The sequence below is a fragment of the Amphritea sp. genome (assembly GCF_048266285.1).
GTDB lineage: Bacteria > Pseudomonadota > Gammaproteobacteria > Pseudomonadales > Balneatricaceae > Amphritea.
In genome coordinates this window covers 91,639-149,309 of the sequence record NZ_JBLWZV010000002.1, presented here as the reverse complement: position 1 = coordinate 149,309, position 57,671 = coordinate 91,639, and the positions used below count along the sequence as shown (strand labels likewise).

The following is a 57,671-nucleotide window of genomic DNA, read 5'->3' as shown; positions in this document are numbered from 1 at the left end:
TCAACTCTAGTGTTTGATATTCTGCTGTGACAGTATTCAGGGCATTTCCTGATTGCTGAGCCATTCTGCTTTTTTCTTCATTGATTTGATGACTAACCGCATTTATCTCATTTTCAACTTTAACCATTGCAGGAGAATTACTACTTTGATAGCTAGTGAGCATTGTTTTCTCTGCTTGTAAGTTTGATAGTTTGCCTTCTAGGTTTGCAACAACGGCACTAATACTTTCAACCGTTCCTGAAGGTGAAATTAATCCATTTTTGTTCTGGTACTCTATCAGTTCTCCTCTTACCGCATTAAAGTTATCATTCAACATGCCAACTTGTTGTTCTAAAAATTTTACTTGTTCTTCAGCTAAACGCTTACCCAATAAGTTCATATGTTTTTCTCCCTCTTCTAGCAGAAGACTGGCAATCTTATGTGCCATCTCAGGAGTAAAGGCTTCGACCTTAATACGCAAAACATTTGCATACTCATCAAGCTCAACTGATATTCTTTTTAAATAATATTCGTGTAAATCTTCTATAGGAAGATTCACATCACCAAGATTAGAAATAAAATCGATATCTGATGCAGCATAATGTTCACGAAAACCGACTAAAGAATCGATTTTTTTAAGCATATCAACAGATAACAAATAATCTCTAAGCAGCAGCATATCACCGCTCGCTCCACTGCTGCCGCCTAACAACGAACTAACATCCATCGAAGGAATTGTTATCTGAGGACTTTCAAGTACGACATTTGTTTCTGAAACATATCGATCACTTGCTAATATTCCCCAATACAACGCAGATAGTGCAATGAAAAGCCCACACATTGTCCACACAGGGTTTTTCATTATTTTATGTTTCATCAACGTTTTTCCTGTAGCAACTTTGTTGAGTTAGAATTTATTTAAAATCAATCATCAATAATTTAGCGTTTCGGCGGATCATTTTTAGCATGATATTCATCTAATGCATCATTGATATCATCAAACCAAACAACTTGCCCTTTATCAATCAGAATACCTGCCTGGCATAACTCTTTTAGTATGCCTTCCCCATGGGAAACCATAATTAAGCTAGCTTGTCCTACTTTATCTTTAAAAGCCTTGGTTGCCTTACGACGAAATACTTGGTCGCCTACTGAAGTCGCTTCATCTGACAAAAAAACATCAAAATCAAAGGCTAATGAAAGACCAAATGCTAGCCGAGCTCGCATGCCCGATGAATAAGTTTTAACTGGATCATCAAATGCTTTACCAATCTCTGCAAAGCTTTCGACACTCTCAATAATTTCATTCAGATGCTTATTACCACCATGAATACGAGCAACAAACTTGACATTTTGTCGGCCTGTCATTGACCCTTGAAAACCGCCCGTCAAACCGATTGGCCAAGATACACTACTGTCACGAATAATTTCCCCACGATCAGGACTATCCATACCACCAATTAATCTTAACAATGTAGACTTACCCGCACCATTACGACCGATCAATCCAACACTAATTCCGTTTGGTATATCGATATTCACATTTTTAAGAACCCAATCACCACCATGATGGTTATGATAGCGTTTATAAAGGTTACGAATACTAATCATTGCGCTTTAAGTCTCGCTTCAAAACGAATATGCAACATTAAACCTAAAGAAATCAAACTTAAGTTCCAAAACCATAGATACCCCCAACTAACACCTTTCAAATGATGATAGTTTTCAAAAAAGCTCATACGGAGAAACTCTAACCCATGAACAACCGGATTCAAAAGCAATAACTCTTGAAGCCAGAAAGGTAAAAAATTCAAAGGTAAAATGACGCCTGAAATAATTAACAGGGGTAATGTTGTAATCCTTATAACTTTACCGACCTCGGGTATTAATTCTGACATAGCAGAAAATGTTAAAGCAGCGCCTAAACCAAGTCCCCATAAAGAGAGCCAACTAAATAAAGCATATAGTGGTTCAACAGCTATAAAATCCATACCCACTAAGGCAGCGATCAAAACAAAGGCAATAAAGATAAATGATTGAATCACCCCATCAAGAAAGCACCTTACTAATACAGGGTCGATGGACTTAACTTGCCGGTAAGCAAACAACCCTTTATAAGCCTGAATCGCTCCCAATGAACGTTGTAGACCGTCTCTAAAGAGATAAAAACCGAGTAATCCAAGCAACATCCAAGCTATAAGGCTAGCTCCAGAAATATGTTCCCCCCCCATTAGCACAGTTCGAATTCCAATCATTACTGCAATCATCGCAATAGGCTCGACTAGCATCCAGAACCAAGCAAACCTGTCTTGAGTTGTTTTAGCCAAAGCTTCACGCATAAATAACGCATACCAGACTGCTCGTGTTACTTGCCAAGAGTTACGGGGCGATAACACAGACATACTCCATCAAATCTTTCATTCTAATAATAATCATTGGTTGCAGTAACAATACTAAAGTTACTAATCCACTTACTATAAATCTGTGGCCACTCTAGCCGCTATTGCGATTTGGTAAATAATTTGAGAAATACTCGTGGCTAGCTGTAGATTTTTAGTTGGAACCTCAGGCAGCACTAAGATTTCATCACCGGCTTTAAGTGCAACATCAGCAGCCGCCCTAACCTCACCATTCTTTCTTACAATTAGAACTTTTGATTCATCTGCGTGCTGAGTATAACCACCGGCCCCTTTAATATAATCACCCACATTTTTTCCCTGCTCATACACAACTGATTGTGGCACAAGCACTTCGCCACTAATCAATAGAGAGTCTGATTTTTCGGGGATAGTAATTATATCGCCATCCTGCAAACGGATATTAGCGATATGATCATTGGATGCGACTACCAGCCGGCCGCTCGGCTCAGCTTTTGATGCTCTAGCAATAAATTTAGTTATCAACTCCGCTTCCTGAACCCGGATACTTGCTTCCTCATTCGTTGAGGATGAAGCGCCTAAATAAGTAGCTTCTAATCTTTTCAAACTCTCTTGCAGAGACTCTTTTTGACGCAATGCAACACTTTCACGACGCATGGAAATGCTTGTTGTATCAGTAATGCCTTTTGGTACTGCAATCGAATCTAGAAAATCCTGTAGCATTATATCGCGCGGCAATGAGTAACGTGAGGGTCCATAAAAGCTACCTTCAATCTCAACGACAATGGTGTCATAACGTTTATCGATACTCAGAATAATTTCATCGCCATTTTTAAGCGGCTGACCTAAAAAGTCATCGAGAGACAAGTAGCCTGTCAATGGGCCGCTATCTCGATCTCCTCGTAACAGTGCATGGGAAACGCCTGCTTTCATATGCGCCAGGTTGATCAATGAACTCCCAAACATTTCATCCGGTTCCAGTTCATACCGGTATGAACGCTCAACATCACCACTAACAATGATGGAGGCCTGTCGCTCACCAACAACTAAAGTATCACCATCCTTGAACTGTGGTCGAGCCATCTGCCCATTCAATAAAAAATCATAGAGGTCTATTGTTTCAATAACTTTTCCGCGCCTAAGGACTCTAACAGCACGATATGTTCCCATATTATCATCAATACCTCCTGCTTGATTAAGGAAGTAGATAGCAGAATCATTCGGAGTGCCGGCATAACGACCAGGGCGAGTGACAAAACCAGTAACAAATACTCCGACGGGTTGAACGCCTTGAACTTGAGTATAAACGTTCACATTTTCTGGATAGATTGAACGAACAGCCCCCCGGATACGGGTATCTAAATCCTTATGACTTAAGCCTTGTACTTTTACTGGCCCTATTGTCGGAATAAAAACATTACCTCGGGCATCAACGGGCAAAACCCGTTCCATTTCTATAGCGCCCCATATACGCAGAACAACTTGATCACCCGGTGTAATTTTATAATCTGAATTCAAACCATCTGATCTTAGACCACTAAAACCACCATCGAATAACTGACTTCCGAAAGGGCGAATTTTTTCGTTATTACCTACCGCATCACCAAGTTGACCATACGTTCCCGACTTCCAATCAATACTCTGCTGTATATCAGCACCATTACCCAGAGACTGCTGGACAGCGGCATCGAGATCTCCAGCACTTTCGATTGCTGCATTTGCAACGCTGCAGAACAGCAATGAGATCCCGATGACTATGCTTTTCTTAACGGAGGAGTAACTACTGAAAAAATTCATGCAAAGGTTCCATTTAACATTCTAACTGATGGCGGCATTTTAATATGGATAAAGTCTTAACCTATTCAGATGCTTGCCTGAATAAGCACCCACTTACCTGACTCGCTCAGACAAGCGACATAGCGTTCTTCTGTATTACGATCTATAAGATCAGCTTTACGACACTGCCGTCCACTAGCCGCAAAATAGGTCGAGCCAACTGATAAGCTCTTTCCCATCAACGGACCACTAGGAATAACCAATAAGAAGTCTTGTGGGCTTTCTGTCAGGATACCACTAACTTCAACAGGCAAAGCACTACCTGTATTAGTGCTCATAAAAAGAGATGAGTCAGCCTGTGTTACTTTCACAGATTGAGATGAGCATGCTGCTAACAATGAGACCAGGAAAAATACTGATGCAGTCTTAACTATAGAGGTTGTATTCAGCTTCATTAAACGGCTATCCATAACAATATTCATATACTATCTATCATACAACATAATCATACCAACATTATACATGCCCTATCTACTCTACTATATTTTCATTCGCGCTCTGACGAGTGTCAGTCAAAAATAGTTGGTGTTAGCAAACGCTGTAGAACGAACCAGTTGCCAACAAATAAACACTCAATCTATCTCAGCATAGCCTTGTTTCTTTGATAGAATATGCAGAATATCTAGTTGCGTTCACTAATAGACAAGAACGATAGTTCAGAACCTCCCTGCCTCAGATAGAAAACATAAACCCATATGTCAAAAAAAGCCGAAGTATCTAAATCAAGCAAACCTGAACACACCCCCATGATGCAGCAATACCTTAAGATTAAGGCTGAACATCCTGATCAACTGGTGTTCTATCGCATGGGGGATTTTTATGAGCTGTTCTTTGATGACGCTAAAAAAGCCTCACAATTACTTGATATTTCTCTGACAGCACGGGGTAAATCAGCAGGCGACCCTATTCCAATGGCCGGCATTCCTTATCACTCTGCCGATGGTTATATCGCTAAGATCGTCCGGGCCGGTGAATCAGTCGCTATTTGTGAACAGGTGGGTGATCCAGCGACTAGTAAAGGGCCGGTCGAACGCAAAGTCATGCGTATTGTTACGCCAGGCACACTCAGTGACGAAGCCTTGCTAGATGAACGCCGCGACAGCCTGCTGATCGCCGTCAATACCGATCTACAAGGTTACGGTATTGCCATCGTTGATATCAGCACCGGTCGGTTTAGTTTGCTAGAAATAAACGATGAAGAAGCGCTTCACGGTGAGCTCGAACGGATCAAACCCGCTGAAATTTTATTTAATGATGGCCATAATCTTGCTGAACAACTGCAAAGCTATCGCGGATTACGGCCTCAAGCACCGTGGAATTTCGAACGTGAAACCGCTGAACGGTTGCTTTGTCAGCAATTTCAGACCAAAGACCTCAGTGGCTTTGGCTGCGACCACCTACCGGTAGCACTCGGCGCGGCGGGCTGTCTTCTACAATACGCCAAAGACACCCAGCGAACTGCACTGCCTCATATTCGCCGGCTAATTTTGGAACAGCGCGATGAAAGCGTAATCCTCGATGCCGCCACTCGTAAAAATCTTGAAATTGATCAAAATCTAGCAGGCGGTCGAGATAACACCCTCGCCTCAGTCATTGATAAAACCGCGACCGCCATGGGGAGCCGGATGTTGCATCGCTGGCTTAATCGCCCACTGCGCTGTCGCAACACCCTGCAATCGCGACAGGCAGCATTACAATGGCTGATCAGCGATTATCATTTTGAACAGATATCGCCAGCCCTTAAGCAGATCGGTGATATTGAACGGGTATTGGCACGTGTTGCACTGCGCTCCGCACGTCCTCGCGACCTTGAAAGATTAAAGAGCGCTTTCCAAGTACTACCCGAGATACAGGATCACTTGGCGACAACCAAACCCGTACTGCTCAAGAATCTAGCGGAAACCATTAGCACCTTCCCTGAACTTTGCGAGTTACTGAACAAAGCCGTTATTGAAAACCCTCCGGTGGTGATCCGCGATGGTGGCGTGATCGCGACCGGCTATGATGCCGAACTAGATGAACTACGAGGGCTCAGTGAAAACGCCGGGGACTATCTAGTACAACTGGAGACCCGCGAACGAGAACGCACCGGCATCAGTACTCTAAAAGTGGGTTACAACCGAGTACACGGCTACTTCATTGAGATCGGCAAGGCGCAAAAAGCCGAAGTACCGGCGGATTATATTCGTCGTCAAACACTCAAAAATGCCGAACGCTATATTACCCCCGAACTGAAAACCTTCGAAGATAAGGCCCTGAGTGCAAAAAGCCGAGCCCTGAGCCGGGAAAAATCACTCTACGAAGCGCTTATCGAAACCCTTGCAGAGCCTTTAGCGGAACTACAAGACAGTGCTGCAGCGCTGGCCGAGTTAGATGTGCTCTGTAACCTAGCGGAACGTGCCGATACCCTCGACTATGTTGCCCCCACACTGACAGATGAGCCCCAAATTGAAGTATCCGGAGGTCGCCACCCCGTGGTTGAAGATGTGCTCGACGACCCGTTTGTCGCCAACAACCTAAGCCTGTCACCGGAGCGGCAAATGTTGATTATCACCGGTCCGAACATGGGCGGTAAATCGACCTACATGCGCCAAGCTGCACTAATCACATTACTGGCCCATATCGGCAGCTATGTGCCAGCGCAATCCGCCACCATTGGCCTCGTTGATCGAATCTTTACCCGCATGGGTTCGTCAGACGACCTTGCTGGCGGACGGTCGACCTTTATGGTCGAGATGACCGAAACCGCCAATATTCTGCATAATGCCACTGAACGTAGCTTAGTTTTAATGGATGAAGTTGGTCGTGGCACTAGCACCTTCGATGGGCTTTCACTGGCTTGGTCTGCTGCGGAATACCTCGCCAATGAAGTCAAAGCAATGACCCTGTTCGCTACCCATTACTTTGAGCTAACAGTACTACCAGAAATCTGCCAAGGGGTTTTCAATGTCCACCTGACAGCCATGGAGCATCAGGATCATATTGTTTTTATGCATGAGGTTCAGGAAGGCCCTGCCAGCCAGAGCTATGGTCTACAGGTCGCACAATTAGCCGGTGTTCCGGCGAATGTCATTAGCCGTGCTCGCCAAAAACTGATTCAACTCGAAGAGGACACCGGACAGACAGAACAACGCCGCCAACCACCACCGGTGCAAGACGACCTGTTTGTTGCGCCACGGCCTCATCCAGCGCTAACGCAACTCAAGTCATTAGAGCCAGATAACCTAACCCCCCGTCAGGCGCTAGAACTACTCTATACGCTGAAAAAAGAAGCCGAACGCAGCTAAAATAAAGCCGACAGTCAGCCGAAGCTAAACGTTAAATTAAACCCTAAAGCTAAGCCTTAAAACAAAAAAACCGAACATATCTGTGTTCGGTTTTTTTATTATGTTAACAACAGCACTGGACTAACTTTTCAGCAAGTCTTCTCCGCACAGGCCATTACGCTCGACTATCTCACGTAACTTACGCAATGCTTCAACCTGTATCTGTCGCACCCGCTCACGGGTCAAACCGATCTCTTTACCAACTTCTTCTAAGGTACTCATCTCGTAGCCCCGAAGGCCAAATCGACGAGATAACACTTCCGAATGCTTTTCCGGCAACATACCAAGCCAGCCTTCCAAGTTACCGCTGATATTAGATTTCTGCAGCAATGTTTCAGGGTCGGAAGATTCCTCATCGGCAATGGTATCCAACAGCATCTTGTCGGAATCTTTACCTACAGGTACATCAATTGAAGTCACTCGCTCGTTCAGACCAAACATCTTCTCGACGTTCGCAACAGGCTTATCTACGGCAGCGGCTATCTCTTCAACGGTGGGTTCGTGATCGAGCTTCTGAGCCAACTCACGGGCTGCTCGTAGATACACATTTAGCTCTTTCACCACATGAATCGGCAAACGGATAGTTCGGGTCTGGTTCATAATAGCCCGTTCAATCGTTTGTCTTATCCACCAAGTTGCATAGGTAGAAAAACGGAAGCCTCGCTCTGGGTCGAATTTTTCCACCGCACGGATCAAGCCGAGATTTCCCTCTTCGATTAAATCAAGCAGTGTAAGCCCACGATTGATATAACGTCGGGCAATTTTCACAACCAGACGTAAATTACTTTCAATCATCCGCTTGCGAGAGGGCTCATCCCCTTTCAAGGATAGCCGAGAAAAATACACCTCTTCTTCGGCGGTAAGCAACGGAGAAAAGCCAATCTCGTTGAGATACAACTGGGTTGCATCGAGGGTTTTAGCACTTAGCAGATCGTTGTGGGCCATACTCCCTTTGCCCCGTCCGCTATTGAGGAATTTAGGTTCGTCCTTAGTTTTAGCCAGATCTGTTTCTTCTACATCAACTGAAACTGCATCTAGCCCCTGCTCATTATTCTCTACATTTACCATTGTGTTAATCCCGAGTAACTTAGTTATTATTGCTTTTTATTAGTTACTGCTTAGTGATAATCGATTAAGTGCTCATCTTTTACGCGGCAGATACAACATTGGATCAACAGGTTGGCCATCTCTGCGGATCTCAAAATGCAGCATTGTTCGGGCAGCTCCACTATTACCAATTTCGGCAATTTTGTCACCTATTTTCACCTTATCATTTTCTTTCACAAGAATGCGACTGTTATGCGCATACGCACTCAGAAATTTCTGATTGTGATGGATAATGACAAGATTTCCATAGCCTAACAAACCACTACCGGCATACACCACCTTGCCCGATTCTGCCGCAAAAACAGGCTCACCTTTACGACCAGCAAAATTGATACCTTTGTTTACTTTACCTTTATTGCTGAAACGCTGAATAATCTGGCCCGATGCGGGCCAACGCCACTTTAGCGCACGCGCCGTCACTGGTTGAGGTGAGAGTTTGACCGCTGGCGTCACTTTTGGTTTTGCAGAGGGCGCAGGGGCTGCTGTCTTTTTAACCACCGCTGGCTTAACCGGCTTAGCGGCAACAACCGATGCCGTTTTAACACTCGACTTCGTTTTTTTCTTAGGAGATGAAGCAGTAACGGGCTTGGCTTGGGGTTGGTCCGGGCTAGCCTTAAGTGAGAGCACTTGGCCGGGATAAATCTTATAGCGATTACTAATATTGTTATGGCGCGCTAATTCTCTGAAATCGAGACCGTAACGAAAGGCGATGGAGTAAAGCGTATCACCTCGGCGGACACGGTACTGATCCGGTGACTGACTACTGACTACCTTAACCGCTTGGCGACCACCGATAGAACGTTCATCAACCGGAGTATAGACGCTGGTAGAGCTACAGGCAGACACCATCAAAACAACGAACAACAGTGCCGTCGTTATTAAGGTCTCTGCAGGAGCTCTCACCATAATCTATTCCTTAGCGGCCTGAAAGCGCTCCATGACTACCACAATTGCAACGCCCACTAGCGTCAACCCAAACGCCCAAAGCAAAAACGACGGCTGACCGGTGATACTCTCAAAGTGCCACGGCAACAAATTATCTTGCAACAGCGGCACCTGCTCACCATGCCGATTAATGGTATAGGAGAGGGTATATTTCCACGGCCACACTTTATTCAATGAGCCAAGCATAAAACCAGCCAAAAGCGCCAATGTAACTTGGTGGTGATGACTGAACATCCAGCTTAGCACGCGGGAAAAACTCATAATACCCACGATACAGCCGAGCATAAACAAGCCGATGAGTTCGAGATCAACGCCTTTAACCGCCGCTAAAATATGTGCATACATACCCAGCAGAAGTAAAATAAAACTACCCGAGATGCCCGGTAAAATCATCGCACAAATAGCAATAGCGCCGGAGATAAAGACCATCATCGCGGTTGGCTCAACACTCACAGGCGCAATACTAGTGACCCAATAGGCAATGATAGAACCGATAATAAAACTCGAAACTAAATTCATATCCCATTTTTCAATATGACTCATCACCAGCCACACCGATGCTAGGATTAAACCAAAAAAGAACGACCACAACAAAATCGGATAATTGCTCAGCAAAAACAGTACACCACCCGCAATGGTCGCAATGCTAGTCACAATACCCGCTAGTAGTACTAACAAAAAGCTGCCGTTCACCTGTCGCCAAAACGCCGCGGGGCCCTGCTTAAAGAGCACTTTAAGCGCCGCAGGATTAAACCCTTTAATGGTATTGATTAGCTCTTCGTAGATGCCAGTGATAAAAGCAATAGTGCCACCCGATACCCCTGGCACAACATCGGCTGCCCCCATCATGGCACCTTTAAAAAACAGCCCTAAATATTCTCGCGTTGTACGCGTTGTGTTCATGTAATATTCCGTAACAATCGTCGGCTAGCGTACAGTGCCACTCAAGAGAGGCACAAATTTAACCCCTTCGAGTACCGAGGTTTCATAGTCTGTTTCTGAGACCCTAATAACTAATTTAAGTTGCTGATTCTGTGTGCCACCCACCGGAATAACCAAACGTCCACCCACCGCTAACTGTATTAACAATTCGGGCGGTACTTCTTCCGGTGCGGCCGTGACCATAATGCCATCGAACGGCCCACGCTCAGCCCACCCCATACCACCATCACTGTGTTTTAAAGACACATTGCGTATTTTCAGTAACGAAAAACGCTGTCGCGCTTTCTCCTGCAAAGGCTTAATACGCTCAACACTAAATACTTTATCAACCAATTGTGCCAGAACCGTGGTCTGATAACCCGACCCAGTACCCACTTCGAGTACTCGTTCACGGGGACCATCGGCCAATAAGATCTCAGTCATTCGCGCAACAATATAAGGTTGCGATATCGTTTGATTAAAACCGATCGGTAACGCAGTGTCTTCATAAGCGCGATGAGACAGCGCTTCATCAATAAAAATATGCCGTGGGGTATTACCCATTACATCCAATACTTGCTGATCAGAGATCCCCTGATCTTTCAGCCGCTGTACCAGCCTGCTGCGGGTGCGCTGGGACGTCATCCCAATCCCCTGCAACTGCAACTTATTCACTCTGCATCCTCTAACCAATTACCCAGATTATCCATGCTGGAATACTGTGTCATATCAATATTTAGGGGGGTTATCGAAACATAACCGGACTTAACGGCAAAAAAATCGGTACCTGGACCACAATCTGCCGCAGCACCGGCACCCGCAATCCAGAAGCGCTGTTTGCCTCGCGGATCAAGGGACTCAACCGGCGCATCCGCCATCACCCGATGACCTAAACGGGTTACATGAATGCCTTTTAGCTGATCTAGCGGTAGATCAGGAACATTAACATTCAGTACCGTTCGTGGCGCCAACACCAACCCCGGGATATCGTTAATAATCTTACGCACCACCTCTGCGGCAGTATCGTAATGTACTGGGTTACTCCCCTCCAACGACACTGCGATAGGAGGTAGATGCAGATGCCGCCCCTCCATCGCGGCTGCAACCGTGCCAGAATAGATCACATCATCACCTAGATTACAGCCGCAATTAATCCCGGAAATCACCATATCGGGACGCTCACTGTAAATCCCACCCATTCCTAGGTGGACGCAATCCGTCGGCGTGCCGTTAATACCAACAAAGCCATTTTGATGACGATGTGACTCAAGCGGGCGATCCAGCGTCAAGGAGTTACTCGCACCGCTTCGGTTGCGATCCGGAGCAACCACAACGATCTCGGCATCTTGCGCTAGTATTCTCGCCAGCGCTTCCAGTCCCGGCGCGTAAACACCGTCATCATTCGATAATAATAATCTCATTATTCTGCCTCTGGCTCGGGTTGACCCGATGCCGACACAACCTGCGCCAACTCACGCAACACGCTGGTTGCAAAACTTCCTGCTGGCAGATCAAAAGCCAACAAGAATTGATCTTCAGCCTCTTGCTCAACCTCTAGATGACCCGGCATCAAACGAGTTGAGCGCCGCTCTTGATTCAAACCTAAACGCTCCAGCCCTTCAAGCTGTTCCTGCCAAGGTTTAAGCTGTTCAACTTCCCAAGCGGCCGCATCGGCGCTACAAATTGACCGACCTCGACCCCACATCGCCGCAGTAAGATGCAGATCACCCGACTCTAAACGGCTCAAGATCGTTGCATCTTCAGCGTCAAAGGGAAAACAGCTTTGACTACCATTGATCATCAGCACATCGCCAGGCATTGGCTGCGCAAAAACAGACTGCCCAATACGCTGCGACACCAATTGATTAAACATAAATGAACGAACAGCTGAGATATAGAGACCTTTTTTATGCCGCTGCCGCTCTTTCAACTTACCCGCGATCAGCAGCGCGCCTTTAGTCAGGTTGCCGCCGTGGTGACCAAAGCGCTGCTCACCAAAATAGTTTGGCACGCCCGCACGAATCTCTTCAGCACGACGCAGCAAAGCGGCAGGCTCAATCACTTGACGTAAACGTATCTGAAAACGATTACCCCTCAGGCTACCCAATCGCAGCTTTCGGGTATGCTTTACCGCTTTAAGCACTTTAATGGTATCGGTCTCGAACAGAGACCAGGTTAACGGTGAGCGACCCGGCAAGTGCACACTAAACCACTGTTCGGTGATCGCATGACGATCTTTCTTGCCCGCATAGCCCACTTCTTTCGGACTTACCTGACAAAAATGCGCCAATTGACGGGCCACCCAATCGGTATTCTCACCAGTCTTACGGATATAAAGAAACACGTGATCGCCACTGCCTTCCGGCTCAAACGAGAGATCCTCTATGACCCTGAAATCATCAGGTTCAGTTCGAATAACCGCACGACTGGCAGGCTCACCGTATAAATAGTTTAATTCAGTTGGAAAGTTCATTGACGCTAGGGGTTCCGTGGCTGACCGCTATCGGCCGGTGGTTTACCTGGCAACGCGGGAACCAATTGAAAGAAGGACTCACCCTCTTTCACCATTCCCAGCTGATTTCGGGCTCGCTCTTCTAGCGCCTCCAGTCCTTGCTTAAGGTCTTTAACCTCGGCATCTAACTGATGGTTACGATTCACCAGAAGGTCATTTTCAGCCCGTTGCCGTTCGATCTCCTGCTGTAATGCTTGCACATCGCCGAGATTAGCTTCGCCAAACCATAGTCGATATTGCAGGCCGATCAAACAGATCAACAGCAGTAACGATATCGAACGAAATAAACTCAAACGAAACACAGCCTAGCAGCACTCATATTCTATATAGTCAAAAAAGGGGGCGTTAAGCCCCCTAGTATTTCACAGATCAGTTAAAAGTTAACCCTGACCTTTAATTTCAGATAAACCGTTGTAAACAGCGCCGGCACCCAACTCTTCTTCAATGCGCAGTAAACGGTTGTACTTAGCGACACGATCAGAACGACACAGTGAACCCGTCTTAATCTGACCGGCTGCCGTACCCACCGCCAAATCGGCGATAGTAGTATCTTCTGTTTCACCGGAACGGTGGGAGATAACCACGGTAAAGCCAGCATCCTTCGCCATCTTAATCGCATCCAGTGTCTCAGACAGAGAACCGATCTGGTTGAATTTGATTAAGATTGAGTTACCGATGCTCTGCTCGATACCCCGGCTCAGAATTTTGGTGTTAGTAACAAACAGATCATCCCCGACTAGTTGAATCTTGTCGCCGATCTTCTTCGTCAGATACGCCCAACCATACCAGTCAGACTCATCCAAACCATCTTCGATAGAAACGATAGGATAGTTTTCGGTCAGTGCAGCCAAATAATCACTAAAACCTTCAGCATCAAAGATTTTACCTTCCCCTGAAAGATCATATTTGCCATCTTGGTAGAATTCAGACGCTGCACAATCGAGTGCCAAGGTAACATCTTTACCTAATTCATAACCGGCATTAGAGATCGCTTCTTTAATAACCACCAGTGCTTCTTCATTAGATGCAAGGTTAGGTGCGAAACCACCTTCATCACCGACGGCTGTACTCAGGCCTCGAGCTTTTAGGACCGCCTTCAAAGAGTGGAAGATCTCAGCACCACAACGCAAGCCATCGGAGAACTTAGTAAAGTTAACCGGCTGAACCATAAACTCTTGAATATCGACGTTGTTGTCCGCGTGCTCGCCACCGTTAAGGATATTCATCATTGGCACAGGCAATGAGAACTGACCCGCAGTACCGTTAATCTCAGCAATATGGGCATAAAGGGGCATCCCTTTAACCAGTGCAGCCGCTTTAGCCGCCGCCAGCGAAACCGCTAGAATCGCATTCGCCCCGAGGTTTTCTTTGTTCTCAGTGCCATCCAGCGCCAGCATCGTATTATCTAACGCACGTTGATCCGTCACATCCATACCAATCAACGCATCACGGATAACACCATTAACAGCCGCTACGGCCTTCAAAACACCTTTACCCAAATAACGGCCTTTATCACCATCACGCAGCTCCAATGCTTCGCGGGAACCGGTAGACGCTCCGGAAGGTGCGCAGGCAGAGCCCATTATACCGGAAGCCAAAATTACATCGGCCTCAACGGTCGGGTTACCACGGGAATCAAGAACTTCACGGGCTTTAATGTCAGCAATCTGTGCCATTGACTAAACTCCAAAAATGATAAGTATTCTTTATTTTTCAAGATCTGCGTAAGTTAACGCTGCCTCGATGAAGCCGCTGAATAAACCGTGGCCATCCCTTGGGGTAGAGGTAAATTCAGGGTGGAACTGACAGGCAACAAACCACGGATGATCCGGCGCTTCCACAACTTCAACCAGTTCACCATCGACAGAGCGTCCAGAAACAACCAGACCCGCCTCTTCAAGCTGAGCAACATAATTGTTGTTAACTTCATAACGATGACGATGACGTTCTTTAATTTCAATAGAACCATAAGCCTGATAAGCAGTTGTACCCTCTTTCAGGGTACAAATCTGAGCCCCCAAACGCATGGTGCCGCCCAAGTCATCGGTATAGCCGCGAACTTCCTTCGCGCCCTCTTCTGTCATCCACTCGGTGATCAGACCGATCAAGGGTGAAGTGGTATTTGCATCAAACTCGGTACTGCTCGCATCAGTGATGCCAGCAACATGACGTGCATATTCAATAACCGCCACCTGCATACCCAAGCAAATACCAAGATAAGGAACCTTGTTTTCCCGAGCATACTTAACCGCTGCGATTTTACCTTCGACCCCCCGTTCGCCAAAACCACCCGGCACCAGAATCGCCGATACATCTTCTAACAAATCAACACCGTCGCGTTCGATCTGCTCAGAATCAATATATTTGATATTTACTTTAGTACGCAGCGCAATACCGGCATGAGAGATCGCTTCAATCAGCGACTTATAGGCATCCAGCAGCTCCATATACTTGCCGACCATCGCGATAGTCACTTCACGATGCGGATTAAGCTTCGCATCGGAGACCCGATCCCATTCGGTCAGATCCGCAGGCGGGCATTCCAGATTAAACTGCTCAATAACAATCTGATCCAGTTTCTGTTCACTCAACATGCGAGGGATTTTATAAATACAATCAGCATCAGGCAGAGAGATAACCGCACGCTCTTCCACATTGGTAAACAGAGACAGTTTACGACGCGAAGAGATCGGCAGAGCAAAATCAGAACGACACACCAGAATATCAGGCTGAATACCGATCGAACGCAGCTCTTTTACCGAGTGCTGAGACGGTTTTGTTTTGATCTCACCTGCTGTGGCGATATAAGGCACCAGCGTCAAGTGCATAAACATGGCTCGACGGGCACCCAGTTCAACGCGTAGTTGACGCACCGCTTCCATAAAGGGCAACGATTCGATATCACCGACCGTGCCGCCGATTTCAACCAGGGCGATATCCGCATCACCAGAGCCTTCGAGTACACGGCGCTTGATCTCATCGGTAATATGCGGAATAACCTGCACCGTACCGCCAAGATAGTCACCACGCCGCTCTTTACGCAGCACGTGCTGATAGACACGCCCCGCAGTAAAGTTATTGCGCTTCGACATAGTCGTGCGGATGAAACGCTCGTAGTGACCTAAATCCAAGTCAGTCTCGGCGCCATCTTCGGTAACAAATACCTCACCATGTTGAATGGGGCTCATCGTCCCGGGATCTACGTTGATATACGGATCCAATTTCAGCATGGTAACTTTCAGCCCCCGGGCCTCAAGAATTGCTGCAAGTGAAGCGGATGCAATGCCTTTCCCCAAAGAGGAAACAACACCGCCTGTGACGAAAATATATCGCGTCATGAGGAACCTGTATCTGGTCGTGAAAAGTGAGTCGTGCTGTTCAAAAAACAGCTACTAAAGATGGGGCTACAGGGTATCAGAATCACCCTGAACAGACAATGCAGTTGGCTGCCATTTCAACGCAAAACCATGGCCTTTTTTTTCACTCTGCCAATCTTCGCAGAGACAGATTCCTGGCAGCGCCACAATCTCATCACCGACCACACACACCGGCCAGCTATTTCGTTGCCACGCAGGGATCTTATGTTCCTGAAATAGCTTCTTCAATGAGCACGACCCGCCACGCCCTAATGGTCTGCAGCGATCGCCATCGCGCCGGTTGCGTACCGTCACTCCCGCTAGCGACTGCAACCCCGTCACACCCGATTCACAGCTGACCTCTAAGCAGCCTTGGGTAATCTGCACTCCATTAAGTGACAACGGTCGATGACCCCACTGAACGGCCTCAAGCGCGGCTTGCAACAACAGCACTCCTTGATACCGCCGTAACTGCAGCGCTCCAAAGGACAGCTGCGGCTGCCGATCATCAGCGGCATTGATCAATTGCGTGACCGCTCGCAATTGCGTCTCACCGAGGCTAACACCCACTCGACGACACCAATAACGCAGCAGATTATGTCGCCGCCGCTGACTCAACCCCATTAATCCTTGGCAATCCAGCCCATCACCGCTGGCCACCGATGCCATATCCAATGTGGCAAGATCATCCAGTAATTGCTCAGACTCACGCATGTGTCCCGCTGTAGCCGCCCAACGGTGAGTAAAACCAGGCCAACGCTGGTGTAGTAACGGCAGAATACGATGGCGAAGAAAATTACGATCAAACGAGGGATCACTATTGCTAGGGTCTTCAACCCATTGCAACTGTTCGGCTATCGCCCAGCGATGTAATGTCTGGCGAGAAACTGCCAATAACGGCCGAAACAAACTTGCTTGCCCTAACAGTCGACGCTGGGGCATTCCTGCCATCCCACGCACGCCTGTCCCTCGCAAGAAGCGAAACAGTAAGGTTTCGGCTTGATCATCCAAATGATGTGCCAGCAGCAGACAATCACCCGGCTGTAAGATATTGTCAAAAGCCTGATAACGCGCATCGCGAGCGGCCCGCTCTAAGCTCGCACCATCTGCGACAATAACCTGCTGCTGATAAAAGGGGAGATTAAGCGAAGCCACTAAACGACTACAGAAGGCAGTCCATTGAGCTGATTGGGCTTGCAACTGATGATCAATGGTCACCACCAATAACTGTGAGGCCGGCAAAGCTCTCGCAGCTAAGTGTAATAACACCACCGAATCGAGCCCCCCGCTTAAACCGATCACCCAGCGCTTTACCTCGTGGGGATGGTTTTCAAGCTGCTGATTAAAGTGACGCTGTAAGTCTTTCATAACGATCTATATACCAGTCTTTCACCATACTGACAGGCAAAAAAAACCGCCGATTTAACGACGGTTCCGATGTTACTGGCTAATGCCGTAGGACATCAAACGCTGATAACGTCTTTCAATAAGCTCGTCGGTCTCGATATCGGTCAATCGCTCGAGCGTTTCCAGCAGATGCTTTTTCAGGTTAGCGGCCATCAGTGCATGGTCACGGTGAGCACCACCTAACGGTTCATCGACGATTTGATCGACCAGACCCAACGCATGCAAGCGATCGGACGTTAGACCCATCGCCTTCGCGGCATCCGGTGCGCGGTCGGCACTTTTCCACAAAATAGAGGCGCAACCTTCTGGCGAAATCACCGAGTAGGTTGAGTATTGCAGCATCATCAATTCATCACATACACCAATCGCTAATGCGCCACCGGAGCCGCCTTCACCCACAACGGTAGCAACAATCGGTGTATTCAGGCGGGACATCGCCGCGAGATTAAATGCGATCGCTTCTGATTGCCCACGCTCTTCGGCATCAATACCCGGATAAGCCCCCGGTGTATCAATAAACGTCAGAATTGGCATCTTAAAACGCTCGGCCATCTCCATCAAACGCAATGCTTTACGGTAACCTTCAGGACGAGGCATGCCGAAATTACGACGTACTTTTTCTTTAACTTCGCGTCCTTTCTGATGCCCAATCACCATCACTGGGCGACCTTCAAGCCGTGCAATACCACCGACCAGCGCTCGATCATCAGCAAAATGACGATCCCCATGAATCTCTTCGAACTCATCAAAGATCATGTCTACATAATCGAGGGTATACGGACGCTGAGGATGACGGGCAATCTGCGAGATCTGCCATTCACTCAGGTCACTAAAAAGCGACTTCGTCAGTGTACGGCTTTTCGCCTGTAACTTTGAGATCTCTTCCTCAATATTCAGTTCATTGTCATCGCCAACCAGACGCAGCTCTTCAATTTTTGCTTCTAGGTCTGCAATTGGCTGTTCAAAATCCAGATAATTGGGATTCATGTATTGATATTCCGTAAGTTCGCTTCGTTCCGGCCGGGACACAGTAGCAACAGAGATCAGCCGACGATAAAAAAGTTGGCCTAATTCTACCCTGTGTCGCGATCAAGAACCAGCCTGAATCAGTAGCTAATCTTGACTGCATCGCCACCAAATTGATCTTTCAGTTTGAGCAAAAGCTCATCCGTTGGTTGCACCTGCCAGGCATCGCCAAGACAGAGGGTTGCTGCCGCATCTTGGCTTTTATAGCGTAACGCAACTGGCATAGTGACTCGCCCTTTATGAGCCTCAAGCAGTGATTCAAAAGCCCTTAAGGGGCGATCTTTCAACTGCACAGCATCACAATCGATCTCTATATGTTGTCCATACCGAGCCCGACACTGGGTTATATCGATAATTTTATTACCGCGCACCTTAAGCTTATCGGTGCCCGAATAGCTATCGATGGTAATTTCACCCTCGATCAGCAGTATGGCATCTTTATTCAATAACGGTCGATATTCATCGTAGGCCTCACCAAATAGGGATATCTCGATGCGGGAGGTTCGATCATCCAAGGTAACAAAGCAGAGCGAATCACCTTTCTTAGTTTTCTTGACCCGCACATCCACCACGAGCCCCAACATCTTCTGTTGCTGTCCCCGCTGCGGCACTAGCTCGGCAATTCGACGCGTAATAAAGTGCGGTAGCTCGGCTTCATACTCATCAATAGGATGACCGGTCACATAGAGACCTAGGGTATCTTTTTCACCCTGCAGACGCTCTTTGTCAGTCCACTGCCGCAGCTTCATGTACTCAGCATAGGGATCTCGAGGCTGCTCGGCTTCGACCTCACCAAACAGGTCGAACATTCCAGCACTCTGATTGCGCTCAGACTGATCTGCCGCTTTAAGCGCCTCGCCAATCGCCGCCCAAAGCTGAGCACGATCCGGCCCAAGGTGATCCAACGCGCCTGAACGGACCAAGGCTTCCAAAACTCGTTTATTAAGTTTTTTACTACCCACTCGCTTACAGAAATCGAAGATATCCTTGAACTGACCACCCTCATCGCGAGCGGCCACAATGGCTTCTATGGGCCCTTCACCCACGCCTTTGATTGCCCCCAAACCATAAACAATTTCACCCTTATCGTTAACGGTAAACATGTATTCACCCCAGTTAACGTCGGGCAGCACCAAGGGCAATTTCATGGTGCGACACTCTTCGATAAAGATCACCACCTTATCGGTGTTCTGCATATCGGAAGACAGTACCGCCGCCATAAAAGGCGCTGGATAATGAGTTTTCAACCAAGCGGTCTGGTATGACACCAAGGCATAGGCCGCTGAGTGGGATTTGTTAAAACCATAACCGGCAAATTTTTCCACCAGGTCGAAGATATTCCCAGCCAAATCTGGATCGATGCCATTCGCCGCAGAACCTTCCAAAAACGAGCTTCGCTGCTTCGCCATCTCTTCGGGCTTTTTCTTACCCATCGCTCGACGCAGCATATCTGCACCACCGAGGGTATAACCGGCCATCACCTGGGCGATCTGCATAACCTGTTCCTGATACAGGATAATGCCGTAGGTAGGCTCCAGTACCGGCTGCAGGCTGTCTAACTGGTAATCTGCATGGGGATATGCCAGCTCAGCTTGACCATGTTTTCGTAGAATAAAGTCATCAACCATTCCCGATTGCAGCGGCCCCGGCCGAAACAGCGCTACCAAGGCGACGATATCTTCAAAACGGTCAGGTTTTAGACGACGCACAAGGTCCTTCATACCACTGGATTCGAGCTGGAACACCGCGGTGGTTTCCGCCGACTTGAGCAACTCAAAGGTCGCGGGATCTTCCAAGTCAATTAGAGCAATATTCAGCGGTTCTTCACCGGTTTTGGCCCGAATACGGTCGATGGTTTTCACCGCCCAGTCCACGATGGTTAAGGTACGCAGCCCCAAGAAGTCGAACTTAACCAGTCCGGCCTCCTCCACATCGCTCTTATCAAACTGGGTCACCAAGCCATGACCAAATTCATCACAGTAGGTAGCGGAGAAATCGGTCAACTTAGTTGGTGCGATGACCACACCACCGGCGTGCTTACCCACGTTACGGGTCAGGCCTTCCAACTTAAGGGCCATCTCCATAATTTCTTGCGCTTCTTCGCTAGATTCGACGAACTCCTTCATCAAGGGTTCTTCAACCATCGCACGGGTCAGGGTAATACCCACTTCAAACGGAATCAGCTTAGACAGTTTATCTGCCAAGCCAAAGGGCTTACCTTGCACACGGGCTACGTCACGCACCACCGCTTTAGCGGCCATGGTACCAAAGGTGACAATCTGCGATACCGCATCTCGACCATAGGTCTCAGCCACATAGTCGATCACGCGGTCGCGGTTATCCATACAGAAGTCAATATCGAAGTCAGGCATCGATACCCGTTCAGGGTTAAGGAATCGCTCGAATAGCAGATCGTATTCTAGTGGGTCTAGATCGGTGATTTTCTGCGCATAGGCGACCAGTGACCCCGCACCCGACCCTCGACCCGGGCCAACGGGCACGCCGTTATCCTTGCCCCACTGAATAAAGTCCATCACGATCAGGAAATAACCGGGGAAACCCATCTGGGTAATGATATCGAGCTCAAATCGCAACCGTTCTTCATATGGACGACGTTTTTCCACGTAGTCTGGATCATTCTTATCCAGCAGAATTTCCAGCCGATCTTCCAGGCCTTTCCAAGACACCTCCGCGAAGAACTCATCCATCGTTACCCCTTCAGGGATAGGATATTTCGGTAGATAATAGGTCCCCAGATCCAACTCAACGTTACAACGCTTAGCAATCTCGACGGTATTGGTAACCGCCGCAGGTATATCGCTAAACAGCTCAGCCATCTCTTCAGCCGTTCGCAGATATTGCTGATCACTATAATGCTTCGGCCGATGAGGGTCTTCGAGTGTGCGTCCTTGGTTGATACAAACGCGTACCTCATGGGCCTCAAAATCTTCCGGGCGTAGAAACATCACTTCATTGGTTGCCACCAAGGGGCAGCCCGTGTCATGGGCTAACTGAACCGTTGCATGCACACAACTTTCATCACCGGGGCGACCAGTACGCTGAATCTCTAGATAGAAGCGATCAGGAAATACGGCTTGCCACTGCGCCAGAACAGCATGGGCAGAATCGTTATCAGCTAACGCCCGACCTATTTCGCCATCTTTAGCACCGGACAACGCGATCAGTCCCGCAGAGCGCTCCGCAATCCAACCTCGTTTCAACAGCGCTAGCTCTGGCTGAATATTTTGACCTTTCTCATAGGCCAGAGAAATCAACTCCATCAGGTTACGATAACCCTGATCATTCATCGCCAATAGCGTCATTCGATGAGGCGTACCCTCAGGGTCCGCGTCATTTTCGATCCAAATATCAGCCCCAAAAATGGGTTTAATACCTGCACCGGTGGTGGCTTTGAAGAATTTAATCAAGGCGAACAGGTTAACCTGATCCGTAATAGCGATCGCCGGAATCTGCTGCTCTTTCGCCACATTAACCAGTTCTTTAATACGAACAAGTCCATCAACCAGTGAAAACTCGGTATGCAGACGGAGATGTACAAATGCCGGATCAGTCATTTCAACTCGTTTAATCAATTATGTCAGTGTTTAACGCTAGTCGCTCAGCCACCGGTTTGAAGCTGCGACGGTGCTCAGGCAGCGGGCCTAATCGACGCAGTTGTTCCATATGCAGGGCGGTTGGATACCCTTTATGCTTAGCAAAACCATAACCCGGATGACATTGGTCCAATGCCACCATTTCCCGATCACGATAAACTTTTGCCAAAATTGAAGCAGCACTAATTGCGGGCTCTTTTAGATCCCCCTTCACAATCGCTTGCGCTTCACAGGGCAAACCCGGCGGACAACGATTACCATCAATCAAGGCAAGGTCAGGCGTCACACTTAAGCCCAATACCGCCCGCTGCATCGCCAACATGGTCGCATGCAAAATATTTAACTGATCAATCTCTTCGGGACTCGCCCAAGCGATCGACCACGCCAGCGCACGCGCTTGAATCAACGGAAACAGCTGTTCACGTTTTTTCTCAGATAGTTTTTTCGAGTCGGTTAAGCCTTCGATGGGTCGACTAGGGTCCAAAATGACCGCTGCCGCAACCACATTACCGACTAACGGGCCACGCCCTACTTCATCAACCCCCGCAATCAAACGTGCGGCCGACGAATTAAGCCTCTGCTGTGCCATCTTGCCCCCCGTGGGATGCTAATAAGCGCACGATTGCATCGACGGCCTTTTTGCTCGCATCTTGACGCAACTGCTGATGGATCTCGCTAAAGCGCTGCTTTAACTCACTCCGCCCATCACTATCGATCAAGGCCTGCTCAACGGCGGGGCCTAATATCTCTGGTCGCACATCATTTTGCAGAATTTCTGGCACCAGCGGCGCATCCGCCAATAAATTGGGCAACGAAATATACTCACTACTAACCAAGCGAGAGAGAATTCCATAGGTCAACGGTGCCATCCGGTAGGCCACCACCATAGGCTTCTTCAATAACAACGCCTCCAAAGTTGCAGTCCCCGACGCGATTAACACCGCATCGCACGCCGTTAATACTTCACGGGAACGTTTTAGAACCAACACAATGGGTAGATCACTGTATTGACGATCAATCAATTCGCTTAGATGATCATAGCGCTCTTGATTCGCCGCCGGCACGACAAATACCAGATCAGCGTGCCGTTTCAACAACCAACGTGCCGTATCTAAAAAAGGCTCAGCTAAATATTTAAGCTCGCCACCACGACTACCGGGCATCAGCGCCACTATCCGTTGACCATGGGGGAGTTTAAGATCGGAACGAGCGGCACTCTGATCAGGCTCAAGGGGAATCATATTGGCTAAAGGATGGCCGACAAATTCTACCAACATACCGTGACGTTGATAAAATTTTGCCTCAAAGGGGAACAGGGTCAGCATTAAATCGGTCGTTTTAAGTATCTTAAACACCCGCTTACTACGCCATGCCCAAACGGAAGGACTAACGTAATGCACAGTAGGAATACCGGCTTGGCGTAATTTACCTTCTAGATTTAAGGTAAAATCAGGGGAATCGATACCAATAAAGATATCCGGCGGTTGCTGGATAAAATGCTTTACTAGGGCTTTACGAATGCCAAGCAACTCTCTCAGTCGACCCAACACCTCAACCAGCCCCATGACCGACAAACGCTCCATAGGATGCAAACTGACACAGCCTTCAGCCTGCATCAATTCACCACCAATACCTTCAACCGTTATCTCGGGAAAACGATGATTAAGTTCAGCCAGAAGCTCGGCACCCAGAATATCACCGGATGCCTCACCGGCAACGATACCAATACGCAGGGTACTCATATCCTAACGAATGATGCCTCGAGTTGAAGCCTTGAGTGAATCGGACAGTAGCTTGATCTCAGGAGTATCAATGACTAGCCGTTCCAATTGTGAAATCGCCTCATCAAGTTTCAACCCCTGACGGTAGATGATTTTATAAGCACGCTTGACATTCTGAATCGCAGCGGGCGAGAAGCCGCGGCGTTTCAAACCTTCAGCATTGATACCATGGGGCTGAGCACTATTACCATTGGACATAACAAACGCCGGAATATCCTTAAGCACCACGCTCCCTGCACCACACATACTGTGCGACCCAATCAAACAAAACTGATGCACAGCAGTGAAGCCACCGAGAATAATATGATCACCGAGATGAACATGCCCTGCCAAGGCGCAGTTATTCGCTAGAATATTATGATCACCAACGATGCAGTCATGGGCAACATGCACGTTAGCCATAAAGAGGTTATGGCTGCCAATGATAGTAATACTGTTATCTTGAATCGTACCCCGGTGAACCGTGCAACCTTCTCGAAAGACATTATTGTCTCCGATTAACAGCTCGGTGGGTTCACCGTTATACTTTTTATCCTGACAGTCTTCGCCAATACTAGCAAACTGATAGATATGGTTATCAGAGCCGATTTTTGTCGGCCCCTTAATAACCACATGGGAATGAATTTTGGTCCCAGGACCGACCTCAACGTTAGGGCCGATAACAGTCCATGGTCCCACTTCAACATCATCAGCCAGACGGGAGGACGGGTCAATAATGGCCGTGGAGTGGATCAAATCTACACCTTTCTATCTGCGCAAAGAATGGTTGCTGAACTGGCTATTTCACCATCGACGGTAGCACGGACATCAAATTTCCAGATACCACGCTTTTCTGAAATAATCTTCGCTTCCAGCTGCAGCCTGTCTCCAGGTACAACGGGACGCTTGAAACGTACTTTATCAGAACCGACGAAATAGTATATTGAACCATCTTCCGGGGTTTTTTCCATGGTTTTAAAGCCCAGAATACCGGCAGCCTGCGCCATTGCCTCAATAATGAGAACGCCTGGCATCACCGGATGATCCGGAAAATGGCCGTTGAAGAAGTTCTCATTCACAGTGACATTTTTATAGGCAACGATTGACTCACCCGGGACCAACTCAACCACTCTGTCGACCAGAAGGAAGGGGTAGCGGTGAGGTAAATATTTGCGGATCTCTTTTACATCCATCATCATTCAGGCTGACCTTCAGTATGCTGCTTTACAAATTTCTCTAAACTTTTAACCCGACGAGATAGTTCGTCCAAATGACGAAATCTCACCGCATTTCGCTTCCATTGCTGATGCGGTTCCATCACTGTACCTGATGAAAACGCTCCGGCTTCCAAGATCGACTTACTGACCATGGTCATCGCCGTAATGTGGGTACCATCGGCAATGCTTAGGTGCCCAGCGATACCGCAAGCCCCTGCGATAGTACAGTTTTTACCTATCCGAGTGCTGCCCGCGATAGCCGAACAAGCCGCTATCGCCGTATTATCACCAATATTAACGTTATGACCGACCTGAATCTGATTATCAAGAATCACACCATGCCCAATCACTGTGTCATCTAAAGCGCCTCGGTCGATCGTCGTATTAGCACCCACTTCAACACGATCGCCTAATCGAACACCGCCTAACTGATATATCTTAAGCCATTCACCCTGATTATTGGCAAAACCAAAACCATCCGCACCGATCACAGCACCACTATGAATAACACAGTTAGCACCTATTACAGTCTTATTGTACAGGGTTACATTCGCAGCAATACGAGTATTTTCACCGATCACACAATCGGGTCCAATAACACTATTCGCACCGACCTTCACTCCGGCACCAATAACAGAACGCGCATCAACCATTGTATGCGGACCTATGGCCACACGCTCGCCAATAACGGCAGAATCGCTGATCACCGCCAACGGGCTAATAACACTTTCAGCCTGCTGCTCGCAAAACAATGCCGTTGCATGAGCATAAGCGATATAAGGGTCTGCCACTACCAAGGCAATTGATGATACGTCATCCCGATGCTCAGGTCGCACTAATACAGCACCAGCCTGCGACACTGATAAGTGTTGCTGATACCGTCCGCTATGCAAAAAAGACAGCTGATGTTCAGTGGCCGACTCAAGCGTTCCGATACCATCGATCAGATGATTCGAAACAACCGTCTCTGCACCTAGCAGACCTGCCAGTTCAGACACGGTAAAGCGTGGCTTAGCCATAGATCACTTACTTCTTATTCAGTAATTCGACAACCCGAGGAGTAATATCGAGTTCTGGCTTCGCATAAATCGTGGCTTGTTTATTCACCACTAAATCATAACCTTCGCTTTTGATTAGATCACGAATAACGGCATCGAGCTTAGGGCGCATATCTTTCAAAAACCCCTCTTCACGGGCACGCTGCTTCTGCTGCAACACCTGACCTAAGCGCTGATATTCACCATAAGCTTTCTGAAATTGAACACGCTGCTGGTCTTGTACCTCTTTTGACTGAGTACCCGCACCTTTCTGAATAGCATCTTGAAGTTTCTTTGCCTGCCCTTCCAACTCTAACAACTGCTTTTGTTCACTGCTAAATTCAGTTTTCAATTTTTCACGAAACGTATCAGCGGCCTTACTGCTCAGCAACGCTTGCTGCACACTCAGGGTGGCTACTTTTTCAGCCATCGCATTGAAGCTCAGCACTACACCGAGAATAACTACCAGTGGTCGAAACATTTTTTTCTCCTTAGAACGTTTTGCCAAGTGCAAACTCAAAGAATTGCTCATCATCATCTTCTTCAGCATTCAATGCTTTAGCTAGAGCAATAGAGATCGGTCCAATCGGGGTTAACCAACTAAAACCGAAGCCGGTCGAATAACGCAAGTCTCCAAGATCAATACCGTTTTCACAGTTACTACTCACAACAGGGCAATCTGTTTGAAAGACGTTACCGGCGTCAACAAAGAATAACGTTCGCATGGAACTCGAATCTTTTATAAAAGGTACGGGGAAGATCAACTCGGCACTCAGATCAAGCGCCACATTACCGCCAAAGGGATCATCGTTAGAGTCTTCTGGCCCTAATGAGTTCGAGTCAAACCCTCTCACTGAGCTTAAACCGCCGCTATAATAGTTCTTAAAGAATGGATACTCATTGTCGCTAAGCTTACCCGCAAAGGCTACACGACCACGCAAAGAACCAATCAAACCCTCTTTATTTGCCGTTAACGGCATATAGATACGGCCTTTATACTGTTCTTTATGATAGGACAGGTCACTACCGGGAATACCAATCTCGATAGATGCACTCTGGGAATAACCATTCGTTGGGAAAACTTTCCGGTTTAGGTGATTATCACTCCACCCTAAACTCACATTAAAGATTTGGTACTCATCACCTTCGTTTTGAATAAACTCATAAACTTCCTGAGATGTTGTACCCGAAATGGTTTTAACCTTTACCCCCTCGTAGTTCAATCCGAAGTTCAAGCGCTGGTAATCATCCATGGGGTAACCAAAATTAACGCCGGCCCCAATAGTATCTGTGGAGTAGTTACTTATGTTTTCCTCTTCATAGTCCGTTTCACGAGAGTAAATATTATAACCACGGCTCACACCATCAACAGTGTAATAAGGTTCAACGTAACTAAATTTATATTCGGTCACGGTATCACTCTGAGTAATACCAAAGCCGACACTATTACCCGAACCTAAGAAGTTTTCCTGTTCAACACTCAGATTCAGAATACCACCACTGGTCTGGGAGAAGCCCACACTGGCAGTAAAGTTACCGGTATTGTCTTCGATAACACTGTATTCCAAATCAACCAAATCATCAGTTCCCGGCACAGGTACTGTCTCAACATTGACATCTTTAAAATAACCGGTTTGATCAATTCGCTGCTTCGAACGCTCTATCGCAGCAGAAGAGACGAGTCCGCCTTCTAACTGAGACATAGAACGTCGAGCTACCGCATCTGCAGTTTTGGTATTACCTTTAATAGAAACGCGGCGCACATATGTCTGTTTACCCGGCGCAACAAAGAACTGTAAGTTAACGGTATTATCATCATTAACCTGCGGCACTGGGCTCACATTAGCAAAAAGATAACCTTTATCTCCTAGCTTACGAATCAACGCTTCCTGAGACTCTGTCATTTCACGACGAGAAAACGTTGTCCCCTCAACGACGGTGATCGCATCCAGTAATTCTTGTTTATCAACGACTAACTCACCGGCCACAGAAACACCTGCGACAGTAAACTTCTCGCCCTCCGTCACACTGACGGTGATATAAACGTGTTTTTTATCAGGTGACAGGGAGACCTGCGAGGAATCAATAGCAAAATTGATATATCCACGATCGAGATAGAATGAGCGCAAACGTTCTAGGTCACCAGATAATTTTTCCCGAGCGTATTTATCTGAGTCACTAAAAAAATCCCAGAAACCTGGGAGTTTTAGAGAGAAATCGTCTTTTAACTCTTCATCACTAAAGACCGTATTACCAACAATATTGACATGCTGAATGGTGGCTACTTTGCCCTCTTTAATATCAATATTCAGTGCTACTCGGTTTTCACTCAGCGGCTCAATTTCCGCTTGAATATCAGCACCATAACGCCCCTGGCCCGCATATAACCGCAGCAGATCCTGACGAATCTTATCCAATGTCGCACGCTTAAACACGTCTCCTTCGCGCAGCCCATTTTGCTTCAGGCCGTCCAGTAGAACATCATCCTCTATGACTTTATTACCCTCAAGACGAATAAGGCTAATAGCTGGGCGTTCCTGCACATAAACCACCAGTACATTACCTTCACGAGCAATCCGGATATCATCAAAATAACCGGTACGAAATACTCGACGGGTCGCCTCAGCAATATCCCCTTGATCGACGCTTTGCCCTGAATCAATATCAAGGTTACGAAGCACCAAGCCTGGTTCAACTCGTTGCAACCCTTTCAGGCGCACGTCGTCGACAGTGAATGATTGTGCCACAGCGACCGATGTATAAAGGGCCAGGGAAAAAAGAAGTCCGAATCTGATCTTCATGTACTGGTTCTTATATTAAAAGAGAAAATTTAAAGTCGCATTAGATCATTAAAAATAGCGACGCCCATAAGCGAAAACAAAACGGCCATACCTAGCCTTAAGCCAACCATCTGTACCTTCTCAGATACAGGTCGCCCCCGAAACAACTCAACTGCATAATACAACAGATGACCGCCATCCAACATTGGAATTGGCAAGAGGTTAAGAATACCAAGACTAATACTCAAATATGCTAAAAAGCCAGCAAAAGCTTCAACGCCCGAAGCCGCTGAAGCCCCGGCCACTTTAGCAATGGTTATCGGCCCACTCAAGTTTTTTACCGATAAGATACCTTTGAGCATTTTCCAAATAGAATCAAGCGTTAGGCTAATCATCTGCCACGTTTTCGAAACCGCATGACTAATCGACTCAAACACACCATAACGAACCTGACGCAGCATCTCTGGAGGCCAGGCAACCGCCGCTACTCCAGCGCCTATATAGCCAACGACCCCACTCTCTTCAAGCTTATCTGCCGGGGTAATATTCAATGACAATGGCTGACCATTGCGCTCCACTGTCACATCCAGTGTTTGCCCCGGGTGCTGACGCACGATCGTCACTAACTGTAGCCATTCTGATACTGGCATATCATCTATTGCTGTCACTTTATCACCGGCCAGCAAACCGGCCTTACCCGCCGCCCCCTCAGGCACCACTTGACCAATCACCGCTGGATACACCGGACGAAACGGCTGAACACCCAAGGCCGACAACGGACTCTGCGTTTCAGGATCAAAATGCCAGCCCTTCAAGTCAAGTCGATATTCCCGCCGAGCACCATTGACACTTTGGCGCGCCTCTAATGGCACAATAGTTGATTCACCGATATAGGTTGCCAGTGCTAGATTCACATCATCCCAAGAATGGGTCTCGCGGCCAGCGACCGACATGATTTCAAACCCTACCTGCAGGCCTGCCTGCTCAGCCACACTCGCAGCAGTAACACCACCAATCACCGGCGCAACTTTTTCAACGCCCGAGACAAACATTGCCCAGTACACGAGTACCGCAAAAATCAGATTAACCACTGGCCCAGCCGCCACGATAGCAATACGCTGCAATACGGGTTTACGGTTAAATGTTTGATCTAACAGCTCGGGATCGACATCGCCTTCCCGCTCATCTAGCATCGAGACGTATCCGCCCAAGGGAATCATAGCAATAACATATTCAGTATCTAGCCGGTCACGCCAGCGTAGCAGCGGCTTACCAAAACCAACAGAAAATCGTAAAACTTTAACGCCACAACGCCGAGCCACCCAAAAGTGACCATACTCATGGATCGTTACCAGAATACCGAGGGTAACAATCAGCGCCAAGACAGTATTAAGAATATCCATCATTCCTCAAATCAACTTATCGACAACAGATGCAAACAGAGCACAAATACAGGAGCGGCCGCCGTAATACTATCAATCCGGTCTAAAATACCGCCATGCCCAGGTAATAAACGACTACTGTCTTTAATGCCTCGATGTCGCTTCAACATACTTTCAAACAGATCGCCCAAAACAGAAGCGACACCCGCTAACATCGCTATCAGCATCAGATAGACTCCTGTAAGCAGATCAAGTTCAAGATAGATAACAAAACAGAATGAGATAACCGCACATGATGCCAATCCGCCCCACAGACCTGCACGGGTTTTGCCCGGGCTTACGTTCGGTGCCAGCTTTGCTCGCCCCCACGTTTTACCCGCAAAATAAGCACCAATATCGGCACCCCAAACAAGCAAAAGCAACATCAGCAACAGTACCACACCGTTAGACTGGTGCTGCAAATGAACTAACGCCATCCAGCTCGAGGTTAACACCAGCACGCCAATCAACGACCGCTGCCAAACCGATTGCCAGTCACTCGCAAGGGGGTAACGCACCACCCAAAAGGCAGCGATCAGCCAAAAAAGAGCGGTTAGCCAAAGAAAATCAGCAAAGTCAGCATTCGGTGAGTAATAGTTCAGTGCTGCAATTAACGCTGCAATCAGGGAAGTATATGCAAGTCGAGCGGTCGCGGGAATCAGACCGGACAGATTAGCCCATTCCCAAGCACCAAGTAAGATAATACCGGCGACAAACAACTTAAAAACGTCAAAGCTGGAGAGAAAAAGCCCCGCCAAAACCACCGGAGCTAACAGGACTGCGGTCCAGATTCTCTCTTTAAGCATTCTCAGCCTCTATCTGTTCACTGGTTTTACCAAAGCGTCGCTCGCGATTAGCGTAGCTTTCAATCGCAGCACTCAGTGCAAATTTATCAAAATCAGGCCATAACAAATCACTAAAATAGTATTCGCTATAAGCCATCTGCCAAATTAAAAAGTTACTAATGCGCTGCTCACCCGCCGTCCGAATACACAGATCAGGAGCCGGCTGATCATTCAAACAGACCATCGAACCTAGCAGGTCGGCATCCAGTTGATCAGGGGTAAAATGTCCGTCAACGCACTCCTGAGCAAAGCGTTGTGCTGCCTGAACAATATCCCATCGACCGCCATAATTGGCCGCAACATTGATCATCAATCCGGTATTCGCGGCTGTTAACTGTTCAGCTTTATCAATTTTCTTTTGTAACGAGCGGCTAAAACGGCTTTTATCACCGATAACCCGCATCCGAATATTATGCTTATGAAGCTTCTTAACTTCACGATCAAGCGCTAACGCGAACAGCTCCATCAACCCTTTAACTTCAAGAGGTGGTCGCTGCCAGTTTTCGCTACTGAAGGCAAACAGAGTCAATACTTCAACACCCAGCTCCGCACAACCGCGCACAACACTGCGAACACTATCAACACCTGCCCGATGGCCGGCAAGACTTCCCTTACCATTCTTTTTTGCCCAGCGGTTATTGCCATCCATGATGATAGCAATATGACGAGGAACAGATCTGCCTGCAGGCAAGCTGAGTTGTAATTTTTCAGACATATCAGTTGCCGGCAGCCGCAGCCGCCGGCTATTCCCTATCAAATTTCCATCAAATCCGCTTCTTTATCCTGAAGCAACTTATCCACATCAGCGATAAATTTGTCCGTCAGCTTTTGAATCTGATCCTCACCACGACGGGCATCATCTTCAGTCACTTCCTTCTCCTTCAGAAGATCCTTAATATCGCCATTAGCATCGCGACGAATATTACGGATAGATACCCGACCATTTTCAGCTTCGTGACGCGCTTGGCGAATATAACCTTTACGCGTTTCTTCAGTCAGCGCAGGCATAGGCACTCGAATAACAGCGCCAGCGGTAGATGGGTTCAAACCGAGATCAGACTTCATGATCGCCTTCTCAATATCTGGCACCAGATTCGACTCCCATGGGGAGATAGACAACGTCCGGCCATCCTCAACACTGATATTGGCTACTTGGCTTAATGGCACAGCAGAACCGTAATAACTAATATGTACGGTTTCCAAAATACTAGGATGTGCACGACCCGTACGAATCTTTCTCAGATTTGTTGCTAAAGCCTCTAAGCTTTTACCCATGCGTTCTTGGGCATCCTGAGCGATCTCATTCAGCATATATATCTCCTACCGTCGCATTATTATCAATGACGGTTCCTTCGTCGCTACCAACAATCAGGTTGGCAAGCGCACCTGGTTTATTCATATTGAAAACCCGAACCGGCATATCATGGTCCCGGGCCAAACAAATTGCAGTCAGATCCATAACACCCAACTGTTTATCCAGCGCCTCATCAAATGTCAGATGCATATAACGCTTGGCAGACGGGTCTTTCATTGGATCTGCGGTATACACACCATCAACTTTGGTGGCTTTAATCACAACATCCGCATCGATTTCAATGCCTCGTAAACAGGCGGCAGAATCTGTTGTGAAAAACGGGTTACCGGTTCCCGCAGAAAAAATAACAACGTCACCCTGAGCTAGGTAACGGACCGCATTACGGCGATCATAATCATCAACCACGCCGCGCATCGGTATCGCAGACATCACGCGGGTTGCTATATTACATCGTTCGAGGGCATCGCGCATCGCTAAGGCATTCATCACGGTCGCCAGCATCCCCATATGGTCACCGGTTACCCGGTCAAGACCCGCGGCACTCAAAGCAGCACCACGAAAAAGGTTGCCGCCGCCAATCACCATGCCTATCTGAACACCTATACCGACCAATTGGCCGATTTCAAGCGCCATGCGGTTCAGCACTTTGGGGTCTATCCCGAAATTGCCTTCGCCCATCAGGGCTTCGCCACTTAATTTAAGAAGTATACGTTTGTATTTGGAATGCTTATTTGAGGCAGGCATCGGTATCGTCTCCACCCAGACTGAGTTCGCACCAGTGTAACAAGAAAAAAACAGATTGCGCACCCAGAACGGGCACGCAATCTTCACAGGGTTAGATTAACCCTTCAGTTGCTCAGCAACTTCAGCAGCAAAGTCTTTATGCTCGACTTCGATACCTTCACCCACAGCGATGCGGGTGAAAGAAGCAACAGAAGCGCCAGCATCTTTAACCAACTGACCCACTTTCACATCTGGATTTTTAACGAACGGCTGTTCTACTAGGCTGTTTTCAGCCAGGAACTTGTTGATACGACCAACAACCATTTTTTCAGCGATTTCTGCAGGCTTACTAGCCATATCAGGCTGAGCCAGAATAATTTCTTTCTCTTTAGCCACAACATCAGCAGGCATGTCGTCTTTGCTAACGACCTGAGGATTAACCGCAGTAACATGCATCGCAACGTCTTTTGCCAACTCAGCATTACCGCCAGTCAAAGCAACAATCGCAGCTAGAGTACCGGTACCGTGAACATAAGCAGCAACGGTTTCGCCTTCTACAATCAGAACGCGACGAACACTGATGTTCTCACCGATTTTCTGAACCAGCGCATCACGCACGTCAGTCAGCTCACCCGCCATCAATGCTGCGACATCAGTTTGCTTATCAGCAAACGCTTTTTCCAGCACTGTGTTAGCGAAAGTCGTGAAGTTTTCATCGCGCGCAGCGAAGTCAGTTTCAGAGTTAATTTCAACAGCAACAGCATAGCTATTGTCATCAGCAACTTTAGCAACAACGATACCTTCAGCAGCTGTACGACCTGATTTTTTAGCCGCTTTCATGCCAGACGCTTTACGCAGATCTTCAATCGCCTTGTCTACATCGCCATCAGCAGCTGCCAGCGCTTTTTTACACTCCATCATGCCGAGACCGGTACGATCGCGCAGCTCTTTTACCTGCTTAGCGGAGAACTTTGCCATTTGGTTTTACCCCATCAACAATCTATTAATTCAAATTCAAAAAAAGGGGAGCAACTCAGCTCCCCCTCCCGCGTGTCTGAATAGTCTATCCAAACCGCTTGACAGTCTGATTACTCAGCAGCAGCTTCGTCGTTGTTTGCAACTTCAACGAATTCGCTTTTCTCGCCAGCTTCAACTTCAGTACCTTCAGAACATGCATCAGCAACAGCTTTAACATAGATCTGAATAGCGCGCAGCGCATCGTCGTTACCTGGAATAACGTAATCAACGCCATCTGGGTTGCTGTTAGTATCAACGATACCAATAACCGGGATACCCAGCTTGTTTGCTTCGTTGATAGCGATACGTTCGTGATCAACGTCAACAACGAATAGTGCGTCCGGCAGGCCGCCCATATCCTTGATACCACCGATAGACAGTTCCAATTTTTCCATCTCACGCTGACGCATCAATGCTTCTTTCTTAGTCAGCTGAGCGAAAGTACCATCTTGGCTTTGTGATTCAAGATCACGGAAGCGGCGGATAGACTGACGGATAGTCTTGTAGTTGGTCAGCATACCACCCAACCAACGATGATTAACGTACGGCATGTTTGCGCGTGACGCTTCTTCTTTGATGGTCTTGCTGGCAGCACGTTTAGTACCCACGAACAAAATTTTGTTCTTGTTTACAGCCATGCCTTTAACAACATCCAGAGCACCGTTCAGTGCTGGCAGAGTGTGCTCCAGGTTGATGATATGGATCTTGTTACGAGCACCGAAAATGTATTTACCCATTTTCGGATTCCAGTAACGGGTCTGGTGACCGAAGTGAACACCTGCTTTAAGCAGGTCACGCATTGTAACTTTTGCCATTATATATACTTTCCTAAAAGTTTAGGGTTAGACGTCCATGCACCCCAACTCCCAACCGCAAGCGGCACCCAAGGAGATGTGTCGGTAACATGTGTGGATTTATGAAACCTGTGTGTTCTGATACAGATTTCGAGCGCGACTTTATACCATAAAAAACAAACTTTTTGAAGCGCGATTTACAATCTATTTATCCCATCCTTTTGTTCTTAGCCGCTAAATTCGCTACAATCGCACCACGAACAACCGCCTTCATCGCTATATCCCACGCCCCAAAGGCTTACACATTTAAGGGTTTATATGAGCATCACTATCAAAACGCAGGAAGAGATCGAAAAAATGCGTGTCGCAGGCCGTCTGGCTGCAGAAGTTCTGGAAATGATCGAACCTTTCATTAAACCAGGCGTCACCACCAATGAGATCAATACGATTTGTCACGACTACATGGTCAATGAACAGGACGTTATTCCTGCCCCCCTCAACTACCATGGCTTTCCTAAATCAATCTGCACCTCGGTTAACTACGTTGTGTGCCACGGCATCCCCAACGATAAGCCACTGAAAAACGGTGATATTATCAACCTCGATATCACCGTTATCAAAGACGGTTATCATGGTGATACCAGCAAAATGTTTTATGTTGGCAACGTAGCCCCACACGCTCAACGCCTCTGCGAAGTCACTCTCGAATGTCTCTACAAAGGTATGGCATTGGTAAAACCGGGCGCCCGTCTAGGCGATATTGGTCATGTGATTCAAAAACATGCTGAAGCCAACCATTACTCGGTGGTGCGTGAATACTGCGGTCACGGTATCGGCATAGGTTTCCATGAAGATCCACAGGTGGTTCACTACGGTACACCCGGTACTGGCGTCGAATTACAAGAAGGAATGTGCTTCACCATCGAGCCAATGATCAATGCGGGCAAACGGCATGTTAAAACATTGAAACGTGATGGCTGGACAGTCGAAACCCTCGACAAACGTCTTTCCGCTCAATGGGAACATACCTTGCTGGTAACCGCCGATGGCTTTGAAGCATTAACGAAACGTAAAGACGAAACTTTCTAAATTTACCGCTGACGGAGTTATTCATGTCGCACACCGCTTTTGCCGCTGACGAGACGCTCTTTTCAGCCAGTGACTTTTCGGCCGCATTGGCGAAATCCACCTCACCGATTCCGGTCTTTAAAAAAGCCCTTAAGGCTGCTCAAGAGACCATGGACACCCGCTTTCGGGCGGGCGAAGACATTCGTAAGTTAATCTATGGCCGCGCCTGGCTGATTGATCAGATATTGCTACAGGCGTGGAATCTGTTTGATTGGCCAGACAATAAACATTTTTGTTTGATCGCCGTTGGCGGCTATGGTCGGGGTGAACTTCATCCCCGTTCTGACGTTGATATCCTTATCCTGCTGGATAACATCACCGATGCTGAAGTTCAGGATAGCATCAGCCGCTTTCTTACCCTCCTATGGGATATCAATCTCGATGTTGGCTCCAGCGTCCGCACCGTTGATGAGTGTTACGACGAGGCTCAGAACGATATCACCATCGCCACTAATCTAATCGAGTCACGCCCTCTGGTGGGCAATGCAGACTTACATATCCAGATGTATCTGCGAGTCACCTCGGAAGGCGCTTGGACCGATAAAGAGTTTTTCCTCGCGAAGGTCAACGAGCAAAACAGCCGACACGACAAAACCAATGACACCGAATATAACCTAGAGCCCAATCTAAAAAACTCCCCCGGAGGGCTGCGGGACATGCAGACCATTGGCTGGGTTGCAAAGCGTCACTTTGGTGCCACCTATATTCGCGACTTAGTGGATCATGGATTTCTAACTGAACTCGAACTAGACACCCTCAACAAGGGGGAACTCTACCTTTGGACGGTTCGTTATGCGATGCATATGCTCTGTCAGCGCCGGGAAGATCGCTTACTGTTCGATCACCAGCGCAGCCTGGCAGAACTCTTCGGCTACACCGATCAAAATGGTGCCTTAGCCGTTGAACAGTTCATGAATAAGTATTATCTCGTTGCGAAAGCAATGTCTGAATTCAATGGCATGCTGCTACAGTATTTTGATGAAGTCATTTTGCGTCACGAAGAAGAGCAGGTCATCGAACCGCTCAACAATCGCTTCAATCTGCACAACGGCTTTATACGGGTAGCTTATGAGAGCGTTTTCGAACACCACCCGTTTGCTATGCTAGAGATGTTTGTCCTGCTGGCACAGCATCCTGAAGTCAAAGGCGTTCGCGCCTCAACCATTCGCCTCATCAGAAACAATCGTCACCGAATTGATGATGAGTTTCGTAACGACATTCGTAATACGTCGTTGTTTATGGAACTACTGAGACAAGATAAGGGTGTTTCGACCGAACTTAAGCGAATGAACCGCTTCGGTATCCTTGGCCTCTATCTGCCAGAGTTTGGCAAGATTATCGGCCAGATGCAGCACGATCTATTTCATATTTACACTGTTGACGCTCATACACTTAAAGTTATTCAAAAAATTCGTAAATTCCGCCATCTCAATCAGCGGGAGAAGTTCCCCATTGCCTACCGCATTATCAATCAGTTGCCCAAACTTGAGTTGATCTATATTGCTGGACTCTACCATGATATTGCCAAAGGCCGTGGTGGCGACCACTCCGAGCTCGGCGCTGAAGATGCTATCGCTTTTTGCCTACGCCATCACTTGGGCAAATGGGATACACACTTAGTACAATGGTTGGTACGTAACCACCTGCTGATGTCGATGACGGCGCAACGCAAAGATATATCAGACCCCGATGTCATTCTTCATTTTGCTAAACAGGTGAGGGATATCGTCCATCTGGATTATCTCTATATTCTCACCGTCGCTGATATCAATGCCACCAACCATAGTTTATGGAATAGCTGGCGGGCCACTCTAATGCGCCAGCTCTATACCGAAACCAAACGCGCCCTACGTCGCGGCTTAGAGAACCCGGTTAACAAAGACGACCGGGTCGAGCAGATTCAGAATGAATCACTGGCGATCATGCAGCGCAAAGGCTACGAAGAAGACGATGTCCTACAGTTTTGGAAACTCCTCGGCGATGATTACTTTCTGCGCGAGCAACCCCAACATATCGCTTGGCAAACCCAAGCGGTGCTCGAACACGGCGATTCTGACCAACCACTGGTAATGATCCGCAAAACATCATACCGGGCGTTCGAAGGGGCTACCGAGATATTTATCTACATGCCAGATCTGCCTAGTCTGTTTGCCGCTGCAGCTTCTGCGCTTGATCAGCTCAAGCTCAACATCCAAGATGCGCGCATCATGGTGGCAGATAATAATCAGGCCCTGAACACCTATACCGTACTGACAGAAGACAATGAACCGCTGCCCGATGACGATGCGTTCTTAGAGCAGATTCGCCATCATCTTGTGGAAGAGCTCGATGACCCCGACGATTATCCAGATATCATTCAACGTCGTATTCCGCGTCAGATGAAGCTATTCGCCTACCCGACTCAGGTCAACATGAGCACTGACCCCACCACCCAGCTAACAACCCTGGAGATCATTTCACCCGACCGCCCAGGCCTACTGGCGCGCCTCGGGGGGATCTTTGTTGATTTTGATATTTCAGTCCGTAAAGCAAAAATTGCCAGCATTGGCGAACGGGTAGAGGATTTCTTCTTTATTACCGACAATCAGGGCCAGCCCATCAGCGATCCAGATATCTGCATCCGACTGCAGCAGGCCATTTGCCAACAACTCGACGAATACAGCTAGCCGTAAAAGCACACGCCCTACTCGCCTAGCGATAGGGCGTGGTCGCTAACCTAAGGAATACCCATGGACAAACAAACACAGACCGAACTCGAAGCGGCCGCCTTTCGCCGCTTAGTACAACACCTCGATGATCGCAAAGATGTGCAAAATATCGACCTCATGATTCTCGCGGGCTTTTGCCGCAACTGTTTATCAAAATGGTACAAAGCCGCCGCCGATGAACAAGGTGTAGAACTCAGCTATGAAGCCGCCTGTGAACAGGTTTACGGCATGCCCTATGCCGACTGGAAAGCCAAACATCAACAAAAGGCTACCCCAGAGCAACTCGCCGCCTATCAAGCTAGCCAAAAACCAGCTTAAAGCTGTCTATTAATACAAACGTAGACATCAAAAAAAACGCAGCCTCTTCACAGGAGCTGCGTTTTTTTAAATTTCACTCAATTATTCGTGTTAATTATTGTTTTCCCAAGCCTGCTGTACCTGACTCAAGTCAACTTCAAGAATCGTCGCATAAACATCGGTTTGTACCGGGTAACTTTTTACCACCCGCGCGCCATGAATAATCCCAGCGACCGCCCCCTGAAACGAATTATTCTGTAAAATCATATCCTTAACGGAAGTTGTGCCAGCTAAGTACTGACCATGCACCAGCGCCGTTAATTCACGATAAGCATCCAATTTTGACGCTTTCATCGCTTGCAATACTTTATGCTGCTGACTTTGGCCAGTCTGTAAACTGATCGGAGCATAACCGGTGACTTGCACCCAATTTGGTTCGAGTGGCGTATTATCGACCCGTGGCGGCAGATCAGGTAAAGCAGACACAATATCCTTGGTAGACTCAACAAAGGTTTCGCAACCAGACAAAGACACTAGCAACAACGCTGCCAAACAAACCTGAGACAGCTTCTTAAATCCAGCAGTCAACATCATCAATTACTCTCCGAGACCCGTTGCCGAGTCCCATTTTCGATTATCATCCCCTCGTCCATCGCCTTAATGGGGTCATAGCCCGGCAGCGCCCCTTCTAATCGAGCCACGGGAATATTCGTTTGCGCAGATGCCAAAATTTGTCGCGTCGTGGTGTCCAACACCCGAGCATTAATAATAATGCCATCTTGATGCTGGCTATAGGTGCCGGTCAGAACAAAATGGATACGAAAACGATTACGAATGCTCGACAGGTTCGCCGTCGATAACGGATCTTTTGCGGTGGTATTTAAACTGACTGCTCGAAAATCCACGAGATTGTAGCCATGCTGCTGCAATTGGAAGATGAAGTTCTCACTGAGTCGTTCACCGGTAGGCGTACCAGATGTTTTGCTCCCTAACTGAACAAAAGGCAAGATCGCAATCGGTAATCGCTTCACCCGATTTTCCATCAATCCGACATTCAGCTGCGCCGCCATCTGAGCCACCGCTTCACTTAACGGATCAACACCAGAAGACTCCCCTCTCACCAACCCCGTCTCATACTGGCTTAACGCCTGTTGAGCCTCAAGATTTGCCGCATCGGCTTCACGTATCTGTTCCAACGCTTGTGGATCAACATGTTGCACAGTCACAGGAACCGGCTGATTCAGCGCACACCCCGCCAACAAGACTGGACAAAGTAGTAAAGAATATCTCATCAACAGCGACACTCAGAATTAAAGATCCGTTTAAACTAACATAAATCAGGCACTTAAACAGTCCCTGCCGTATTGCAACCAACCAATAATTTGCATACCTTAGTGTATTATCGGTCAGCCAAAAAGTATGTTTAGCCCTATGATACGTATCGCCGCCGTTTTACTGCTTAGCTTTCTCAGTCTGTCACTACATGCCGTAACCATGGAAGCAGAAGGACGTGCCTTAATCTTCAATAAGGATATCGATTCCGCCCGCCAAGCCGCCATCAAAAACGCCACTCAACAGGCATCTTTGCAGGCAAGTGCGATTGTCAGCAGCACCCAAAGTATCGATCAGGGTGTACTGAGCATCGACAACATGCAAGTCAGCACTCTCGGTATGGTCAGTAACATCGAAGTATTAGATGAGAAAATACAGGGCCGGATGCTTTGGGTTAAGGTGCGAGCCGATGTCGATTTTGAGGCAGGCTGCCCTGCCGGAGTTTCCGGCCATGGTTATCAAAAATCGGTCGCTGTTACCGCGTTCCCGCTACTTTATCCACAACAGGCCAATTTAGGTGATCTGAGCAACATTCAAACAGAGCTGAGCCATATTCTTAGCAATCAGATTAACCAAACCAGCAATCTAAAAGCACTCAATGCGGGTATGTTGAATGTCCATCAAAATGTCAGCAACGCCCCGACTCGACAACTTAGTGCCGGCGCACTCACCACCGTTCTAGGCTATACCCGACAACTCGATGTGCAATACATTGTTTCCGGCGTTATCCGGGATATGACCATGTACGACTCGTCAGTGACCGACCCAAACCGCAACATTCTGATCGATTTCTATAACCGTATGGATTATCGCAGCAAGCGCCACCTCCGTACTCTCGCACTGGATCTCTATATCCACGATGGCTTTTCCGGGGCGCTACTCTTTAGTAAGCAATATACCACTGCAGGACGTTGGAACTTAGAGCCCGAAGCACGCCCTCGCTTTGCTAGCGCTGAATTTTGGCGACAAGACTACGGCAAACAAACCCGCAGTCTGATTGATCAAGTAGCCAACGACCTAAACGATGAACTACGCTGTTTACCCTTCTCTGCCCGTATCACCCGCAGTGAAAACAACCTGCTTTGGTTTAATGCCGGCGCCCTATCTGGCATTAAGGTAGGGGACAAACTGACGGTGTATCGTAAATCGAATTTCTTTACTGACAATATGCGCAGCCATGTTCAACTCACGAATACCCGTAAAACCATGACGATTACCGAAGTCCAACCGATGTTCGCCATCGGTCGGCTGGCTCAAGACGGCACCATCTACAATATTCAACCGGATGATGTTGTTATTTCTTGGTGATTAGCTTGGTAAAAATCACAGAACGGAGCCTTTAACGCCTGTTCGTAGCTAAATGGGCAATTTCGTTTTCTTGTTAGAAGAAGCAAATAAAATCAATGGCCGAGAGGTTTTAACCCTCAGCCACACACTCTAAATGACAGGGCTAACAATTATTCATCGATTAGCGGTGTAGCTCTCCGGCCCTTTCAGGCTGATATAAAATATCTTCAATGCTTACCTTAAAAGAACCGCCACCAGGTTTTGGCCATTCAATTTCATCGCCCTGAGCAAGTCCCAGTAACGCACTACCCACCGGGGCTAAAATAGACAGCGTTGTACCACTCGAATCAACATCTCTCGGGTACACCAAGGTTAATTCAAACGCCTCTTGGGTTGATTCAATAACAAACTTTACCTTTGAGTTCATCGTCACAATAGTCGGCGGCATGAGTTCAGGAGCGACCACATTCGCCCGCGCTAGCTCCGCTTCAAGCTCCGCGGCCCCGGCAAAACTCCCTTTAGGTAAAGAATCCATCAGATCGTATAAACGATCGGCATCAGAAGAAGATATTGTTATTTCAGGTCTTACATTCATAACTGTTCTCAATACATTGATAAACATCGTTGCACTAAAAAATTGGCCTAGAACTTCGCAACTAAACGAAGTAGCCAATAATTATTTAATCCGGATTTTCTGTTTAAGACTTAGATATTCGCGCTGCTTAGCTACCGATACAGCAGTAACTACAGAAAGGTATCTATTTGATAGAAAAAGAATATTTTGCAGCACTCCATAACTTTACCTGTGGATTTTTTATTAAAACAACCGTTAAAGTAACCGCTTTTTCAGCCGTTGCGAGCGCTGCCGACTGATATTCATATATTTTTGATATTAGCCTGTTTTAAACTTAATTCAAGCAATAAAATTCAGCCTAAACATAGACTCTCCTCACACCTAAAAAAACCGCCAAAAGGCGGTTTTAACTAAGCAGTTTCAAACACGGAAAACGACGTTACTATTTCTGCGTCCCACGGATATTAACTTCAACCCGTCGATTCATCGCGCGCCCAGCAACCGTATCGTTACTCGCAACCGGGTAGCGCTCGCCATAACCTCGGGACTGTAAACGCAATGCCGATACCCCGCCACTGGACAAGTATTGAGCCACACTGGCTGCACGTCGCTCTGACAAAGTCTGATTGGTTTCAAATGAGCCTGTGCTATCAGTAAAGCCATCAACATTCACGATGGTGTTATCAAATTTGAGTAACACTTTAATCACTGAGTTCAACGTGGGATAGAAGCCTTGATCGATATTGTAAGCACCGGTCGGGAACGTCACATTACCGGGCATAATCAGCCGAATTGAATCACCAATCCGTTCTACTCGAACACCGGTGCCTTCTAACTCTTGGCGCAGCAACATCTCTTGCTGATCCATGTAATAACCAATACCGCCACCCACAGCACCACCTATCAACGCCCCCGCAATAGTGCCTTCAGTACGTTTACCTTTGCCGGCTACCGCATTGCCTAGCACCGCGCCCGCAACCGCACCAATACCAGCACCCGCAGTTGCATTACTGGTTTTAGCTTGCTGAGTATAAGGATCCAATGTTTGACAGCCAGCCAACCCGATCGCAGCCGCTAAAATTACAATTTTTTTCATTATCACTCCTTTGGGTATCAGTGAAACAGATCAGCCGGTTTCAGATATGCCTGAGTACTGATAAGATTCTTAAATATCATAACCTTTTACACGGCCATTTTAAGCTGGGCGTTTTAGGTCGATCTTAGTCGTTATATTGCCAACTAAGTTCCCCTTTAGCCAATATCGTTAGTAAATTATCGTTTTTTAACCCGAATATCACCTGAGTGGTGCATTTTTACCGATATAGATCTGGTTTCAAGTTACAACAACTTATAGAATCGGTATTAACACATAAGTAAGACCTTTGTATTTCGGTCGTATCATTAAGTCCCGAGGATTATCACTTGTCTCAACTACCAGTCATTGTGGGGTTCGGCGGCATTAGCCCAGCCGGACGAAGTTCCTTTCACCATGGCTATCGCCGCCTGTTGCTCGACAAGCTCAATGATACAGACCGCAACGAGACGCTGCTCGATCTTGCAACCTTAATGGGTTTAGCAAGTTACAAAGACAACGGTTATATCGATCAAAACGGCAATCCGACACCGGTTGATGAGCTAATAGCCATTATCCAACCTCAGGTGTGTAATAGCACCCTGATTCGCCGTATCGAGAAAGAGTGTTTCGATGTTCACAGCGTAACCTTCAATAAACCGGCGACCCTCAACACCGACGGCGCTATCCGTTTCACTCTCCGTACCCGCCAGATGCCCAAAAACATTCCCGCAAACTGGAGTGTCAAAGCCCTCTCAGCCAGCCAGATGGAAGTGACGGTTCAGGGTGATCTGGACGTAATCTTTCCCGACTTTAAAGAAGCGCTCGTCCAGTCAGCCGGACAACTGCCCAACGGTTTTCAACCAGGCAAACTATATCAATCCCGCAACCACCCTCGCAATATACAGATGACCATCTTCGGTGCCTCTGATGCATTGCAATCGGTCGGTATTCCATGGGACAAAATTGCAGCAAGTGTACGCCCCGATCAGATCGGTGTTTATGCTAGCAATTCCATTGGTCAGTTGGATGATTTAGGCTTTGGCGGGCTAACAAAATACCCGTCAATCGGCAAACGCACCACGTCAAAACAGATGCCACTGGGTTACGCCCAAATGCCTGCCGACTTCATCAATGCCTATATTCTTGGGAGTGTTGGCGTGACTGGCGGCTCATTGGGCGCCTGTGCCACTTTCCTCTACAACTTGCGTAACGCAGTCAATGATATTCGCGCTGGACGCCGTAAGGTTGTGTTAGTCGGTGGCAGTGATGCGCCCGTCATTCAAGAAGTCATCGAAGGCTTTCGCTCTATGGGCGCACTAGCAGAAGACAAAGACCTGCTGGCTCTCGATAACCTGACAGCACTAAGTGCCGATGATTACCGTAAAGCCTGTCGCCCCTTTGGTAACAACTGCGGCTTTACCATTGCAGAATCATCTCAGTTCACTCTATTGATGAGTGATGACTTGGCCCTTGAACTTGGTGCAGATATCTATGGCGCAGTGCCTGAAGTCTTTGCCAACGCCGATGGTCATAAAAAATCAATCTCCGCTCCCGGCATCGGCAATTACATTACGCTAGGTAAATCCGCCGCATTAGTTGGCAGAATGCTCGGCGAAGAATCACTCCAGCAACGCAGCTTTGTCCAAGCTCATGGCACCAGCACCCCGCAAAACCGGGTGACTGAATCCCACGTTATCAATGAAACCGCTAAAGCTTTTGGCATTCAAAACTGGACCGTTGCCGCCCTAAAATGTTTTATCGGGCATTCACAAGGCACTGCCGGCGGCGATCAGTTAAACCTGTCTCTAGGTATCTGGAAACATGGTTATATCCCAGGCATCCTTACCACCCCTGAGTTCGCAACCGACATTCACGCCAGCAATCTGCACCTAAGCAACCAGCATATCGAGGTCGGCCCACAAGGGATGGATTCGGTCATTCTTAACTCCAAAGGATTTGGCGGCAACAATGCTAGCGCCGTGGTCTTAGCGCCTCACATTACCCGACAGATGCTCCTGAAACGTCATGGACAAGCGGCAATCGATCGCTATCAGGATAAACTCGTAGCGACCCAAGCCACAGCATCTCAGTATGATCAAGACAGCATCAAAGGCCTAACCCGTCCGATCTATCTATATGATAACAATGTGCTTGCCGGTGACGATCTTGAAATTAATAGTCAAGAGATCAAACTGCCAGGCTATGCCCAACCGGTCAGTCTGGATATTGAAAATCCATTTAAAGATATGAGCTAGACGGGCACTGCTTTTATCATGCAGCCTTGAGCGATTTAACCTAAGATTGATAGGAAATTACATGTTCAGAGTTATCACAGCATCACTTGTAACCTTGGCGCTGACGGGCTGCATGGACAGCATCACTAAGCCCTCTGAACCGGTCGATACCAGCTATTACACCATCGACTTGAAACATTACACCTACTGTCGTGGAAGCACCCCCACCTGTCATAAACTCAGCATGATCGCTAGTGGTGCGCTGCACCTCAAACCGATTGAAGATATTTATGACGCCAAAATCACTGGCCCCAACTATCGCAGTAGCTTATTACGCATGATGCTTAATCCAGAAGGCCCTTATCCGGTGAAAAAGATGAGCACTAACGGACGTTATTACCGTCTGCCTGTGAATCAACACACGGATACGGTGTGGCAAGCCTTTGAGAATATGAAAAGCTCTCTTTATAACGACAACGTTTTCACCAACTGAGCCGTCGTTACGTCAATAACCTCCTGCAACGGTTGCTGCCTAATCAGCGCAACCGTTTCTGCCACCATAGCGACCCGCTCCGGATAATTCACTTGTCCCTGATAACCACACAGCGGCATATCAGGACTATCAGTTTCCAATACAAAGCTATCTAATGGCAATGTAGCTACCAATCGACGTAATTTTACGGCACGAGGGTAAGTAACGGCGCCGCCAATCCCCAGCTTAAAACCCAACTTCAAGTACTCTCTGGCTTGCTGCTCACTGCCTGCAAAGGCATGCACTAAACCGGCCCGCGATAGCTTTAATTGCCGCAACTGCTTCAGTAATGGGTCATGGGCTTTACGTACATGTAACAAAACCGGCTTATCAAACCGTTTTGCGAGTTTTAGCTGAGGCACCAGCACCGCTAACTGAGCCGTCAAATCAGCAGCGGGAATAAACAGATCTAAACCTATTTCACCGACGGCCACTATCGCTGGGCAGTGCTGTAGCATCGCCTCTAACTTGATAAGACCCTCTGTAGAATCATTCTGTAAAAAACAGGGATGTAACCCTAAGGCCGGATAAAGGCCCGGATGCTCAGCACAGAGATTCAGCACGCCTTCCCAGTTATCCACCGTCACACCAGGCACAATAAAACGATCTACGCCCGCAATATGAGCGCGCGCCAATACTGCGGTAATATCCGCAGACAGTTCAGGAAAATCTAAATGACAATGAGAATCGATGAGGTTCATAACGGAAAGTATACGGTAGATAGTGACGATAACGTACCGTCAACGACTCGAGCCGCGAAAATAGCAACGCGCCCAGAAGGCGCGTTTTGTCTTAGTGCTCTCGGGTAGCCCGGAACTGCAGATCAGGCCAACGCTCTTCGGTTAAACTCAGATTAACCCGCGTTGGAGCCAGATAGGTCAACAATCCGCCACCATCCAAGGCTAGGTTATCGCCACCTTTACGACGGAACTCTTCCAGTTTACGTTCATCATCACACTCAACCCAACGAGCTGTCGCAATGGTGACCGGTTCATACATACATTCCACTTTGTACTCATCTTTAAGGCGATAAACAACCACCTCAAACTGCAACTGACCCACCGCGCCTAAAATCAGATCATTTTTATTGATCGGCTGGAATAGCTGTACCGCCCCCTCTTCCGATAGCTGCTGCAAGCCTTTCTGCAACTGCTTCATTTTCAGTGGATCTTTCGGCCGTACCCGACGAAACATCTCCGGCGCAAAGTGAGGAATACCGGTAAATTTAAGGTCTTCTCCTTCGGTAAAGGTATCTCCGATTTGAATCGTACCGTGGTTATGCAAGCCAATAATATCGCCGGACCAGGCTTCCTCGACATTCGAGCGATCGCCCGCCAAAAAGGTCACCGCATCGGCAATCTTGACATCTTTCTTAATCCGCACATGGCGCATTTTCATGCCACGGGTATAACTGCCAGAGCATACCCGCATAAAGGCAATACGATCGCGGTGTTTAGGGTCCATATTGGCTTGAATCTTAAACACAAAACCGGAAAAAGCAGCTTCATCCGGTGCCACTGGACGGGTAATGGTTTCTCGAGCGATCGGCGAAGGTGCTAACTCGACAAAACCGTCGAGCATTTCACGCACACCGAAGTTCGATAACGCCGTGCCGAAATAAACCGGCGTCTGACGGCCGGCTAGATACTCATCCTGATCATATTCATGACTCGCACCGCGTACTAGATCGACCTCATCAACAAAGTCTTCGTACAGAGCGCCCAGCAGCTGCTTCGCTTCATCAGTCGCCAACCCTTTAACTTGGATATCATCAGGGATAACACTGCCCTGACCGGGGGTAAAGACATGAATAGTATCGGTGTATAAGTTATACACACCGCGAAAATCTTTACCCATGCTAATCGGCCACGTAATTGGCGCCGCCGCAATCTTCAGCACTTCTTCGATCTCATCCAATAGATCAATAGGATCACGGATATCCCGGTCCATTTTGTTGACAAAGGAAAGTATCGGCGTATCCCGTAAACGACACACTTCCATCAGTTTGATCGTGCGATCTTCGACACCCTTAGCGCCATCAACCACCATCAACGCCGAGTCAACAGCCGTCAGGGTGCGGTAGGTATCTTCCGAGAAATCTTCGTGCCCAGGAGTGTCTAGCAGGTTAACAATACGACCATTATGGGGGAACTGCATCACCGATGAGGTAACCGAGATACCCCGTTCCTGCTCCATGCTCATCCAGTCGGATGTGGCATGACGGTCAGACTTCTTACCTTTTACGGTACCAGCCTTCTGAATCAAGTTTCCGAATAACAACAATTTTTCGGTAATCGTGGTTTTACCCGCATCCGGGTGGGAGATGATAGCGAAAGTACGACGCGTCGTGACTTCCTTAGAGATACTAGACATAGAGATCCGGTTATTGTGGCAACAGCCCTGCAAAAGACACCGCAGCGACTTAAAAATAGAATGGCCGCTATTTTCGCCGATCTACCTTAAATCCACAACTGAAAGCGAGCAACCCGGTCGAGATTACTAAGAATATAATCGTTCGTCACTCGCGAGTGAGTCAATGAGGCAATACAACAGTCTGGAAAAGCTGATCAGGCCATCTACATAGGCTCGATGAGTCAACGCAGACTAAAGATTCCTTGGCATCAAGGCGTGTGGTGCATTTAGCTCTACTGAAAGCTAACATCTTAGTCTGAAAACTTCCAAGGCTTGTCTTTAGGCACATACAAACTCGCTTTATTAACACAACGCTGGCTAATATCAGAGGCTTCAGAAAACAGGATATCACGTCCCTCGGCTACTTTTCGGCTATAGAGTGGCGTTATCCAACCGTAAAAAACCGCGTCACAACGTTGTGTTGTTTGTATTTCGGCAATATCTTCTTCATACCAATTACAGGGAAAATCTGCCACGGTCCTCAAAGTATCTTTTTGGGACAGTACATCGTAGGGGATGGTATTTTTTTCCAACAACGGATGGCTTCGTACTCTGGCGACATTTCCAACAGAAACATAGGTGTAGACCGCATCAAGAGTATCCCAGCGTGTTTTCTGATAAGGAGTATAGGTGGTTTCACCACGCTGCCGGGCATCTGCGGGGAGCATCTCACCCGTCTCTTCATAATAGCGAGTATCGGCCGTTGCCGTGACAACCTGATGACCAATTTTATCCGGCTGCTCATCAATTAACCGAGTCACATAATGATCGTAGGTAATCACATACGCGGGCACTTCACCCTCACTGCAATGAAGAGCCCCCGAATCTTCAGCATAACTGGCTGAAGCAGCGCCTAATAAGATCAACGGCAGTAGTAGTGCAAAGACCCTGTTTCGTTCCATCATCAAATCCGTTCGATAGCAAAAAAGTTATTCGATCACTTTGTAACCCGTAAAGCAGTCCAGTGCAACCAAGGGAACCATGACTGCACTCGAGTTGACGATTTTATCACTATAATCAAAACCATGCCCTTACTTGGGGCTCTATCGGTAATCGGTCAGAAAATAAAGCTGTTCTCGCCCTCTAAGACTGAAAACAGTGCGACAATCTGCCACATCCATGACCTACACCTCTTGGTTATAATTCGGCTTTCTGCCAAGCTAACGATATGAACTACACCAGCAATACCCGCCACCAGCTACTGCAGCTGAGTTATATTCGTACGATCACCATTTTTGGTCAGAGCGGCCTATTGCTGTACCTATTTTTTGGACTGCATGTCCATCTGAATTTTTGGTTGGTTGCCTTTGCACTACTGGCAATGGCCTTGCTCAATATGCTGTCATTGCTGCGGCTACGCTCTCCTTTACCGCTGACACAACTTGAGTTTTTCTTTCAACTCATTGCCGATATTGCCTTCTATGTTTGCTTGTTATATCAAATTGGCGGGGTAGGCAATCCGTTCTCAGCATTGCTATTAATCCCTCTAATTATCAGCGCGACGTCCTTACCAAGACAGTACACCTGGCTGACCGCTCTCTTGGTAACCCTAAGCTATACCCTGTTGATGCGTTTTTTTATCCCTATCACCCTGCCAGATACCGGTCACCAGCATCAAGCCGCAGCCTTATTAAACCTTCACCTTGCGGGCATGTGGTTGAACTTTATATTGACGGCCATTTTGATCACCTGGTTTGTGGTTAATATCCGCGAAAATTTATATCGACAAGAACACAAGCTAAAACAAGCGAGAGAATCCAACCTGCGTAATCAGCAACTATTGTCATTGGCGACGATGGCCGCGGGCACCGCCCATGAGATGGGCACTCCATTAGCCACCATGCGGGTGCTCTTACACGAACTTAAGCTTGATCACAGCGATGATGCCGAGCTGCTCGAGGACATCGATATTCTGCAAGCACAGGTAGAAAACTGCTCCGGCCACCTCAAACAGCTCGCTGAATCGGTGCAGCAAGAGCAAAAAGAATCTCGAGCACTGCCCGCGACACAATTTTTCAACGAAATAATGGAACGCTGGCAACTGATGCGCCCCACTGCCAAATTTAACCCACCTAAGATCAACCTCACCGGTGAGCCGACCGTTATTAGCTCTATCCCTTTACAACAAGCGTTTATCAATCTGTTGAATAATGCCGCCGATGCTTCCGCCGAACCGCTACAAATTGAAGTTTCATCCGATGCCCAACAGATACTCTTTACTATTCTGGATAAAGGGCCGGGGATTCCGTTAGAGCAAGCAGAATCCCTCGGCAGCCCTTTTATCACCACTAAGGGCAAAGGACTGGGGATTGGTTTATTCTTAACCGCTAATGCCCTAGACAGCTATGGAGGCAAGGTTTGTCTATTCAATCACCCTCAGGGTGGCACACTGACTGAAGTTAAACTCCCAGTGATAAAAGAGAGCCCGCAGCATGGACACTAACGCAGCCACACGACGTTTCCTCATCGTGGATGATGATGACACCTTCTCACGCGTACTGAGCCGAGCGATTAAGCGCCGAGGTTATGACACTGCAATTGCTAGTTCAGCGGAGCAAGCACTGGAGATGCTGGCAACATTCAAACCCGATCTTGCCACCTTAGATTTAAAAATGGGTGGCGCTTCTGGGATTACCTTGATTCCCCAGCTAAAGGCCGTTAACCCCGAGATTCGAATTCTAATTCTAACCGGCTATGCCAGTATATCTACGGCTGTTGAGGCCATTAAACTGGGTGCCACTGACTATCTAGCAAAACCCGCGGATACCGATCAGATTCTAGCTAAACTCAAAGGCAGCGCCCCTGATCCCGACGTCGAAATAGCCGATAAACCGATGTCGGTTGGCCGCTTAGAATGGGAACATATTCAAAAGGTACTGACCGAGCATGAGGGCAATATCTCTGCCACCGCCCGGGCCTTGGGAATGCACCGGCGCACCCTACAACGTAAGCTGCAAAAACGCCCGGTGAGAGAGGAGCACTGATCAGATAACTACTGATCGTCGATATATTTTTTCGCGTCAAAGGTGCGAATCCAATCAGGATAGAACACCATCATACCGGTCATAATAATGCCGTTGAGCAAGCCCTCGGGGAACGCAATGAGCGGCAATATCTGGATATATTCACTATAGATTTTTTCGCCAGTGTAGATATCACCAATCCAAAGCAGAAATCCCATACTCAGTCCGCCCGCTAGCGTTGCCGCACCGGCTCCTAAGAATGCACAAAGAAATAGATAAACAAAGAAGTTTGGCGGCAGTCGTGCTTCCACCTGCCGAAGAATGAAATAACTCAGTAAGACCGGAATCACAATGGTGCAGAGGCCATTAACGGCAAAACCATTCCAGCTTTCTTGCCCAATCAACGTAGTACCTAACAATGCCATACTGGCAGACAAAATCGCCAAATTCCAACCAAACATCAGCGTTAACACGGTAACACCTAGAAAATGAATCCCTAGTCCGGGTGTAATACCCGCACGCAACTGCCATAACACGACCAAACCAACCGTCGTCCCGAGAAACAGATGCTGTAGTTGGCGGTTACTAATAAGGGTCGACCAAGGTGCCGACCAGATCGCCGCACCAAGCAACAGAAAATATCCTACCTGAGCAAACCAAAACCAAAAGCCGGTAATCAGATCTGATGTTAAATTCATAGATTAATCCGTTAATAGAGGTCGCGTTAACCCGGGCTACCTGTTGCCACCCAAGCAGTCAAAATTTTAGATCTTAACTTAGCGTTAAAGCCGGTCGGCTGATAGTGCTTAACCACCTAAAGCAGACTTAAGCTTGCCACAGCTCATTAAAATAGCATCTTCACTACCCTTGGCGGTTGGATAATAGCCCTTACGGACACCGTCCTTCTGATAGGCTAAACGATGATAGAGTCCCAAAGCCGGCGTATTAGAGCTTCGCACTTCTAGTAGGCAGCGATTAATACCCCGATCATTGAGCCGAGCATGCACATAACTCAGCAACTCCGTCGCCCCGCCCTGTCCACGGTAATCGGGATGAACGCCAATTTGCAGTAGCTCTGCCTCATCCAACACCGTCGACAACAATGCAAAACCGTGCAATTGAGTTGTCGACCATAGGCCAAAGCAAAGATAACGTTCACCGACTAGATACGTACTGAGCTGTTTTTCAGACCATGGATGGTCGAAACAGACGGTTTCTAATTCAAGCAGCGCCGCCAAATCTGTTTCATGGAGCGCTCGCACTAACGGCTTACTCATCACGGCCCTGCTGTGTTTGCAGGTGTGTTAACAATGGCTGTAGGTCACTCCATACATCCCGCTTACAGCCAGGTAACATCATCATTTCGGTAAGAGACGCCGAAGCCAAGGTTTTAACACTCGAGCGCAAGCTGAATAACATACCCCGTAGCTGTTCTAAGGGTTCTTCCCGCTCCAACACCATCTGTGCGGCAGCCTCACCTAACAAAAGCACTGTTGCCACCGGGGCTTTTTGCAGGCTTTTTTTAAGCTTATGCTGCACCGTCAGACGCGCCTGCTCAGCCCCCTGATCGAGAGATTTACTGGCAAACATCGGCCAAGGTAAGGTGTGATATTCACTAGCACTGCCGCCGGACAACCCTAGAGAGCGAAGAATTTTATCTAATAAAATCTGATGATGGGCATCCGCCTGACCGCTATTGAGCGACGTCCGAGCCGCCGCAGAAACGGGTGGTAGAGAATCGATCACCAAACAATCCTGATACAGCATGAAGGCTAGCTTAAACGGCCGCTGCGGCGTCTGTACTGAAGAAGCGACAACATCATCGGCTACCCCATCGACAGCCGGTTCTGCTGCTGAGACAGTCATACGATTAGCGGCGGTTACTGGCTCTACGACTGGCAGTTCGGGCTTCACCGTAGCCACAATCGGCGCTTTAGGCGGAGGTACAGCCGTCATAGGCTTGCTCGGCTCGACAGGCTTAACGGCTTCAGCACTAAAACTCGCACTCAGTTCGGCCCGAGCCTGTTTGGCAGCTAGCGCACGATCGGCGGGATTGAGAATGGGAGCAGCCTGAGCGCTGTTCGCCGAACTTGCACTATCATCGGCTTCAGGCCAACAATATTCCCACACCCAATCCGGTGTCGGCCGGGCCCCCGGTAACTGACGACAGGGCAGCCAGCTGACAATACCCAACGTTTCCAGATACTGATTGCGCAGTGACTGCTCCATTTTTTTTCCTTTTGTGCTGAGTTAACCCAGCAGCTGAGTTAAAGGCAGGTTAAACCTGTGGATGTGCTTTTTCGACAGTGGATTCCAGCATATTTAACGCATGGATATACGCCTTAGCTGACGCGATAATAATATCAGTATCGGCCCCCAAGCCATTGACGATACGGCCACCTTTTTCCAACCGTACGGTTACTTCACCCTGAGAATCCGTGCCACTGGTAATCGCGTTAACCGAATACAGCTCCAATGAGGCGCCCGATGCCACAATCAACTCAATCGCTTTAAACGCAGCGTCTACTGGACCACTCCCCTCCGCCTCGGCGGTCTGTTCGGTATCATTCATCGATACGGTCACTTTAGCCAATGGCACTTCGCCGGTCTGAGAGTTCACTGATAGGCTGCTCAGTTTAAACTTCTCGTAATGAGATGCGCGCGTATCACTAACCAACGCCTGTAAATCTTCATCGAAGATTTCATGCTTTTTGTCGGCCAGATCTTTGAAACGCGCAAACGCGGTGTTCAGTTCAGCATCGGATTCAAACGTAGTACCCAACTCTTCTAAACGAGAACGAAACGCGCTACGGCCCGAATGTTTACCCATCACCATCTTATTGGCATTCCAGCCAACATCTTGCGCGGTCATAATCTCATAGGTTTCACGGTGTTTCAGCACGCCATCCTGATGGATACCGGACTCATGGGCAAACGCATTCGCCCCGACAATCGCCTTGTTCGGCTGTACTGGGAAACCCGTCACACTGGATACTAGACGGGAGGCAGGCACGATCTGGGTGGTATCAATACCGGTATGTAAACCCAGCACATCCTGACGAGTACGCAGCGCCATGACGATCTCTTCCAGAGACGCATTACCCGCCCGCTCACCCAAGCCGTTAATGGTACATTCCACCTGTCGAGCACCGGCCGTCACCGCCGCCAATGAATTCGCCACCGCCAAGCCTAAATCATTATGGCAATGCACCGAAAAAACCGCTTTATCGGCATTGGGAATACGGCTAAGCAGCTGTGTGATGGTATGACCAAACTCGTCTGGCACCGCATAGCCAACCGTATCAGGGATATTGATCGTACGGGCACCCGCATCAATGACCTTCTCGATAATTCGACACATGAAATCCAGATCAGAGCGGCTGGCATCTTCCAGAGAGAACTCCACGTCGCTGATTAGGTTACGCGCGCGTTTAACGGCATAAACCGCTTGCTCAACAACCTTATCGGGATCCATCTGCAATTTATATTTCATATGGATAGGCGAGGTAGCGATAAAGGTATGAATACGGCCAGAGTTAGCGTTCACTAACGCCTCACCTGCTCGATCGATATCGGCATCCAATGCCCGAGATAGAGAACAGATAGTGCTGTCTTTAATGGTATCGGCAATCGCTTTAACCGAGGCGAAGTCCCCTGGAGAGGCGATCGCAAAACCCGCTTCAATCACATCGACCCGCATCTTTTCCAGCTGTTTAGCAATTCGCAGCTTCTCTTCCCGGGTCATGGACGCACCGGGGCTCTGCTCCCCATCACGCAACGTTGTATCAAAAATAATTACACGGTTATTATCGGTCATGACCGGACTCCAAAACTGATTAACGACGGCGATACGCAGCGCTGTAAACAGGCGGCATGGCTAAGCCGGAAAAGGGATCAACAGGTGGCGGGACGGAATGTTGCAAAGGTAAAAATTTGCCGGAAAATCAGGGCCGCATCCACTATATTATCAATTAGTGACTAATATAACTTTCTGATGGCTATTTGCAACTCAATGACGTACAAATAAATGCCTGTCAGCCTCTAAATCAAAGGGATACAGCCGATGAGTAAGCCCGGTGTTAGCAACCAGAATTCAGCCACACGTTTCGATCAAGCCGTCGACCGCCATACCACTTCCAGTCAAAAATGGGAAAAATACCGCGATACCGATATTTTACCTATGTGGGTGGCCGATACCGATTTCATGGCCCCGCCAGCGGTGATCGAAGCCCTGCAGGCACGGGTGGATCATGGCATCTTTGGTTACACCGACACGCCGGCCGAGCTTAACCGGCTAGTGATTGAGCGGATGCAAACGCTTTACCAATGGTCGATTAGCGAAGAGTGGCTCGTTTGGCTACCGGGGCTCGTGTGCGGCCTTAACCTTGCCTGCCGCAGCGTCGGCGTGAGTCAAGATGAAGTCGCCACCGCTAAGCCGGTTTACCCTCCTTTTATGTCGGCACCGCGTTTATCTGATCGCCGCTTAATCACCGTGCCGATGGTTGAACAGCAACAACGTTGGCTAATCGATTTTGATGCCCTAGAACAGTCCATCACCGACACCTCCTCGCTGTTACTCTTTTGCAACCCCCATAATCCGGGCGGCACCGTCTACCGCCAAGAAGAGCTGCAACGACTCGCGGATATCTGTCTGAAACATGGGCTTACCGTCTGTTCCGACGAGATTCACTGTGATCTGATTATGGAGCCAAGCCTAAAACATACGCCCCTTGGCTCACTCAATACAGAGATCGCTGCCAAAACTATCACCCTGATGGCCCCCAGCAAAACCTTTAATATTGCCGGGCTCGGCTGCTCCTTTGCCATTATTCCTGATCCACAGCTACGCAAACAGTTCCAACAGATACGTAAAGGGATCGTGCCCGACGTTAACCTATTGGGTTACACCGCAACGATGGCGGCTTACAAAGAGGGCGGCGACTGGCATCAGCAACAACTGGATTACCTCAAAGGCAACCGTGACTACCTGACCAAAGAGATCAATCAGATACCAGGCCTACGGCTCAACCCTGTGGAGGCCACCTATCTGGCTTGGATCGATGTATCGGCTGCGAAATTAGAAAACCCTGCTCACTTCTTCGAGCAAGCAGGGGTAGGGATGTCGCCGGGACGGGATTTCGGCGATGAACGCTTTATGCGACTCAACTTCGGTTGCCCACGCAGTATGTTAATTGAAGCCGTTGATCGGATTCGCCGCGCGATGCTGAGCCATTTGCCTAGCGGGTGAATACTACCGTTCTAAAATAGCGGAGTTGATAGAAGCAACCCCTGTTAATTTGATATGCCAACAAAAAGCCTCTAATTCAGAGGCTTTTCTATCTAATCAACCAAGGCCGCCAGTGTTCTTGCTGGCTATATCGATAAACTCGTTATATTCATTAACTGATTAGATCTTGGATTGGCAATAACCTTTCCCTTTCCCATTCCCTGTACTAATCCATTCACATGTATTTTTATCATTGTAGTTTTTACAAGAACCGAAGTTTCCTATTGCAGCACACTCATCTACTGGAACAACTGGGTCAGTTTCATCATCCGATGTTCCTGCATCATCCGATGTCGCTGCATCATCCGATGCTCCTGCATCATCCGATGTTCCTGCATCATCCGATGTTCCTGCATCATCTGATGTTCCTGCATCATCCGATGTTCCTGTATCACTCGATGTACCCGTATCATCTGTTGGGCCGGTATCACCTGTTGAGCCGGTATCACCTGTTGAGCCGGTATCACCTGTTGAGCCAGTATCACCTGTTGAGCCGGTATCGCCTGTTGAGCCGGTATCGCCTGTT

At 47.9% G+C, this 57,671-nt stretch carries 53 protein-coding genes (1 of these 53 running past the window's edge); 10 read left to right on the top strand and 43 right to left on the bottom strand.

From position 1 onward, the window contains the following. From ACN0T0_RS04255 to ACN0T0_RS04235, 5 genes are all read right to left on the bottom strand, one after another. Positions 1–856 carry the 5' portion of a chain-length determining protein gene (locus ACN0T0_RS04255; RefSeq protein ID WP_417223668.1) on the bottom strand. 233 nt of this gene lie to the left of the window's left edge, so only the first 856 of its 1,089 coding nucleotides appear in the window; it begins with the start codon at positions 854–856; its stop codon lies beyond the left edge, outside the window. A 62-nt stretch (positions 857–918) separates the two neighbouring features. Beyond that, entirely contained in the window at positions 919–1,590 is a 672-nt protein-coding gene (locus ACN0T0_RS04250) for an ABC transporter ATP-binding protein (protein ID WP_417223666.1), read from the bottom strand. Next, positions 1,587–2,381: an ABC transporter permease gene (locus tag ACN0T0_RS04245; protein WP_417223664.1), complete on the bottom strand. Its 795-nt coding sequence runs from the start codon at positions 2,379–2,381 to the stop codon at positions 1,587–1,589. The genes ACN0T0_RS04250 and ACN0T0_RS04245 overlap by 4 nt, the downstream gene beginning before the upstream one ends. Before the next feature lie 72 nt (positions 2,382–2,453). Then, positions 2,454–4,154 carry a polysaccharide biosynthesis/export family protein gene (locus tag ACN0T0_RS04240; protein WP_417223662.1) on the bottom strand — a complete coding sequence of 567 codons (1,701 nt, stop codon included), beginning with the start codon at positions 4,152–4,154 and terminating at the stop codon, positions 2,454–2,456. Between the two features lie 65 nt (positions 4,155–4,219). Then, the gene (locus ACN0T0_RS04235; protein ID WP_417223660.1) at positions 4,220–4,615 is read right to left on the bottom strand and encodes a DVU3141 family protein; all 396 of its coding nucleotides are present in this window, start codon (positions 4,613–4,615) and stop codon (positions 4,220–4,222) included. Positions 4,616–4,888: 273 nt separating this feature from the next. Here ACN0T0_RS04235 and mutS point away from each other — a divergent pair, with 273 nt between their 5' ends. Continuing rightward, positions 4,889–7,480 (top strand): DNA mismatch repair protein MutS, encoded by a 2,592-nt coding sequence (mutS, locus tag ACN0T0_RS04230; protein WP_417223658.1) that lies wholly within the window; start codon positions 4,889–4,891, stop codon positions 7,478–7,480. A 120-nt stretch (positions 7,481–7,600) separates the two neighbouring features. Here the strand turns inward: mutS and rpoS are convergent, their stop codons facing one another. The 26 genes from rpoS to rpsB form a co-directional block, all read right to left on the bottom strand. Beyond that, complete coding sequence (gene rpoS, locus ACN0T0_RS04225) at positions 7,601–8,587, bottom strand: RNA polymerase sigma factor RpoS (protein ID WP_417223656.1); 987 nt, start codon at positions 8,585–8,587, stop codon at positions 7,601–7,603. A 72-nt stretch (positions 8,588–8,659) separates the two neighbouring features. Then, positions 8,660–9,532, bottom strand: a complete 873-nt coding sequence (locus ACN0T0_RS04220) for a peptidoglycan DD-metalloendopeptidase family protein (RefSeq protein WP_417223654.1) — start codon at positions 9,530–9,532, stop codon at positions 8,660–8,662. 3 nt (positions 9,533–9,535) lie between these two features. Further along, a complete protein-coding gene (locus tag ACN0T0_RS04215) occupies positions 9,536–10,474 on the bottom strand; it encodes a DUF368 domain-containing protein (RefSeq protein WP_417223652.1) in 939 nt (312 codons plus the stop codon). A gap of 24 nt (positions 10,475–10,498) precedes the next feature. After that, positions 10,499–11,137 carry a protein-L-isoaspartate(D-aspartate) O-methyltransferase gene (locus tag ACN0T0_RS04210; protein WP_417224014.1) on the bottom strand — a complete coding sequence of 213 codons (639 nt, stop codon included), beginning with the start codon at positions 11,135–11,137 and terminating at the stop codon, positions 10,499–10,501. Positions 11,138–11,163: 26 nt separating this feature from the next. Beyond that, on the bottom strand, positions 11,164–11,913 hold the full coding sequence (gene surE, locus ACN0T0_RS04205; protein WP_417223651.1) for a 5'/3'-nucleotidase SurE: 750 nt from the start codon (positions 11,911–11,913) through the stop codon (positions 11,164–11,166). Continuing rightward, positions 11,913–12,965, bottom strand: coding sequence for a tRNA pseudouridine(13) synthase TruD (truD, locus tag ACN0T0_RS04200; protein ID WP_417223649.1), 1,053 nt, complete (start codon positions 12,963–12,965; stop codon positions 11,913–11,915). Before truD ends, surE begins: the two co-directional genes overlap by 1 nt. Positions 12,966–12,970: 5 nt before the next feature. Continuing rightward, positions 12,971–13,297 carry a cell division protein FtsB gene (gene ftsB, locus ACN0T0_RS04195; RefSeq protein ID WP_417223647.1) on the bottom strand — a complete coding sequence of 109 codons (327 nt, stop codon included), beginning with the start codon at positions 13,295–13,297 and terminating at the stop codon, positions 12,971–12,973. Between the two features lie 87 nt (positions 13,298–13,384). After that, a complete protein-coding gene (gene eno, locus ACN0T0_RS04190) occupies positions 13,385–14,680 on the bottom strand; it encodes a phosphopyruvate hydratase (RefSeq protein WP_417223645.1) in 1,296 nt (431 codons plus the stop codon). Positions 14,681–14,710: 30 nt separating this feature from the next. Next, positions 14,711–16,342: a CTP synthase gene (locus tag ACN0T0_RS04185; protein WP_417223643.1), complete on the bottom strand. Its 1,632-nt coding sequence runs from the start codon at positions 16,340–16,342 to the stop codon at positions 14,711–14,713. Between the two features lie 66 nt (positions 16,343–16,408). Continuing rightward, positions 16,409–17,728 (bottom strand): tRNA lysidine(34) synthetase TilS, encoded by a 1,320-nt coding sequence (gene tilS / locus ACN0T0_RS04180; RefSeq protein WP_417223641.1) that lies wholly within the window; start codon positions 17,726–17,728, stop codon positions 16,409–16,411. Positions 17,729–17,800: 72 nt separating this feature from the next. Continuing rightward, entirely contained in the window at positions 17,801–18,754 is a 954-nt protein-coding gene (gene accA / locus ACN0T0_RS04175) for an acetyl-CoA carboxylase carboxyl transferase subunit alpha (protein WP_417223639.1), read from the bottom strand. A 119-nt stretch (positions 18,755–18,873) separates the two neighbouring features. After that, entirely contained in the window at positions 18,874–22,368 is a 3,495-nt protein-coding gene (gene dnaE, locus ACN0T0_RS04170; protein WP_417223637.1) for a DNA polymerase III subunit alpha, read from the bottom strand. A 10-nt stretch (positions 22,369–22,378) separates the two neighbouring features. Beyond that, a complete protein-coding gene (gene rnhB / locus ACN0T0_RS04165; protein ID WP_417223635.1) occupies positions 22,379–22,996 on the bottom strand; it encodes a ribonuclease HII in 618 nt (205 codons plus the stop codon). Continuing rightward, complete coding sequence (gene lpxB, locus ACN0T0_RS04160) at positions 22,977–24,149, bottom strand: lipid-A-disaccharide synthase (protein ID WP_417223633.1); 1,173 nt, start codon at positions 24,147–24,149, stop codon at positions 22,977–22,979. Before lpxB ends, rnhB begins: the two co-directional genes overlap by 20 nt. Before the next feature lie 3 nt (positions 24,150–24,152). Beyond that, on the bottom strand, positions 24,153–24,923 hold the full coding sequence (gene lpxA / locus ACN0T0_RS04155) for an acyl-ACP--UDP-N-acetylglucosamine O-acyltransferase (protein ID WP_417223632.1): 771 nt from the start codon (positions 24,921–24,923) through the stop codon (positions 24,153–24,155). Between the two features lie 2 nt (positions 24,924–24,925). Then, positions 24,926–25,366 carry a 3-hydroxyacyl-ACP dehydratase FabZ gene (fabZ, locus tag ACN0T0_RS04150; protein WP_417223630.1) on the bottom strand — a complete coding sequence of 147 codons (441 nt, stop codon included), beginning with the start codon at positions 25,364–25,366 and terminating at the stop codon, positions 24,926–24,928. Next, entirely contained in the window at positions 25,363–26,403 is a 1,041-nt protein-coding gene (lpxD, locus tag ACN0T0_RS04145) for a UDP-3-O-(3-hydroxymyristoyl)glucosamine N-acyltransferase (RefSeq protein WP_417223628.1), read from the bottom strand. The genes fabZ and lpxD overlap by 4 nt, the downstream gene beginning before the upstream one ends. Positions 26,404–26,410: 7 nt before the next feature. Beyond that, positions 26,411–26,902: an OmpH family outer membrane protein gene (locus ACN0T0_RS04140; protein WP_417223627.1), complete on the bottom strand. Its 492-nt coding sequence runs from the start codon at positions 26,900–26,902 to the stop codon at positions 26,411–26,413. A gap of 10 nt (positions 26,903–26,912) precedes the next feature. Then, positions 26,913–29,222: an outer membrane protein assembly factor BamA gene (bamA, locus tag ACN0T0_RS04135; RefSeq protein ID WP_417223625.1), complete on the bottom strand. Its 2,310-nt coding sequence runs from the start codon at positions 29,220–29,222 to the stop codon at positions 26,913–26,915. A gap of 29 nt (positions 29,223–29,251) precedes the next feature. Beyond that, positions 29,252–30,604, bottom strand: a complete 1,353-nt coding sequence (rseP, locus tag ACN0T0_RS04130) for a sigma E protease regulator RseP (RefSeq protein ID WP_417223624.1) — start codon at positions 30,602–30,604, stop codon at positions 29,252–29,254. 11 nt (positions 30,605–30,615) lie between these two features. Then, positions 30,616–31,428, bottom strand: a complete 813-nt coding sequence (locus ACN0T0_RS04125) for a phosphatidate cytidylyltransferase (protein WP_417223622.1) — start codon at positions 31,426–31,428, stop codon at positions 30,616–30,618. Further along, the gene (uppS, locus tag ACN0T0_RS04120; protein ID WP_417223621.1) at positions 31,421–32,182 is read right to left on the bottom strand and encodes a polyprenyl diphosphate synthase; all 762 of its coding nucleotides are present in this window, start codon (positions 32,180–32,182) and stop codon (positions 31,421–31,423) included. Before uppS ends, ACN0T0_RS04125 begins: the two co-directional genes overlap by 8 nt. A 38-nt stretch (positions 32,183–32,220) precedes the next feature. Then, positions 32,221–32,778 (bottom strand): ribosome recycling factor, encoded by a 558-nt coding sequence (gene frr / locus ACN0T0_RS04115; RefSeq protein ID WP_417223619.1) that lies wholly within the window; start codon positions 32,776–32,778, stop codon positions 32,221–32,223. Beyond that, complete coding sequence (gene pyrH, locus ACN0T0_RS04110) at positions 32,768–33,526, bottom strand: UMP kinase (protein WP_215951329.1); 759 nt, start codon at positions 33,524–33,526, stop codon at positions 32,768–32,770. Before pyrH ends, frr begins: the two co-directional genes overlap by 11 nt. 96 nt (positions 33,527–33,622) lie before the next feature. Then, positions 33,623–34,483 (bottom strand): translation elongation factor Ts, encoded by an 861-nt coding sequence (tsf, locus tag ACN0T0_RS04105; protein ID WP_417223618.1) that lies wholly within the window; start codon positions 34,481–34,483, stop codon positions 33,623–33,625. A 110-nt stretch (positions 34,484–34,593) separates the two neighbouring features. Next, positions 34,594–35,337 carry a 30S ribosomal protein S2 gene (gene rpsB / locus ACN0T0_RS04100; RefSeq protein ID WP_417223617.1) on the bottom strand — a complete coding sequence of 248 codons (744 nt, stop codon included), beginning with the start codon at positions 35,335–35,337 and terminating at the stop codon, positions 34,594–34,596. A gap of 297 nt (positions 35,338–35,634) precedes the next feature. Between rpsB and map the strand changes: the two genes are divergently transcribed. The 3 genes from map (at position 35,635) to ACN0T0_RS04085 (ending at position 39,470) form a co-directional block, all read left to right on the top strand. Then, positions 35,635–36,405, top strand: coding sequence for a type I methionyl aminopeptidase (gene map, locus ACN0T0_RS04095; RefSeq protein WP_417223616.1), 771 nt, complete (start codon positions 35,635–35,637; stop codon positions 36,403–36,405). A gap of 23 nt (positions 36,406–36,428) precedes the next feature. Then, a complete protein-coding gene (locus ACN0T0_RS04090) occupies positions 36,429–39,110 on the top strand; it encodes a [protein-PII] uridylyltransferase (protein WP_417223615.1) in 2,682 nt (893 codons plus the stop codon). A 63-nt stretch (positions 39,111–39,173) separates the two neighbouring features. Next, positions 39,174–39,470 (top strand): DUF1244 domain-containing protein, encoded by a 297-nt coding sequence (locus ACN0T0_RS04085; RefSeq protein WP_417223613.1) that lies wholly within the window; start codon positions 39,174–39,176, stop codon positions 39,468–39,470. A 90-nt stretch (positions 39,471–39,560) separates the two neighbouring features. Here ACN0T0_RS04085 and ACN0T0_RS04080 read toward each other — a convergent pair whose 3' ends face one another. Further along, positions 39,561–40,043: an LPP20 family lipoprotein gene (locus tag ACN0T0_RS04080; RefSeq protein WP_417223612.1), complete on the bottom strand. Its 483-nt coding sequence runs from the start codon at positions 40,041–40,043 to the stop codon at positions 39,561–39,563. Beyond that, positions 40,043–40,741, bottom strand: coding sequence for a FlgO family outer membrane protein (locus tag ACN0T0_RS04075; protein WP_417223611.1), 699 nt, complete (start codon positions 40,739–40,741; stop codon positions 40,043–40,045). The genes ACN0T0_RS04080 and ACN0T0_RS04075 overlap by 1 nt, the downstream gene beginning before the upstream one ends. A gap of 139 nt (positions 40,742–40,880) precedes the next feature. On the opposite strand from ACN0T0_RS04075, the gene ACN0T0_RS04070 reads away from it, so the two are divergent. Continuing rightward, positions 40,881–42,089, top strand: a complete 1,209-nt coding sequence (locus ACN0T0_RS04070) for a flagellar assembly protein T N-terminal domain-containing protein (protein ID WP_417223609.1) — start codon at positions 40,881–40,883, stop codon at positions 42,087–42,089. Positions 42,090–42,249: 160 nt separating this feature from the next. Here ACN0T0_RS04070 and rnk read toward each other — a convergent pair whose 3' ends face one another. Both rnk and ACN0T0_RS04060 read right to left on the bottom strand, forming a co-directional pair. Beyond that, entirely contained in the window at positions 42,250–42,663 is a 414-nt protein-coding gene (gene rnk / locus ACN0T0_RS04065) for a nucleoside diphosphate kinase regulator (protein WP_417223608.1), read from the bottom strand. A 421-nt stretch (positions 42,664–43,084) separates the two neighbouring features. Further along, a complete protein-coding gene (locus ACN0T0_RS04060) occupies positions 43,085–43,738 on the bottom strand; it encodes an OmpA family protein (RefSeq protein WP_417223606.1) in 654 nt (217 codons plus the stop codon). Positions 43,739–44,064: 326 nt separating this feature from the next. Between ACN0T0_RS04060 and ACN0T0_RS04055 the strand changes: the two genes are divergently transcribed. Both ACN0T0_RS04055 and ACN0T0_RS04050 read left to right on the top strand, forming a co-directional pair. Beyond that, positions 44,065–45,972, top strand: a complete 1,908-nt coding sequence (locus ACN0T0_RS04055; protein ID WP_417223604.1) for a beta-ketoacyl synthase — start codon at positions 44,065–44,067, stop codon at positions 45,970–45,972. Between the two features lie 61 nt (positions 45,973–46,033). Further along, positions 46,034–46,444: a hypothetical protein gene (locus ACN0T0_RS04050; RefSeq protein WP_417223603.1), complete on the top strand. Its 411-nt coding sequence runs from the start codon at positions 46,034–46,036 to the stop codon at positions 46,442–46,444. Here ACN0T0_RS04050 and ACN0T0_RS04045 read toward each other — a convergent pair. The 3 genes from ACN0T0_RS04045 to ACN0T0_RS04035 form a co-directional block, all read right to left on the bottom strand. Then, positions 46,417–47,184: a TatD family hydrolase gene (locus ACN0T0_RS04045; protein WP_417223602.1), complete on the bottom strand. Its 768-nt coding sequence runs from the start codon at positions 47,182–47,184 to the stop codon at positions 46,417–46,419. The two genes, ACN0T0_RS04050 and ACN0T0_RS04045, sit on opposite strands and share 28 nt — an antisense overlap. Positions 47,185–47,275: 91 nt before the next feature. Further along, positions 47,276–48,856, bottom strand: a complete 1,581-nt coding sequence (locus ACN0T0_RS04040; protein WP_417223601.1) for a peptide chain release factor 3 — start codon at positions 48,854–48,856, stop codon at positions 47,276–47,278. 290 nt (positions 48,857–49,146) lie between these two features. Further along, entirely contained in the window at positions 49,147–49,797 is a 651-nt protein-coding gene (locus ACN0T0_RS04035) for a hypothetical protein (RefSeq protein WP_417223600.1), read from the bottom strand. A 266-nt stretch (positions 49,798–50,063) separates the two neighbouring features. On the opposite strand from ACN0T0_RS04035, the gene ACN0T0_RS04030 reads away from it, so the two are divergent. After that, entirely contained in the window at positions 50,064–51,338 is a 1,275-nt protein-coding gene (locus ACN0T0_RS04030; RefSeq protein WP_417223599.1) for an ATP-binding protein, read from the top strand. Continuing rightward, entirely contained in the window at positions 51,328–51,879 is a 552-nt protein-coding gene (locus ACN0T0_RS04025) for a response regulator transcription factor (protein WP_417223598.1), read from the top strand. Before ACN0T0_RS04030 ends, ACN0T0_RS04025 begins: the two co-directional genes overlap by 11 nt. 8 nt (positions 51,880–51,887) lie before the next feature. Here ACN0T0_RS04025 and ACN0T0_RS04020 read toward each other — a convergent pair whose 3' ends face one another. The 4 genes from ACN0T0_RS04020 to ACN0T0_RS04005 form a co-directional block, all read right to left on the bottom strand. Beyond that, entirely contained in the window at positions 51,888–52,556 is a 669-nt protein-coding gene (locus tag ACN0T0_RS04020; RefSeq protein WP_417223597.1) for an energy-coupling factor ABC transporter permease, read from the bottom strand. Positions 52,557–52,664: 108 nt separating this feature from the next. Beyond that, positions 52,665–53,135, bottom strand: coding sequence for a ribosomal protein S18-alanine N-acetyltransferase (gene rimI / locus ACN0T0_RS04015; protein ID WP_417223596.1), 471 nt, complete (start codon positions 53,133–53,135; stop codon positions 52,665–52,667). Beyond that, complete coding sequence (locus ACN0T0_RS04010; RefSeq protein ID WP_417223595.1) at positions 53,128–54,087, bottom strand: hypothetical protein; 960 nt, start codon at positions 54,085–54,087, stop codon at positions 53,128–53,130. The genes rimI and ACN0T0_RS04010 overlap by 8 nt, the downstream gene beginning before the upstream one ends. 49 nt (positions 54,088–54,136) lie before the next feature. Further along, the gene (locus tag ACN0T0_RS04005) at positions 54,137–55,675 is read right to left on the bottom strand and encodes a 2-isopropylmalate synthase (protein WP_417223593.1); all 1,539 of its coding nucleotides are present in this window, start codon (positions 55,673–55,675) and stop codon (positions 54,137–54,139) included. Between the two features lie 246 nt (positions 55,676–55,921). Here ACN0T0_RS04005 and ACN0T0_RS04000 point away from each other — a divergent pair, with 246 nt between their 5' ends. Further along, entirely contained in the window at positions 55,922–57,106 is a 1,185-nt protein-coding gene (locus ACN0T0_RS04000) for a MalY/PatB family protein (protein ID WP_417223592.1), read from the top strand. A 278-nt stretch (positions 57,107–57,384) separates the two neighbouring features. Here the strand turns inward: ACN0T0_RS04000 and ACN0T0_RS03995 are convergent. Next, positions 57,385–57,671: hypothetical protein (locus ACN0T0_RS03995; RefSeq protein ID WP_417223590.1), on the bottom strand; the 287-nt coding region annotated here is incomplete at its 5' end.

Excerpts from the sequence above, each read along its gene's own strand:
- ACN0T0_RS04250 (WP_417223666.1), bottom strand. The coding sequence starts at position 1,590 with ATGATTAGTATTCGTAACCTTTATAAACGCTATCATAACCATCATGGT.
- ACN0T0_RS04245 (WP_417223664.1), bottom strand. The coding sequence starts at position 2,381 with ATGTCTGTGTTATCGCCCCGTAACTCTTGGCAAGTAACACGAGCAGTC.
- ACN0T0_RS04240 (WP_417223662.1), bottom strand. The coding sequence starts at position 4,154 with ATGAATTTTTTCAGTAGTTACTCCTCCGTTAAGAAAAGCATAGTCATC.
- ACN0T0_RS04235 (WP_417223660.1), bottom strand. The coding sequence starts at position 4,615 with ATGAATATTGTTATGGATAGCCGTTTAATGAAGCTGAATACAACCTCT.
- mutS (WP_417223658.1), top strand. The coding sequence starts at position 4,889 with ATGTCAAAAAAAGCCGAAGTATCTAAATCAAGCAAACCTGAACACACC.
- rpoS (WP_417223656.1), bottom strand. The coding sequence starts at position 8,587 with ATGGTAAATGTAGAGAATAATGAGCAGGGGCTAGATGCAGTTTCAGTT.
- ACN0T0_RS04220 (WP_417223654.1), bottom strand. The coding sequence starts at position 9,532 with ATGGTGAGAGCTCCTGCAGAGACCTTAATAACGACGGCACTGTTGTTC.
- ACN0T0_RS04215 (WP_417223652.1), bottom strand. The coding sequence starts at position 10,474 with ATGAACACAACGCGTACAACGCGAGAATATTTAGGGCTGTTTTTTAAA.
- ACN0T0_RS04210 (WP_417224014.1), bottom strand. The coding sequence starts at position 11,137 with ATGACGTCCCAGCGCACCCGCAGCAGGCTGGTACAGCGGCTGAAAGAT.
- surE (WP_417223651.1), bottom strand. The coding sequence starts at position 11,913 with ATGAGATTATTATTATCGAATGATGACGGTGTTTACGCGCCGGGACTG.
- truD (WP_417223649.1), bottom strand. The coding sequence starts at position 12,965 with ATGAACTTTCCAACTGAATTAAACTATTTATACGGTGAGCCTGCCAGT.
- eno (WP_417223645.1), bottom strand. The coding sequence starts at position 14,680 with ATGGCACAGATTGCTGACATTAAAGCCCGTGAAGTTCTTGATTCCCGT.
- ACN0T0_RS04185 (WP_417223643.1), bottom strand. The coding sequence starts at position 16,342 with ATGACGCGATATATTTTCGTCACAGGCGGTGTTGTTTCCTCTTTGGGG.
- tilS (WP_417223641.1), bottom strand. The coding sequence starts at position 17,728 with ATGAAAGACTTACAGCGTCACTTTAATCAGCAGCTTGAAAACCATCCC.
- accA (WP_417223639.1), bottom strand. The coding sequence starts at position 18,754 with ATGAATCCCAATTATCTGGATTTTGAACAGCCAATTGCAGACCTAGAA.
- dnaE (WP_417223637.1), bottom strand. The coding sequence starts at position 22,368 with ATGACTGATCCGGCATTTGTACATCTCCGTCTGCATACCGAGTTTTCA.
- rnhB (WP_417223635.1), bottom strand. The coding sequence starts at position 22,996 with ATGGCACAGCAGAGGCTTAATTCGTCGGCCGCACGTTTGATTGCGGGG.
- lpxB (WP_417223633.1), bottom strand. The coding sequence starts at position 24,149 with ATGAGTACCCTGCGTATTGGTATCGTTGCCGGTGAGGCATCCGGTGAT.
- fabZ (WP_417223630.1), bottom strand. The coding sequence starts at position 25,366 with ATGATGATGGATGTAAAAGAGATCCGCAAATATTTACCTCACCGCTAC.
- lpxD (WP_417223628.1), bottom strand. The coding sequence starts at position 26,403 with ATGGCTAAGCCACGCTTTACCGTGTCTGAACTGGCAGGTCTGCTAGGT.
- ACN0T0_RS04140 (WP_417223627.1), bottom strand. The coding sequence starts at position 26,902 with ATGTTTCGACCACTGGTAGTTATTCTCGGTGTAGTGCTGAGCTTCAAT.
- bamA (WP_417223625.1), bottom strand. The coding sequence starts at position 29,222 with ATGAAGATCAGATTCGGACTTCTTTTTTCCCTGGCCCTTTATACATCG.
- rseP (WP_417223624.1), bottom strand. The coding sequence starts at position 30,604 with ATGGATATTCTTAATACTGTCTTGGCGCTGATTGTTACCCTCGGTATT.
- ACN0T0_RS04125 (WP_417223622.1), bottom strand. The coding sequence starts at position 31,428 with ATGCTTAAAGAGAGAATCTGGACCGCAGTCCTGTTAGCTCCGGTGGTT.
- uppS (WP_417223621.1), bottom strand. The coding sequence starts at position 32,182 with ATGTCTGAAAAATTACAACTCAGCTTGCCTGCAGGCAGATCTGTTCCT.
- frr (WP_417223619.1), bottom strand. The coding sequence starts at position 32,778 with ATGCTGAATGAGATCGCTCAGGATGCCCAAGAACGCATGGGTAAAAGC.
- pyrH (WP_215951329.1), bottom strand. The coding sequence starts at position 33,526 with ATGCCTGCCTCAAATAAGCATTCCAAATACAAACGTATACTTCTTAAA.
- tsf (WP_417223618.1), bottom strand. The coding sequence starts at position 34,483 with ATGGCAAAGTTCTCCGCTAAGCAGGTAAAAGAGCTGCGCGATCGTACC.
- rpsB (WP_417223617.1), bottom strand. The coding sequence starts at position 35,337 with ATGGCAAAAGTTACAATGCGTGACCTGCTTAAAGCAGGTGTTCACTTC.
- map (WP_417223616.1), top strand. The coding sequence starts at position 35,635 with ATGAGCATCACTATCAAAACGCAGGAAGAGATCGAAAAAATGCGTGTC.
- ACN0T0_RS04090 (WP_417223615.1), top strand. The coding sequence starts at position 36,429 with ATGTCGCACACCGCTTTTGCCGCTGACGAGACGCTCTTTTCAGCCAGT.
- ACN0T0_RS04085 (WP_417223613.1), top strand. The coding sequence starts at position 39,174 with ATGGACAAACAAACACAGACCGAACTCGAAGCGGCCGCCTTTCGCCGC.
- ACN0T0_RS04080 (WP_417223612.1), bottom strand. The coding sequence starts at position 40,043 with ATGATGTTGACTGCTGGATTTAAGAAGCTGTCTCAGGTTTGTTTGGCA.
- ACN0T0_RS04075 (WP_417223611.1), bottom strand. The coding sequence starts at position 40,741 with ATGAGATATTCTTTACTACTTTGTCCAGTCTTGTTGGCGGGGTGTGCG.
- ACN0T0_RS04070 (WP_417223609.1), top strand. The coding sequence starts at position 40,881 with ATGATACGTATCGCCGCCGTTTTACTGCTTAGCTTTCTCAGTCTGTCA.
- rnk (WP_417223608.1), bottom strand. The coding sequence starts at position 42,663 with ATGAATGTAAGACCTGAAATAACAATATCTTCTTCTGATGCCGATCGT.
- ACN0T0_RS04060 (WP_417223606.1), bottom strand. The coding sequence starts at position 43,738 with ATGAAAAAAATTGTAATTTTAGCGGCTGCGATCGGGTTGGCTGGCTGT.
- ACN0T0_RS04050 (WP_417223603.1), top strand. The coding sequence starts at position 46,034 with ATGTTCAGAGTTATCACAGCATCACTTGTAACCTTGGCGCTGACGGGC.
- ACN0T0_RS04045 (WP_417223602.1), bottom strand. The coding sequence starts at position 47,184 with ATGAACCTCATCGATTCTCATTGTCATTTAGATTTTCCTGAACTGTCT.
- ACN0T0_RS04040 (WP_417223601.1), bottom strand. The coding sequence starts at position 48,856 with ATGTCTAGTATCTCTAAGGAAGTCACGACGCGTCGTACTTTCGCTATC.
- ACN0T0_RS04035 (WP_417223600.1), bottom strand. The coding sequence starts at position 49,797 with ATGGAACGAAACAGGGTCTTTGCACTACTACTGCCGTTGATCTTATTA.
- ACN0T0_RS04030 (WP_417223599.1), top strand. The coding sequence starts at position 50,064 with ATGAACTACACCAGCAATACCCGCCACCAGCTACTGCAGCTGAGTTAT.
- ACN0T0_RS04025 (WP_417223598.1), top strand. The coding sequence starts at position 51,328 with ATGGACACTAACGCAGCCACACGACGTTTCCTCATCGTGGATGATGAT.
- ACN0T0_RS04020 (WP_417223597.1), bottom strand. The coding sequence starts at position 52,556 with ATGAATTTAACATCAGATCTGATTACCGGCTTTTGGTTTTGGTTTGCT.
- rimI (WP_417223596.1), bottom strand. The coding sequence starts at position 53,135 with ATGAGTAAGCCGTTAGTGCGAGCGCTCCATGAAACAGATTTGGCGGCG.
- ACN0T0_RS04010 (WP_417223595.1), bottom strand. The coding sequence starts at position 54,087 with ATGGAGCAGTCACTGCGCAATCAGTATCTGGAAACGTTGGGTATTGTC.
- ACN0T0_RS04005 (WP_417223593.1), bottom strand. The coding sequence starts at position 55,675 with ATGACCGATAATAACCGTGTAATTATTTTTGATACAACGTTGCGTGAT.
- ACN0T0_RS04000 (WP_417223592.1), top strand. The coding sequence starts at position 55,922 with ATGAGTAAGCCCGGTGTTAGCAACCAGAATTCAGCCACACGTTTCGAT.